This is a genomic window from Staphylothermus marinus F1, from assembly GCF_000015945.1.
In the GTDB taxonomy this organism is placed as follows: domain Archaea; phylum Thermoproteota; class Thermoprotei_A; order Sulfolobales; family Desulfurococcaceae; genus Staphylothermus; species Staphylothermus marinus.
Genome location: NC_009033.1, coordinates 1498582 through 1556252 on the forward strand (window position 1 = coordinate 1498582; position 57671 = coordinate 1556252).

Here is a 57671-nt window from a genome sequence, read left to right on the forward strand (position 1 = left end):
TTTAACATATTATTTTTTTACTACTACTACATGGGCGACTGACTTATGAGTAGGTATGTTACTGTTTCAGCTAAGGTTAGGAGGGAGCTCTTAGAGGAGGCTAAGCGTTTAAAAATTAATGTCTCAGAGCTTATAAGGAGAGCTCTTGAGGAAGAGGTACGTCGCCGTAAACTAATTGATTTGGAGAAGAGGTTGAAGGAGAAGCGTAACGTGCTCGCCAAGATAGACATCGATGAGATAGTGAGGCTTATTCGGGAGGATAGGGAGGCTAGATAATGAAGCCAAGCTATTTGTTTGATGCTTCTAGCCTTGTAAAAGCGTTGAAAGAAGCTAAACTAGTACCATTAGGTGGACAGGTTTTACAGTGGCTCACAATATACGAGGTTTTAAATGTTTTTTGGGAGGAGTCCTACTTATTACATAGACTTAGTATTGAAGAAGCGGTTTCCCTAACAAGAGACTTCACAGATCTAGTCCTGAACATGATTATACTAGAACCTAGGGGTCTAGAACATGATATTCTCCAAATAGCGGTTTCAAGGGGTATAACAGCTTATGATGCATCATATATAGCATTAGCTAGGAAACATGGGCTAACACTTGTAACTGAGGACCAGATACTAGCTAAAGCCTCCACTAATATGGTCAAGACAGTGAGTCTAGACGATATCAAGTAGTAGTGAATAGGGGGCTCAATCCATATAATACCCCTAATTAATTTCTGCACAAACCCGTATACCCTAATAATGGAAACAGGTAATAGTTAAGTGGGCAATTACTACTAGTAAGACTATTTGCTTATTTGGATACTATAATTGTTTAGAGGAGCTTATTGTTGGGTTCGCTTTATAAACCATTTATAATTGTTTGTAAAATGCAGATGAAGGGCTCATGGTGGTTTGTGTGGAGCCCCAATAGCCCCTTCCGTGAAGATGATGAAAACCCAACACAAGAGGGGGAAGCCCGTGCAAGTATCAAAAATAACCAAAATAACCATAGTTTCTAAAAGATAATGCACGGGCAACCACTGCCTGTTTGTTTTGGAAACTATGAAAACCATGGTTGTTTTATGAGTTCTTAAACAAAACTCCTACCATGTTATATTATTATTTATTAGTATATGGTCTTGGCTTAGATTTTTATGAAAATATTGTTTATTTAACAGAAATTATTCTTTCCTATAGACAGGTTCTTATTCCTAACTTATCAGCTGCGATATGTTGTCTAGTATCAAAAGTTGCTAGGCAGGCGTTGTATTGTTGAGCTAAGGCTAGGTATAGAGAATCATATATGGTTGCCTTCTCTTTTATAGCTATATCTAGGGATTTCCCGGCGATCTCATGTGCTGGTATAACTGTGAAACCATTCCATAAAGATAATAGGTCTTTAAAAGCATTCCTAAAAGAACCTAGATCTAAATCCTTGACTAAGATGTAGTGCTTCCATAAAGCATTAGGTGATTCATATAATGCAATATTTGATTTACTGTAGCAATTATTTCCCCGCCCCTAATCCATTTCCGAAACAGTTTTCTAGCAACCTCAGAATTCTCCCCTCCAATAACTAGTTTTACCGTGAAAGAAGCATCTAATACTATCATCTACTATCCCTATCCTCTCTAATAAGCCTGGTAGAATCTATTCTAACCCTCCTCTTCCCAGCCCTAACACTTATTTCTTCAAAACCTCCAACAACCCGCATCTCTTAATTCTGTCCTCAATAAAACTTTCTATCTCCCTACTCTTCAATCAATATATGCCTTCTCCATCTTCTCCTTTAACTCCTTGGGAACCCTGATCGTTAATATTTTAGAGCCCATATAGTACAACATGTAATACAGTCATGTAATATAGAGATACAAGGCTTATCAGAAAGTAACATACAATGATAAGTCCTTGAGAACACTCCCAGACTTATGAGAGCTATCTTATACTACTCTTCCTATCCTATATTTATAAAAGGGGCTGGTAATAGTGTTTGAATAGACCCTGACGCTTTGTGGGGAGGAGCGGTATTGGTTTATGCGACTGTTGTGCCTAGAAGGTTTATACTAGAATCTGGGAGAGTTGTTACTCTTGAAGCATGGGAGGTTGAGGAGAAGCTCACTAGAAGCACATTGTTCATGCTCTGGGCCCCCGATGTTGAGAAGGTGTATAAGTATCTCGTTCAAGAGCAGGGGTTTGAGCCTGCTATTCCCTCCACTCCTAAGGGGGAGAAGTATGGGTTGAGACGCGTCCTTGACCAAGTATGGGAGCTCCACCTCAGGCTATACAGTAATGGCTTCATAGAGGCTGAGGTGGAGGTTAGGAGGGATTTCTTGGAGCACCTCCAGCCTAGGAGGCTTAACGTGGTCTACGAGGCATATGAGTACTATAGGGGGGTCTACGATAAACTCCATATATGGTACACTCCAGAGAAGGAATGGATCACGAGGATAATAGACCACTTCAACGTCAAGCTAAGAGACCCCGAAACACTAACCCCCTGGAAACCAATAGTTCTAGGAATAGTTACAACCGGACTATTCATCTACGCTCTCTCAAGACTCACAAGAGGGAGAGTGTAGTGGGTGAGGCTCCAGCAACTCATATAGAGAATCTAAGGAAATGGTTTAGAGAGGCATTAGAACTACTCGAGAAGGGGGATGCAGTTCAGGGTTCAGAGAAGCTCTACAAGATCGCCGAGGCAGCAATAAAGATACTGGCTAAAGTGAAGCAAATACCAGAATATGAGAAGGCTCAAAGAGAAGATAGATGGTGGCCAAGACTGCTACAACGAGCCGCGAGAAGGCTTAGCGAAATCTATGGTAAAGAAGTCCTAGACGCTTGGAACACAGCATATCACCGTCTCCATATAGATGGCTTCCACGAAGAGAGGCTTTCAGCGGAGGAAGTGTTGGAAGAGGCATATATAATAGAAGACCTCGTCAAGCTTGTGGAGAGGGAGGCAGGAAATAATAGGTAAAACCGATAATTGAGCCTCCCCAAGTAAAAGCACTGTGTAAATAATAGTGAGCAATGATTATACTTGGCTATGGCTGGCAGTCATCATATTATCTGCTTTCAGAGCACTTCTACTCTTCCCTAATTATACTTATGCATATAGTTGTAGATGAATATCTTAATCAACTAGATGAGTTAGTTCTATCCAGTACTTAGAAGCATCTCTTAACACAATACTCTTGTTTATTCTCTCATAGAATTCCTCACTAGTATATGGGAGTACTTCTATGAATGGGGTGATGTTTTTTATGAAGATAATCTTGTTGATTATGTCAAGCCTCTTTGAGAAGGGAATGTTCTTGAAGTCTCTAGAAACTATTATTAAATCTATATCACTCGTTTTAAGCCATGTACCCTTTGCATAGCTTCCAAACAATATGATTCTATCTATTCTAAACCCTTCTCTCTGGATAGAGTATACCAGCTCCTTTACTGCATTCAGTATTCTAGGAGGAATATTCTTGTATCGCCTTCTTAACAAATTCGACCACCCTTCTAGCTATATCATAGGCTCTCTCAGCCTCCCCACGATCAACTGCTTCACTCGGCAACCCATTAGCTGCATCAGGATACCTGGTTATAGTATAGTATTTGTTTAGAATAGGAATGCCCTCCTCTAAATCACTTGGCAACTTGAAACCATACCTCTTTAAATCATTATAGAGCACAGAGACCCTATGTGTATATGGAGGCAGCTCTCTGGCTAGAACAAAATATAATGCCTTTAAAGCTTTTTTAACAGCTTGCTGAGCAAAAAATGCTGTTCTAAACCAGCGCTTATTCTTTAAAGCAAGCTCGGCATCAAATAAGTCTTCCTCAGCAGCAGATATCCATAACAAAACCTCTTCCCGAACCACTACAAACCCTCCAGTAAACACTTACTACTCCTATTAATACTAAAATAGCTGTTTAAACCCCTATAAGATCCTCATCACCTTTAACCCCCCGTGTAGGAGTGGTTGTCTGTGCATTATCTTTTTGGTTGCTGTGAGTATTATATGATGCTGTGTAGCGCCTAGGGATTCATCAGCTTCCTTCTTCTCTACAAGTTTAGCCAAGTCATCAGGATGGGGGGCAACAATTCATTAAATAGTTCTAAGCCTAAAGTTAACATCTATTAGCTTTATGGCATCCCTTAAAGGCTTAGATATTAACGAGGTAATAGCTTATAGAGGAGCCATATAAAACTCTAACAGCTACTTGAACAGGATTGCCAATATTATTGTTATCCACATGGATATCTGTATCCCTATAACCCACCAAATCCTACCCCTAAGCTCCCTAACCTCGGATTCTAGACGATTTAGCCTCCTGTTAAAATCTTCTCTAAACTCCATCATACGCTTATCCATCTGCTCCAATACACCCTCAATCTTAGCAACCCTCTCCTCTAACCCAGCAACTCTATCCTCCAAAACCACGCTCACCCAGAAACCCCCAATAAAACCATATACTTCCCAGGGTACTTAAACACTAAACATACCCTACAATGTGAGGAGGAATCCCCCTAAAATACATGGTTACCCCATAAGACTTACCAACTCTTTCCACATTCACTTACTCCCACATCCTCATACTACTCCAAGCACCTTAGCACATTCAGCGATAGTGTCAGTTAGCTTAATTAGTAGAGTCTTAAATAATAACTCAATCCGGTGAAGCATTCGAGGAAAGGTTTAAAAAGGAAGGTATGGAGTAGAAGTATGGTGTTCGTATGGAGGCTGAGGAAGCTCTTGATAAGGCTATAGAGTTCTTAGAGAAGAGGGCAGGCTATTATTTCCATAGACTGGAAAGTATTAGCTTGAAGGAAGGAGTATGGATTATAAGATTCGATGTCGGCATCTTCGCCAAAGAGGTAGTAGAGGTAAGGATAGATGATAAGACGGGAAGGGTGATAGGGTTTGGGAAGATTAGCCGAGGTGCATAGGAGGAGATTTGAGGAATACTACCATAATGCCCTAGAATACATGGGGAGAGGTGATTTCCCAAAGGCCTCAGAGTTTATGTGGGGTGCTATAACTCAGACACTTAAAGCATTGGCAGCAATAAGAGGGTACCGTATAATTACTCACAAAGACTTCTTCGAATTCATGCGTCTTATCTCAAAGGAACTAGGAGACGAGGAACTATACAAGAAATTCCTACTATTAAACAATCTTCATAGAAACTTCTACGAAGAATACATAGATCCAAGAGACTTCCCCATCTACTATAAGGAAGCAGAATTATTCCTACGAAGAATATGGAGAATAGCCAAGGAAATCGAGGAATTAAGGAAAGGATAAATCTCCCCTAAACAGTTATACCAGGATACATCCTTAAATATATGGGTTCAATGATCCATTAAATCCTAGATCCCAACCATGTCAAATCTAATTAGGAGCCACATGCTCCACCCATACACCATCTGTCTTGCATTCTTTAAAGCATTCCACATAGATGTAGTACCACATTATAGGGGCAGCTTTAATAACTGGTAGCTAACCTAATCATATTGTGTGGTGGAATAGTTGACTACAATCACCATTGTCCTACCCGATAAGGTTTTAGAGTATCTTAAGAAGAAGGCTGGATACGAGGATAAGTCTATAGAGGAACTAATCGGTGAAGCTATACTCAAAATCCTTGGTATAAATGATCCCTAAGTCAACGCTGAACTACATTTAAAGTTATGTGAGAAATATATACGTGAAGCCGAGGAGCTCCTACTTAGGAAAGATTATACTCAAGCCTCCGAGAAAGCCTGGGGTGTAGCCTCCCAGATAGTTAAAGCATTAGTCGCTAAGGAGGGTGAAGAGCTAAGAAGCCATGCCAGCCTCTGGGAATACGTGGATAGACTAGCTGAGAAGCTTGGAGACATAGAGCTAAGACGCCTATGGAGAACAGCTAACACCCTCCACCAGAACTTCTATGAAAACTGGATGCCCCCTAGGGAAGTAGAATACGCAGTAAGAGATGTTAAAGCCTTCATAGAGAAGCTGAAGACCATATACGCTAAGAGCACCGGGAACCAAAATAAGAATAAATCCCTCCCCAACCCCTAACCACCCTCCTCAATGCTTTAATTCTAGGAGAAAACTTATCCCTCAAAGCCAGAATACTCCCCCTACTCAGAGGATTATCCCAGCTCCCACCAGCCTCTCTCAAAATCTCCTCATTCAACCCAAGGAAACAAGATCCTCGAAATGACCCAAAGGATTAGACCAACTGGCACCAAGCAACCTCTCCCCCATATACACCCCCAGGATATTTAGGATCCCGGCAATCATGGAAGTATCAGACCTATGCATACCTAAAACAACTACCGTTCTCTCCTCTTCCACACCACTTCAACCCCCAACTTTTCAACAACAGCATTCCCCAACATTAGATCGTATAGTCCCCGAAGTATTTAACCCCTCTAATAATATTTCTCTAAAGCAGGTTTACAAGATATATCAAACCTATAGCAATATGGATCTTCGTCAAAAATATTGCCGCAATCCTTAGGTAGTGATCGACAAAGTAGAACATACCCCTGTTTTCCCGTGGAATAGAAGCTATCCTACATACCTTCTAAGAAAAGACAAAACTAAATCCACAGAAACACTTTCCGGCTTAACAACCCTCCCAACAATCCTTCTACCAAGCCCATTCACCAGCTCAGCAAACTCCAAGACCTTAATATCATAGGCTATATTCAACACTGGTGTTCCACACATATGCGCGAGTACTAGTGCATGATACCTGACACAAATAACAGCTTTAACCAGCTTAAAAACACCTAGGATAGTTGACGGCTTAAACTCCTGGCTCAACACGTAATACCTATTACCCGAGACATCATGCAAGAATCTTCCTATAAGGTATCCAATACGTAAGTCGTCATCGAAAAACATATCAGGAAAACTACCACAACCAAACGGTATGTAGAGCAGCTTAACATGCTTATTAGCCTCAAGGTATTTAGCGAGAGTCTTAACTACACTATAGAGAACCCTAGCAAATACTCTTCCCATAAAAAACCTAAGATTAAGTCCAATAACTACATCTTCTTTACTAAAACCTAAACTCCTTAAAATATTCTCCATACCATGAATGTCAGGTTTAAGCCTTAGGAAAGGATCAAGTTCGAGAGTTATCCTCCTACTAGTAATGAAGCCCTTAACAAACCTCTAAGACTGAACGCCTCTAATATTATATATTATTTTCTCGTGAGTTTCCATAAATATTGCCTGCTTGTATCTATATCTATAAAATTGTCTCTAGTAAGTATTCGTATTATATATAAAAGAATAGTCCGTTGCATTCTGAGATAACTGAGTCTCTCAGACGTGCTCTCTCTACTCTTCCAGCGAGATCTCGATGCTTCATTATCTGCGTCTAGGAAGACTGTATATGTAGGGCCTCCTGCATGGTAGAGCCTAGTTATGAGGCTTAATAGGGGGGATATTGTTTTAACCGGTATGTTCAGGATCCTGCATAGGTAGATATAATCTGCTATAGTAGCTGGTATGTACTCTTCAAATAGTATATGACAGCTGAGCTTCTATGAAACATATGCAGTGATTAGAGGGGTTGTTAGGTTTTGTGGAGTATGTGTCTGAGGGATTAGATGGCTCGTATTAGTGGTTGTTCTGTTTACAATGGTTTAATATTTGTGGAGGCTTATAATTTATTAGGGGCTGTATTGCTTTGAGGCTTAGTATTTATGGGTTGGATGGTTTCACTTTGGGCATTATACAATTTATAGGAGAGGAGAAGGGAGCTATTATAGACAGATTAAAAAGTGTGGGGGTTGGCGACCTGAAAATGTTGATCTCAAAGACTCTGGGCTCTGAAGTGAAGGGTCTGGGCTTAGCATTCGGTAAGCTACAATATAATGATCAAATTCTTGACATGGCCTATTTACACATATCCTCAGCTGACGGCGACGAGTACATATTAGAAATATATAGGGAGTCAGGAATGCTGATAACAAATATAAGCGTGCCCGAAACATATGAGAAAGTCGTGAAACTATTGAAAGAAATATGTCCTAGAATAAAAACACCTAGGTCAAGGCTGATAGGTATTTAGATCTTCTTCTCCCCGATAAGTATTGTGTGAAAGCTTCTAAGGAGCCAGAACATATTATTTTCGAAAATGAAGAGGGTTCTGATAACTATTCTGGTTTAGAAAGGTTTGGTGATCAAAAATGTTTCTCTAAGGGGCAAGGATCGATCTGCATGTTCTAACTCCTACAAAAGCGTCTTCCTCACAATGCTTATAGTGTTTTTCAAGTCTTTTAACGTATAAGTTTTTGTGTATTGTAATGTGATAATTGATATAGTAGTCATTAGTACTGCCACTATAATGCCTGGTATGGATGTGATCATTAGTATTGCTGTTAAGATGTGCAGAATCCATAGAATTATCAAAGTCTTCAATATCCTTACCTCTTCTCTCAGGGCTATCATTAATGCTACAGTATTCGATAATAGGAATGAAATAGCTGCACCATATACCCCCATGCTTCTTGCAAGGAAGTATAATAGGATTAGAAGCGTTATCAAACGTATTGAACCTATTACCGCTATATTCCTCGTCTTGCCTTCCTTATTCAATTTGTTAATGATCGTAGTTAATGCAGTCAATGGCGCTATAGATAACAATAATACTTCGAGCGCGGATGCCCCGGATACAAGATTTGGATTAATTAGTTGTAGGATTGGTTTAGTAAAGGGTATCGTTAACACTATAATAGGAGTTGCAAGGGATAGCCCTATTCTGAAGCTTTCAGGGAATGGATCGGTATTGCTCCTTGTCCCTATTGGTAGCGCAGCCCCTATTATTGATCCAGGTACAGCCAATATTGCTAGCATAATCATAAGCGAAATATAAAGTATTCCTGTCTGAACCTCCTCACCAACTATTATTGCAAACACATAGACGCTTAGCACCGTTAATAATTGGTTAGCTATGATGTAGGGATAGTTCGAATACGTTAGCTTAACCAGATCTTTTATTTGTTCGCTTCTAGTCTTCAATGATATCTTATGCCTATGATAGATCATGACCAATAACACAGCAACTATAAGGCCGGCAACAACATATGCCATAAACCCTGCTAGAGGAGCTAACACCCCCACCTCCAACAAGGCAAGCAATGCGCCAACAGTAAGCTTCGCCAGTGCACCGATCGATATTGTTTCGAAGTATTGTTTAAACAATGTAAGCCCTAGAAGTATTGAAAGAAATGTTATGAGAAGTATGTTCAGCCCAGCATAAAGAGAAGCTAAATAAACCAAGACATGATTTGTTCCTAGAAGATAAGTTAATGGAACCGTTAAGATCATAGCCACAAACGCTAAGATAAGAGATACAAGCAATGATGCACCAATAGCCTCCGCCCCCTCAGCCGCCACCTGCCTCACAACAGCTATGTTCAGCCCTCCCGATACAAGTGTTAAGGCAATAGTCGCAGCACTAACGATAGCTGAGGCCTCACCAATTGATCCAACCCCACTCATATAAGTAATAACCAGCCAAAAAACTAGCCCCAAAACATTATTCACCAATGATCCCAGAAAAAGCCAAACACCACCAGCAATGGATTCATTAACAGTTTTCTCCATAACCAATCAATCCACAGCATATTTTATACGTCTTTATACGTCTTCATATAATCTTTAAAAAATGTTTTAAAACCACTTCTACTAAACCACCATAACAACCAACACTCCATAGAAATAAGCCCAAAAACATTAAATAAATAAACTTGTAATTTTTTGATGATTAAATGCAGTCCAATATATTGGTATATACTCTTGTTTAGAAGAGAACATATTGTTATATTTTTCACTTCACTAAGGATATATTTACTTGGTACTATATAGATTCAGATATTGATAACTCGTGGCGAAGAGTGTTGATGAAAAAGAATAGTTGGGTCTTCATCGAAACAATAGGGGTCACTTTAATTATTAGCTTTATAATACTACTTGTCATAGCAGCTGTGCTTTTAGCCTTAAACAATGAAGAATATGCAAACAAGTTCGCCGAGATCGCATATTATATGCTTGTAGGCGGAGTAATAATGCAATTAATATTATTATATAGAGAAAGAGGTGATAGGAATGAGGGCAGGATGCAATCTACCGGGAAATAGGCTTCCCATTATAATTATAAAAGCTTTGTAAGTAAGCTAGTTATTTTCGATACCTTATTCCTAGTGTTGCATCTGAATTTGGATCTTTTAAGAGTGTTTTATCCAAAGACTTATATATCTTTACTATGTCTTCTCCATTTGCCAACCTTTTAGCTATTACTTCTAATACCTTGTCTCCGAAACTCCATGTTACTCCTCCTTTGAAAGATAAATATGCATAGGCTCCTTTGCTTAGGAAAATATTTGCTAATATATCATCATTTAATCCATAGCATCCAGTATATATGATTACTGAATTACTTTTCAATTCGCCCAGTCTAGTTTTGAAGAATATTATTCATGCATTTAACAGCTCTAGATAATGTTAGGATTGGATTAGTGAAGGTTAAGAAGATGTCTAAGGAGGAGGCAACACGTAGAGCTAAAGAAGCTTTAGAAATGGTTGGTATCGGGGAGGATTTATGGAATAAGTATCCTGCACAATTATCTGGCGGTCAACAACAACGTATAGCTATTGCTCGAGCAATAGCTATGGAGCCATCAATAATATTAATGGATGAACCAACATCTGCTCTAGACCCTGAACTCGTGGGTGAAGTTTTAAGAGTTATTGAGAAGCTTGCAAAGAGTAAAACTACAATGCTTATAGTGACTCATGAAGTAGGCTTCGCATTAGAAGCCGCTGATGAAATAATGATAATGGATGGCGGAGTTATAGTTGAGAAGGGTCCGCCGAGCGAAATAGTTAGAAATCCCAAACATGAGAGAACTAAGAGGTTTATCGCCACAATCAGGGGTAGAAGATCTTGGGTTTCTTCGACGAGGTAGTTAATATAATATATGTTTATTATCCAATGTTTCTCGAGGGGCTTAAAAATACTCTTATCTTAACATTTACATCATATACTATGGGTTTCATTCTCGGATTCCTCATAGCTATTGGTAGGGTTTACGGTCCCCGACCACTACGCTATACTTTACTATCATATGTTGAACTAATACGTGGTACACCAATGCTTCTCCAATTATTCATGGTATACTATGCATTACCAGAGATAGGCGTTAAACTAGACCCTCTCACAGCAGCATTTCTAGGCATGGGTCTTAATAGTGCAGCTTATCAATCAGAATATCTTAGAAGCTCTATCAAAGCTGTTCCTAGAGGACAGTGGGAAGCAGCTCTATCTATTGGAATGACGCGTTGGCAAGCAATGACATCTATAATTGCTCCAATAGCGCTAAGATCATCCATACCTGCATTAACTAATGAACTAGTATACTTGTTAAAATATAGTTCACTAGCATACTTCTTAACAGTCATAGAACTAGTATATGCTGGAAAAATCATCGGTGCCGCTACATTTGCTTATCTGCAAATATATACTATAATAGCGATCATATACTTTGCATTATCGTATATTATGATGCGGATAATGAAAATTATTGAAAAGAAAACAATGATACCAGGATTCATAACTGCACATCCGAGAACATGAAAACTCCATACTTCATTGCTAATCAAAATACACCGTAGAAAAATCATTGATAACTATTTGTTTAAACTTAGTACATCATATGGCTTTATATGATATCATAAGTGTAATATATAAGTAAATATAAGTGTGGTAAATAGGTGAGAAAATTGAATAAAATAAATCTTTCACTATCTATATTTATAATGATTGTAGCTATCATGGTTTCTGCAACATACGTATTTGCAGCGAATACTAGTACCAATATTAGCTCTATAAACATAACTAATACTCTGCTAAGTAATCCTAAAGTTTTAATTGTAATCATGATACAGTTCCTACTAGGTTTAGCACTTGGTTATTTCTCTGTTAAAGTCTTAAAATACTTACTAGCACTTCTAGGAATAATAATATTAGGTGCCGTATTATCGGTTTGGAGCATTGGCGGAAGCATACAAAACCTACTCTTAAACATGGGTTCAGAAGCTCAAAAGCTATGGCCTGTTATAATGGGTCTCATACAAACACTAGGAATACTAACAATGGGACCTGTAACAGCGGGAGTAGTATTAGGGTTAATAATAGGATTACTCAGAAAGTAATCTTATAGAAACCATATTGTAGAATAAATTTTTAGCTTTACTAATCTTTTAATAAACATAATTAAAAAGCCTTGTTACTGTTTGATCTTTGATTAAATAAATCAATATAGTTTTTCTTAAATCTTATGCTTGATCCGTAAATTCAAGTGGTAAATCAAATGTTCTTAGCTAAAATATAGAATCATTTATCGAAGTTATATTCCAGAAAAACTCGGTTAAAATTTTTCAGGCAATACTGATAAGAATAAATCTTTTATAATTGAAGAATACGAGATTAAATCTCTCAACAGTTATTTCAAAGATTCCGATATCATTACAATATCAGAATTAATGAAATATTATTAGCACTTGTTGAGTTATGTATAGTTGAATAGATTTATATTTTGAAATTGTTAGGATCTAATTATTATATTTAAATGTTTGGAAAAGTATTTTAAGTTTGAATAATATTTTCTTATCTAATTATATAGTTGGGGTTAGATATATTATGGAGACTTCTCTTGGTATTGAAGAAAATGTTGAGGCAGCCTTATCATATGTGCTTGGATGGATTACTGGTATAATATTCTTAGTTCTTGAAAAGAAAAGCGAATTTGTCAGGTTCCATGCAATGCAGTCAACTATAACATTCCTTGGATACACGATTATATTAATTATTCTGGATGTTCTAGCATTAATACCATTTATTGGCTTGGTCTTTGTTTTTCTAGGCTGGCTTGTTTGGATATTAGCTATTATAACAGCGATCATATGTATATTGAAGGCTTTAAAAGGAGAAAAATATAAGTTGCCAATAGTTGGAGACCTAGCTGAAAAATATTTAGCGAAATATACATCTAGTGTACAATCAGCTTAATAATTAACGATCACCATGCTTTAGATAAAATAATACTTAGTTTAAAACATATGGTTTCCCTTACATCATTTTGCTACAATAAATACTTGAACAAGCTTCTCCCTCTTACAGTATTAGGATTTTAATACTTTTCATTGAGGTATCTTTAGACTATTCGCTTGTTTAGATGCTATGGTTGTTTTGGAAATTATGAAAACTATGATTGTTTTGAGGGTTAGTTGTTAGGTTCGTTTTATATATTTTTGTATAGTTTTTATTGGTGGTGGGGGTTGGGGGTGAGGGTTTATGCAACCGTTAAGATAAGGGCGGTTGCCCCCAATCCCAGCCTCCACCACAAACTCTATCTATTTCTTAGATCATATTGTGACTGGACACAGTATATTATAGATAATATATGGTTTGAAGATAAGATTCCATCTATGAAGAAACTACACGACAAATTTTATGGTTTGTTGAGGAGCATGGGTTTTCGTGCACATCACTGCCACAAAATTGAGCGTAGAGCAAAAGAAATTGTTAAATCCGTTAAGAAGAATAGGGGTAGGAAACCAGTATTGAGAAAATTAACAGCTAGAATAGATTATGAAGACTATAGACTAGATTTGAGGAGTAAAACATTGAAGATAGCTGTGCTCGATAATGAATGGATAGTTTTGAAGCTTAAATGGTACAGTTACATAAACAAATATATTAGTGATGATTGGAAGCTTAAGGAAATACTTGTATCTTTTAGAAACAATAATATATGGATATACTTGGTTTTTGAGAGAGAAGTTGTTTTTAGGAAGCCTAGAACTGTTATGGGTGTTGATATTAATTTTGACAACATAACATATACTATACTGGACATGAATGGTAGATTAGTATCTATGGGTATTATTCCATTCAAGGGTTTACGTAGAGCACTTCATTATAAGAAGCTTGCTGAGAAATTGCAGAAGAGGTATCCTAGGAATTGGAGATATGTTAAATGGGTTAGAAATGTTAGAGCTAGATGGTTGGGGAGAGCTAAGAACATATTGAGAGACACATCACACTATATAGCCAAAAAGATTGTAGGGATAGCAGATGAACATAACTCGGTAATAGTATTAGAGGATCTAAAAAATATTAAATCAAATAATAAGGGTAAAAGGTTTAATTGGAGAATAAATTTCTGGACATATCGTAGAATACAGGAGTACATCTACTATAAAGCATTAATAAAGAATATTCCTGTAGCATTCATTGATCCAAAATACAGTTCTAAGAAATCACCTATAGGTGATAGATTAATTTTCATAAACTATAGGTATGTTAGGTTGCCTAATGGATTCATTGTTACTCGCGACATTATTGCTTCATGGAACCTTGCACTCAGATATCTGCGGATGAAGGGCTCTGGGTGGTCTATGTGGAGCCCCGATAACTCCCTCAATGAAGGAATGAAGCCCCAACTCAAGAGGGGGAAGCCCGTGCAAGTATCAAAAATAACCAAAATAACCATAGTTTCTAAAAGATAATGCACGGGCAACCATTAATATTTCTATCCAACCCTAAACCTTTTCATCACATAGGGGATCAAGGTAATAGATATGTTGGAGACGTAGTTGCTGATCAATTCCTTAACGGAGTCTAGCCGAGATAATTTATATATATTCATATAGGTTTATAGAATAATAATAGTAGATACTTCTTGTAAGTATTGTGTTTTAAACAATTGTTTTAAACAATGTTTGGTGCTGGATATGTCTAGGAGATTAATTATTATCTTAATCCTCATTGTTGTGGCGATACTGGTTAGTATAGTATTTTATATGTTTTTGTTTAAGCCTGTGCATGAAGTTTATCCAAGCCCTATCAGAGAATTGATTATGGGTAAGCAGGGTTCTATCAGGGTTTGGAGCCCAGCATTCAGTAATGGTTCAAGAATACCCTCCCAGTACACATGTGATGGTATAGATGAGTCTTTCCCTCTAAGAATAGAGAATATCTCAGAAAATACTAGGTCACTCCTCCTCATAATGTATGATCCAGACGCCCCCCACGGAGTATTCTATCACTGGATACTATACAACATCCCACCAAACACAACACAAATACCTGAAAACATCCCAAAAACACCTATTACAAAGTATGGATTGCAGGGTAGAAACAATTTTGGCAAGATAGGTTATGGAGGACCATGCCCCCCCAGAGGATTTGGGAGTCATAGATACTACATAATAGTATTAGCACTAAATACAAAACTCAAACTACCACCAGGAGCAAACATTAATGAGGTAATTGATGAGGCAAAGAATCATGTAATAGCTTATGGTGTATACATGGGAAGATATAGTAGATAATAATTATAAATTATTGAAGCAATTCACCGAACACAATCTGTTTTCGTAGAGGAACTCTTATTGGGTGGCAGTATAGTTTTTGTTTATTATCGGAGATATTTATGTTTGTTAATGTTTAAGTGTTGTATCAGTGTGTTTGTCTAGTGTGTTGGCCTGTATTTAAGAGTGATTACTGTATTAATGAGGCGGGTTGTAAGGGTGTGGTTAGGGCTTCTAGAACAGTAATTGGGAAAGGACTGTGGACAAGATATAACTTCCCAGATACAAGAATAAACACATATAAAATAATAAAAACAAGCATTTAGGGAGAAATGGTTATTGATTATTCGCTATTTTATGGATCTAGTTTTTCTGCTTCCCCCCATAGAATTCTCACTAGATCCATAAATTTATCTAGCTCGTTTCTAAGAGTATCATATATTATGTCATGCCTTATCTCAGCATAGCCGTGAACAAGTATGTTCCTCATACCCGGAACAGCTAGTAGGATGTCAGAATATTTTCTTGGAACAATATTGGCATATATAATTGATTCAACCACCTCCCTATAGCTTGGCCCCCTCGAGACCCCTTTACGAGCAGCTATGAATGCTGCTAGGTCAAGTATGGATTCTAAAACTATGTGTAAATGCCTCTCAGCCAATGCTTGTAGATCCTCGTTTACCCTGTATTCATCCCATGGTGTCTCAACAATATTTCTAAGCTTCTCCAAGCTCCTCCTAGCCCTAGAAATTCTTGCCACCAGACCTGGTGAGGGCGTAGTGCATCTCCCTCCTAAACAACTTTATTAGGGGCTCTAGATCAGCTACTTCATCTATAGCTTTTGCTAAGTCTTCATAGTATTCGTTCAAGCATTCCCTGCCACAATAATATATTAGGTCTCCATTGGAGAGAGCCTCCCACACAGCTATAGGGTTCCAGTCATCGATCACCAGTAGATCAACTCTTCTACCAGCACACTTTTCAAGCATAGATAATATGAGTCCTCGCTCAACAAGTGATAGATTTCTCCCAGCCTTAACGGCAACATCATAGTCGCTATGAGGACCAGCATATCCTCCAGCATGGGAGCCGTAAACTACTAGATACCTCAGACCATATTTTGAGGCAATACTTCTAAAACAATCATATATTCCCTTATCCAAACACTCAACACCTCATCACAATAAACTCTTAATAATAAATAAAATGATCTCCCATAATTAAAACATGTTATATACCATATTAAAAATAATATGTAATTTACAATTTATAACCCAGCGTTACAGGGGGATATTATAGTGGGTTTACTGGGTAGAGGTTTCGGGTTAGGTCTTCACAAATATGATCCATCCAGGTTTAAAAGTGCATACTTTCTAGATGTTTCCGATGCACAATATAATCCCCTAGACCCTGAGGAAATTGTTGCAGGTATTCATAGTGCTAGAAATCCAGGCTTCTACGGTATAGCTAAGTTTAGGAATGAGTCAATGGTTGCAGGGGTGGAGACCCATTATAAATGGGGAGGATACGAGCTATATGTTGATGCTGAGAATGAGCATCTCTACGTAGCTACGGGTAGGAATATTGTTGAGGTAAGGGATCTAGGTGATCTAAGATTTATTAAGAAATATGAATTACCTGTCAGTGGAGTAGTTGGGTTGGCATTAGATTCTGAGAACAGGATCTGGTTTATTTCTAATAGTCTATATGGTTTAGAGTAAACAATACTCTAAACCAGCTAGTATTGATTCTCTAAGAATATCTCCTTGGGACAGAAGATCTTGGTGGCTGATTATGGTAGGCATATAGTTGAGTGTCATGGTGAAGATGGGGAATTATTGGGAGTCCTATACTTCCCATATGTTTCAGGTGTGAAGTGGTGTGTTGATGAGAGAGTAGTGTTGTCGAGCGGTAAATACCCTAAACACACATTCTTAATACTTATAACCGGCGCCCCACCGAAACTGTTAAATATTGCATAGGTATTTATAGGTGTTGGGCCTGCTCGGGATGCGGGTTTGTGGATGGAGACCTGAGGGGCAGGTCTTTAAGTGTTCAAGATGAAGGGTTTACCCCACAGCATAGGAGCTGTGGGCAGGGGTTACCCGGATCGGGGAGGAGGCCGATGATATGCTCCCCGATGAAAGGGGGGCTGAGGTTGATGAATCCCAAAGCCTACATAGGCCTATCAAGACCTACGTAGGCTGAACCCCCTACATAATACGATGTATTCTTGCTGGTCAGGCTACTTAATGGATTATGGTACTCAAGCATCTAACCGTGCAGATATGTTCTATATTGATAGAGTATTAATTCAATGGTATCTAGGATTCTTCGAACTAAAACTACCCCTTCCAAAGAACACCCCCTACATAATCCGTGTTGGAAACGGTATGTATAGGAGTGGGGAGTTGATATGGGAGGAGGGGTTTGATTCATTCACACCCATACTAGTATTCAATAAATGCTACCTGATCTCTAGGCCTAGAACTGCTGAGTTATTATTGGAGAGGATGACGCCATACTGTAGTATTATAGCTCCAAAACCAAGTATTGAATGGGATAAGATAGCATTGTTTAAGGGGGAGTACAGTATAGATGTGCCAGGAGTTTATAGAGTTAGAGCAGTGAAGAAAGGATTTGTCGAAGTATATGCGATCTGTAAACCATGATCGCTCACTCAACATATTCATTATCATCTCCAACCAATACATCATCATCTCAATACATGTTTCCAACAATAAGTACGCATTCTCTAAGAGTTAAATTGTAGACTGCCACATTAAAAATGTATGAATAAGTCACAAACTCATTCAATTACTCACTATATCACCCATACCTTGAAATACTAATTTATACCGTGGAAAATCTTTATCTGAGGAAAAAATAAATACTGATCCCGGAGCTAAGAGGGAATAGTGCATATTAGTGGTTTTAAGTAGTGAGGAGAAAGAGCGTATTCTGAGAGCTGTCGAGGAGGATAGAGAGTTCCGATATGCTTTAATGGGGCTACTAGGGTTCAAGGAGCTACTTGAAAGATTCGCTAAACTTGAAGAAAGAGTTTACAAATTAGAAGAGAGACAGCAGATGTTAGAGGAGAGAGTTAATGAGTTGAGTTTAGAGATGGCTAGGTTCAGTAAGGTGTTGATAACTATTGCCCATAGGTTTGGTGTTATTACTGAGGAGGTATTTAGAGACACTATTGCCGGGTTATTATCCAAGTATTTCGGTGCATCAGCCTCTAAGCAGAGTATATTCGATGATGAAGGCATAGTTTTTGGTTATCCATCAATGATCGATGTAGACGTTGTTGTCAAGAATAATGTTCATATACTTGTAAAAACAAAGAGCAGAGTTGATCCTGGAGATATATTGATGCTTCTACGAGTAGCAAAACTTTATGAGAAGAAAACAGGTGTTAAACCAAAACTTGCAATAGTAGCGGGGTTTGTTTCGGGTAAGGCGAGAGAAGTTGCATTAAAATATGGAGTAGATATTTACACCTACATAGAAGAATAACTAACTTACCTCTTCTAGACAAGTTCTAGTATATTATGGAGAATAATTTACACTGGATAATGTTTGTTACAGAGTATTTACTTGTCTTTAGAGAGTTTACTACATAGTTTTATAGCTGTTCTAAACATTTCATCATATATTGGATCACTTGCTTGTGAAGGAGTTAATACTATGAGGTCTAGTGGGAAACTATGCTTCCTAAGCCTCCTAAGCCTCACAGCCTCCTCTAAGGGGTCGCTGGATTCCCTAACAATAACCACTACATCATAATCACTATATGGCAAATAGTCTCCACGAGCTCTCGAACCAACAAGATATGCTTCCAAAACATTATCCATACATAAAACACTAACAAATTCCTTAAACCCCTCCTCCCAACTCTTCATCCTCCTAGCATACATGCTAAGCTTACGGATCCGCAACCCCATCAACCCATGAAACAATCCTACAAATTATACACTATCAAGAAAAATTAAGACAGTTTATATTTGAACACTCTTCAATCTCTAAATAGAAGTTTCGTTTCAACCAATTTAAATTATAAAGAATTGTTCTAATATATTAGTAAAGTAATAGATTTTTATTTTTCTGGTTTTATTTTTATATTTTATTATATAAACAGAATATAAAATTTTCTCTAAAAATAGAAATTCTGTTTGTATAATAAAATACTGAAATAGCTGGATTAGAGGAATGTTGATTATGAGAACTATTCCTGCGAGGTTGTTAAGTGTCTTGCTGTTCATTCTAGTAGTTGCTTTAGTGTTTTTATCGTTACCAGCAAGTGCAGAGTTAGAACCAGTTCTTTTATCATCTGATAGCGGATCTCATGGATATAAAGGAGCAGATACGACGATTGCTTTCTCCTTCAGTTATGGTGGTAAAACATTTACGGTCAATGTTTATGTTAGTGGAGCTGATGCATATGATGCTGCAGCATTAGCTCTGCTCGGCGTTTATGACACGGATCTTCATGAATGGACTGGTTTCGGTGTATTTGATAGATATACTGCTAAAGATTGGTATGGACCTGGCTTATGGGAATCCTATCATTTCACTTTAACGAGTGAGCAGGTCCATGGACCATTGAAAACATATTTTAGTTATGGCGTTATGGAAGTAACGGGATCAGCGAATATTGTATATGAGGTTACCCATTGCACGTGGTGGGGGGTATTATGTAGTAGTTGGGAGGATGTATATGTTCTTACAGCAGATGCAATTGTACGTAATGGATTTATATAAGTAGTGCTCAGAATAATTGATATTCATTTTATATTCTTTTTTAGACAAATATATATGAAAAATCCCCTATATATCATTATGGTTTTATAATATGTTTTATAATTAAGTATATTACGGTGAAAATATGTTGATTAATAATATATATGTAAATAGTGTTATTATATTGTTTATGCTATTCTTCAGTGGGATAGGCATAATTGATTATTCCACTGTTTCTCAGCGTCCTAGTGTTCTTGAGTATTATGCTGAGAACGTGGAGTTCTTATTTAAACGTGGAGACTCATTTGTGGGGAATGGAACTTATTTAGACGGGGTTAGAGTTGTTGTTGATTATAGATTCGTTAATGAATCATTTGCTCTAGTATATGTTAATATTAGTGCTAAATATCTTTATTGGGATCCGTCTTATCATATAGTGTTTCACTCTATTAACAATGTGGAGCAATCTACTGGAGGAGACATTATTAAAATTATTGGGGAAAACTATCATTTATACCTAAAATTCCTTGTTAACACAACGAATAATTATGCATGGCTTAACGGGAAGTTTATAGGTTTCTTCCCACTATACTTTTTCAGAGCATTAGGCTACAATAATGTAACGAAGTATATATATGTATATCTAGGTAAAGAATTACATGTTGATCTTATTCAAGGTAAACCTAAGCCTGCAAATTATCATCTTTGGAAAAACCTTACTTTAACTACTTTACATATTTATAATGAATATATTAGTATTCATTTCATATATCATTATCCAGTAGTTATTGAAGGTATTCTACCTATTGGGAATAATACTTATCTCTACTGCTTTCACTTAGGGATTACTGGGGATTGGATACCTTATTTAAAGTCTATTGATGATTACCCATATGCTGTTACTTATATTAACTGGGATAGGCTGGTAGTGGTTGTAGGTGTTTTTGCCTCAATCATAGCGTTGGCTATAATGCTTATTAAGAGGAGGAGGCGAGGGTGATTGGTGAAACTGTTTCTTAGAGAATCATTCTCAGCCTCTATTATTATTGCTGTAGTTATTCTAATTTCTACTCCATTACTTATTGCTTATGCTTTCAACGTTATCCCTCACTATTCTCATGCTTATGGAGGTATTATAGAGTTTTACAACACTTCTACTGCTGGGGGCGAAGAATATGTTCAGCTATGTCCTCCTACATCTCCAATATATGTTAATAGGACACGGTTGCGTTTAGCTTATATGAATTATCTTGACGGAGTCTCGGCTGTTTCCTTCTTATTGATTGGATCAATTACGGCTTATATTATTGCTAGGCCTATCGAGTATAGGTATTTCTTTATTGAGGCAACATATGGTGGGGGTAGGTTGCGCATGTTTTTATTGAGGCTTAGCTCAGCTTACATGTTGGGTTTCATCTCCTCCCTGCTTGGAGCAGTTAATCTTAGCGGTATTATGTATGTTTTAAATCTTTATAGTGGAATGAATGAGTCTTTCCTATATTCTCTAGAGATCCTGGTTCTTGAAACCATTATTGCTGTAGCTGTCGCTTCTATAGTATCATTATTTACTAGAAGTTTTTCGACAAGTATATTTGCAATTTTGGGTTTTATAGCTCTAATACTAATATTGGGTACGAGATATGATCCTCTGACAAGTATTGTTTTAGCTAATAGAATAGTGTTGAAGGGGGAAGGTGTTGGATTATATGTCTTAACAGTTCTTGCTTCAATCACAGGATCTATTTGGAGGGCGGACAGAATTGAGTATTAAGATCAGAATAATTGTTTCCATACTTATATTGATTGCTATAACATCTACTGAGTTTCTATTATTTATGCAGGGTTTCCTGCCGGGATCGCATGTTCATGTGGTGTTAAAGACCCCGCTTTACCCAATGAAAACCATTTACTCTGCATCAATCAATGTTAACCTTGGGAGAGGCGTGTATGAGGTCATAATAGATCCATTAACAAAACTCACTATATGTATTGTCTCAGGTAATAATACACGAATACTAAATGTTACCGAACACACTGTGATCCATGTTTATAGTGAGACCGGTGTGTCGATTACTGTGTCAGCATTGATTAAGCCTTATCAGACTAGCATAGGATCGATCACGGTGGTTAGACGATGGATCTAGACAGAATAATTGTAAGAAATCTTGTCAAGAAGTATAGGAGGTTTGTTTTAAAAGTGGAATATGCAGAGTTTAAGAGGGGTTTAAACCTCGTAGTTGGTTCTAATGGTAGTGGTAAGACAACACTGTTGAAAATGATCGCTGGCTTTGCATGGCCTAATAATGGAAGCATAGAGATCATAGTTGATGGTTTAAAATATTCTCCAAGGGAGGCGATGAAGCTAATAGGCTACGTCGCAGAAGACGTTATATTTCCAAATATTAAGGTTCGAGAACTCCTAGAATCCTTCACATTAGATAAGCAGGTTCTCAGAGAACTCGTAGACGAATTAAAACTCACTGATCATCTAGATAAAAAGTATATGGAGCTTTCAGCAGGTCTTAGAAAAAGGGTTCAAATCATTATAGCACTCCTCAAGAAGCCCAAAATACTATTATTAGACGAGCCATTCTCAAACTTAGACATACTCATAATACCTGTAGTGAAGGACATTTTACAGAAGCTTAAACATGAGACAATAATAGTTGTTACAAGCCATATAGGGTTAGAAATAGATGTAGATACAATAACAATACTTGACCAAGGAAGATTATTATACCATGGAGAACCCTCAGCTCTAAAACCAAAAACAATTCTCGAAGCAGAAGTTGAAGGGAAAAAATCTTAATGGATCTGGAATCATTTAACAAAATAGTACAACCAATAAAAATATACTCGATAAGAACAAGTAGTCAGACGGATAGGATAATAGAATTCATGAAATCCGTAAAGAAGAGATAAGCATCAACACGATATGTAAGCATAAATTAGTATATTCAACAAGCACCCATTGCATATTATATTTTTAATTATGAACATATCTAACAATACATCTCTACGTTGCTTATTGAACAGCTTCACCATTATCTTAGCCAGTATCCCCTGAATCAATCCTATAATGTACTATCTACGGATCTATGCCTTCTCTACGAATATAACTGGTTATTTTGGATAGGATTGTTCTAGCATTAAATCTTAACCTATATGCATGTTTAAATAATTGTTCATAGTCTATATCTGCATATACATGTACAATAATATTTCTCAGCCCAGCCAAGCTCTTCAGAATCCTACCCTCCTCCTCATTGAGGACTCCATGTTTTGCAAGTATTGATCCTATTTCTCCATATGTTGATGGAGGATCCCATCCCTTAACCGATATAATGTATCCTCCAATATCTAGTAATCCCTGTATAATTACCTCAACCTCCCTCTCAAGAATTGGTAATAGGTCTTTACTATATATTTCCTCAATACCCATACTTGCTAATTTGTCAAGCCGCTGAATTGCTTTCAAAACCCTATCCACTCTTCTACTAATGCCCGGCCTCAACTCTCTGACCCCTCTCTATGTATTATTTATTGATAATACTTGTTTAAGGTATGAATTATGAGTTGAACGATATATTTCCTCAAAGTCTAGCCATAGCATTAGTGTCTTCCACTTATCCTCTACATATGCTTCTCGATCTCCAGCTATAAACACTCCTCTGACAAGTGCTTCGTATAGTAGTGGGAGCATTGCTTTCTCAACAAGCACAATATCAACCCTCCTACCAGTACATGACTCGATAAGCTCAGCTATTCGAGAAGCTTCATCAACACTTAAACCCTTAACAGCAAGGTCTATATCGCTCAACAGATTATCTCTCCCCTCAGCCACACTGCCAAATAAAACAATATATGAGCCCCTAGGCAATGATACCCCAGACAATATCCCATGCAGAACATCCATCAACTGATCCAAACCATGCAAAACAAACCCCTCAAACAATTATAACATAGAAACCCCTAATAACTACATAGCACACTATTGAAGACCTCAAAACAATAAGGATATTCATCTTTCATAGGAGCAGTTGAAATAGGAGAGTTTTAACACAATATACAAGCCCTAAAAATACCTAAGTTAAACAATATATGTTATTGTGATGTAGAATGAGCGGCGATTATCCGCAACTCTTGAAATGAAGATCTGAGGCGTTGTTAAGGAATGCTGTTAGATTGCTTGGTGAGGGTAAATATGATCTTGCAGATTTTAATGCCGAGTATGCTGCTCAATTACATGTTAAAGCAGTCCTCTACTAATTAACTGGTGAGGATTGGAGAGGGCAGGGTATCCGACGTGCTCTAATATAATTAGCGCAAAGCTCCCATAACCCTCTCAATAGGTATTCACTACAAAATAATATACACTAAATCATTAAACTAGTATCAAATGATTTAATAATTATATTAATACTTAGAATGTTTATCATAAACCTAGCCACCGAAAAAATAAATGACTATGTTAAACAGAATAATATGCACTCATATTATAGGGGCAGGGGAGGATTATGAGAGCTCTAGGTCCAATTGCCGTCTTAATCATTATAATTGTGGTTGTTGTCGGAGCATCTCTCATAGCATATTATCTCAATGAGACAAGACAAATGTATGTGAGTGGTTGGGAGATTGCATTTAAGGCGGCTTGCACCTATAGTGGCACCACAGATGCTGGAACCACAGATGTAACATTAGACACTGGTCAAACCACTAGGGTAGGCTGGGATGGAAAAGCTGTAGGTGTAATAGCAACTGTTCAGAAATATTGGGGAGTAGATAATGGACCAAGATACTATGGTAGCATAAACTTTGCCCATGGATCTAAAGGAAGTGATCCAGGATGGATTTTACCGGGCGAATGCTATAAAGCGACATGGATGGGTTGGGTATGGTATTACCCTGCAGGGATAGATTCAAGAAAGTTTAAGATGGAAGTTGAGAAAGATAATGTATACAGTATATCCAGCGCCCTCGAAGCTCGTGGTTTTAAAGTAAGTATAGGTTCTTCAACAAGTAGTCCAACAAAGTATATAATAGAAGTTGAAATAGGACTGTATGATGCCCATGCATACGGAAGGTTCGAGTTTTCACATGGATCCAAGGGATGGTTCTGCAGTTGCAACTATGATGAATCGTTCCAAAAAGTCGTCGAACTCGAATCAACTATTACAGGACCCTAACAACATATATTTTTTATAAAATTTTATTAGTTGTTTATAATTATTCAATAGGATCCAATAAGATATATGTAGGAACAGAATGGTTCCAACAAGGGTTTCATGGGTGAGATCAGTATGGTGAGAATAACGTATTTGTTGATTTGTATATTTTTTATCTTGGTATGTATGTCAGCTACCTTGCCGGCTACACATAGTGTTGGAATGCAGGTTTTTAATAGTGGTGGGAGGCTAGTGTATCATGTAAGTGGGTATGCTATTCCTATTAAGAATATTAGCTCATTTGAACCAGTAACAGTTGATCTATTGTTGAGGGGGGTTGATGAAGTCTACTCTATGGATCGTAGTTATGTTGAGAACTTACTAAGTAGGATCGGTGCTAATGTGAGCTTTAATGCTGGAGGTATTCGTGTATTTTATAATTATAGTGAGGAGGCTGGCAGATCTGAGATTACCTACAAGCTTGGACCCGATGGATGGTATTGGGTAGATGTGCCTGCAGGACCATGTATGGTTCATGGCTTGCCGTTGCTTCTAAAACTTAGTGGAACAGTCCATGTTAAGCGTATCAATAGTTCAGCTATAAAAGTGTGCATGAAGGCTTTGATCTCAGATATTTTTCAACACAATCTCTCAAATTATAAGATACTGGTTAAATACCCCTCCATGTTCCCAGAAAACTTTAATGGTAGTATAGAGGTTAGCTTAACATATACTATAATTAATAATACAGCTGTTTCTGGAAACGAGGTTATAGGGTTCTCTCCACTATACATTGTTTATCCTAGGAATGCATTAGAGGTTAAGGAAGTATATGATAAAGGACTCATTCTAACATTCTACGGTATCCCGTTAAAGTTTAGGATGGAGAAAACTACTAGTAAAATCTTAGGACATGTAATTAGTTATAGTTATATCGTAGTATATGCTCGCTCAAACAGGTTGATCAGTCTAGCACGATATATTAGTAAGATGATGAATCAAGGAGCATTCACTGAAGACATGGAGCCGAGGTATAGGGGTAAACCATTAACAAAGGATCTTAATAAACTAGAAAACCTTGCCCTCCGCCTAGTTATAAAGCATGAGAATATAACTAAATATATAACATATGCTCCTTCAAAAGGAAGATATATTACATTCATATCTTTCTATAAGGGTTTTGAACTCCCATATAACCCTCATGGGAGAGTAGTTGATTATAGATGGGTTTACCCACTAAGTTTCTGGGCCATCTTCTTAAAGCTTAAACTAAGCAATGACAAATATTTATGGGTAGTGTTTTGGGGAGATGCAATATATGGTGAAAACATCAATCCTTACAGTATTGATATAGGCTACTATAACCCTCCCAGCCCCAGCATAATAGATGTTAGGCAGTTATTATTGTTTATCGGTGTTTCTGCATTGCCCATAATATTAATTATATACTTTACTTTGAAGAGGAAGTAAGAGGTTGTTGTGAATAGTTTTTCGCCGAACATACTTGTTTATCTCTCCAATATTATTTGTTTCATCTCTTATCACAGTATATGTATATTATTCGTTAGGCTATGATGTGGTTGCCCGTGCATTATCTTTTGGTTATTTTGGATATTATGGGTACTTGCACGGGCTTCCCCCTCTTGTGTCGGGTTTTCATCCCTTCATCGAGGGGGCTATCGGGGCTCCACACCGACCACATAGAGCCCTTCATCTGCTTTTTATTAACCATAATATTAGTGAGGGGTTTATAAAGTGAACCCTATGCATACAAAACATGTTCCGAATAGTTTTCATAGCTTCTAAAAGAGCCGAAATACCCAAATAAATGAACAGTCTAACAGGTGCCTTAAACACTTTATGGCTCAGTAGTTTGATAAGCTTGTCAAGACCGTGTTCCAAGCTTGCATGACACCGTTTAACACTAGCTGTGTCTAATGTAGTGACTTATTGATGTAGTATAGGCTTGCAATAAGGTATAGTAGTATAGTGATCAGGATAGCTAAGCTCCATGCAAGACCAAGGTATCCAGCCAAAGCGATAAGTGCGATGGGCACACTTAACACAAGTATCAGTATTGAGAAAACTAGCTGGGGTATTATGGAGACTCTATAACCAGCTCTAGCAGCGAAATATATTGATATGTTTCCAAGCCCTATGAATACCAGGAATCCGGCGGGGACAAGGTTCCTCCCAAGAATGATGGGTATAAGGAACCAGCCAATGAAAGCAGCTAAACACCATCCAATGAAATATATTTGCAAACCCCTCCTACTCACACCTCCACCGAGCTCCAGATGCGTCCTAAAATACTCATACATGTACTGCCTAGCCCTATAATCCTCATATATTATGATTGATAAAGCTATAGCCCAATACGTTATGAATACCAGGTTTGCTACCGGTTTCCCTAGGAAACCATAGTATTTCATTATCAGGGAGGCTATGAAGTAACCGGATAAGGCAATGCCCCAGTATAGGTAGGAGATTGATGATCTTACATAGAATGCGTGTAGAAGCCTATCCTCAACCCTCCTAAGTACATCGATCAGCTCAACCATCCTCTCCCGTGCTTCACCCATAAGGCAGACCTCTTCCAAATCCTGTAAGACTTTATAGCATATAATCTTATGAATATGTATCCACGAATATAAAGAGATACTGTATTCTGTGCTGCAGAACTTGATTACTTCTTTTTACACACCTATACCCAATATATTGAATGACTTGAACAAATGCTAAGCATGGTGGGTGAGTGCTTAATGAATAGCCCCATACTAGTTGTTGAGAACATTGTTAAGGAGTATGGTGGCAAGGCTGTTCTCAAGGGAATAAGCTTCTCCCTAGGCAAGAGTGTTGTTTACAGCCTACTAGGACCAAACAGTGCTGGGAAAACAACGTTGCTAAACGTGTTATGTGGTATGGTTAAGCCTGAAACTGGCTCGGTAATAGTTAATGACATGCTTGATCTAGCTAAGCTACCAGACAATATGTTGGCAGTTCTTCGAAGAAACCAGTACTCGTATCTTCTCCAAGAAGATATTATGGTTGAACACTTCAATACCTATGACAACATAGTTCTCCCATTCATACTATATGGGAAACAACCCCCCAAAGACTTAGTTGATGAACTAGTTAAAATATTCAATATCGAGAAACTACTAGATAAATACCCATCCGAGCTGAGTGGTGGGGAGAGGAGGAAGGTTAGCCTCATTAGAGCCCTAGTAAAAGCACATTATTCATCAGTAGTATTGCTTGATGAGCCAACATCCAATCTCGACATAGAATCAACTAAGAAACTAATAGACATACTACCTAAGCTTTCAGAGAACAGAATAGTTGTTATAGCAACACATGACCAAGAACTAGCAAAACTACCAGCTAGAATAGTCGCGATGAGGAGTGGGCAAATAGAGAGGATCCATTAATGAACCTATGTTTGTTCAAGTATTAAGCTACATAGTATATTTTAACACCTAAGGCTTCAGCTATTTCTGCCTGTTTCGCATCACTTGTGAGGAGTTCGCCGTGTTTAATTGCACATGCTATGTATAATGAATCATATAATGTAATACTATGGTTTAACGCTATCTCTAATGCTTTACCCATATATTCTTCCTGGTTTTCAAGAAATATTATCTCTTCATCCACAAGTCTGCGAAGTTGCTTGTAGAGAAGTATTGCTTGTTTCTTCGTAATCCTCTTATATATTACTGTATGTTTCCATATAGCATTAGCAACTTCTTTTAAAACATGGTCTAAGCTATAAACACCTTGTTCTAGGTATTTTTCTATGCTCAACCAGTTTCTCTCCTTCAACAAATACTTTGCTAAGGATGATGCATCAATAACTATCACGATCCTCCCTCACATACTTATCTGCCACTCCAACGGGTGTTTCAGGCAATTGCTCTATAATTCTTCTAACCTCTCTGAGAACTCTTCTACGGCGAAGCTCTTTGATACGCATCTCTATAAATCTACGTATCTCCTCACTCCAGTTTATCTCATCTCTAAACTCATCCATTAATTTTTTAAGCTTACGCGGGACACGAATGCTTACAACCACACTCATAATCGTAAACACCATATATAAACACTATATAAAAAATATATATTACACTATATAAAAGTGTTAGAATTACACTTCTTGACAAGCACCATAATACGCTCTTGACAGATAGTATATTAGCTCTTAAAAGAAGTTTTAACATCCATATTTAGATCCAGAAAATTATTAATGTATCCTTGGAAGCAAAGTGTGTTTAGACTATTTGCTTATTTGGATACTATGGTTGTTTTGGAAACTGTGGAAACCATGATTGTTTTAATTATTGGGTTCACTTTATAAACCCCTCACTAATATAATGGTTAATGATTTGTGAAATGCAGATGAAGGGCTCATGGTGGTCTATGTGGAGCCCCGATAGCCCCCTCGATGAAGGGATGAAAACCCGACACAAGAGGGGGAAGCCCGTGCAGATATCCAAAGTTTCCAAAACAACCAAAAGATAAAGCACGGGCAACCACTATGATGTATGTGAGGGGTAAGCATGGATGCTAATACTTGGTTCATCCATACCATGATCGGATACAATATATTTTCTGAGCGGACATTAATGCTTTATTCATAACCTGGTTTTTAAATATTCGATCTTTGCACGTATATCGCTTAGTTCTTGGTATGATTTAAATTTTAGCCTAGTAGCTAGTGCTGGTATTTTCTCAACCACAACTATCCCTTCTAGTGCTCTAACCCTGAACCATGAGGGGGTGTAGTCGAGAACTCTTACATCAACAGGTATTTTAACAAGTTCTTCCAGTTCCTCAGATAATTGATCCTCGTACTCTTGCACCCTACTATATGGTATCTTATAACCTGTAAACACAGCTACATCTATGTCTCGGAAAGACTCGTATTCGATAAATCCTCCATAAATAACTGCTAAGAGAACCTCATCCCTCCTACTTAGAGCACCTGCTATTATCTTTGCTAACCTGGACCTCTCCCCCGATCAAGTCTGTGGAATTCAAATCTTTTCTTATCTTCAAGGGTCCTTAGAGACATGACTTCTTACCTCTTCAATGAACTTCTCAATAATTTGTATACCATTACTTTTAGCTTCTAAATATATTTTCTCATCATCTACATTCCAATATCTATGTACTACCATGTTGCGTAGAAATGCTAACGACTTCATTCCCTTAGCAGTCTCTGAGCTAATAACGTTATTTCTGAGAAGTTTTTCAAACACATCTCTATAGGTCCTAGCTTCTTCGCCGAAACATTTTCTTAGCAGATAAAGTCCTAGATCTGCTGAGCTCTCAATAATCAACACTATAGAATATCTCATTGAGAACCGTGATCTTCTACTAGTAATGAATGATCTAAAGTCCTCTCTGATCAATTCTTTTCAGGATAGAAGAGGATCATGTATATGCACGATATGGTGTGTGGTGGAGGAGGGAGAAGCGTGTCCCTTACAACCTTATATCAGAGATCCGTGTTAGGGAGGGGACTCTTCAGCGGAGGCTTGGACTAGTTAATTTAGATGTACATACTCCCGCACAGGGTACATTGAGGCCTCAAGTTACATTGTTCCAGTTGCCAAGGGATCCTGGTTTGGAGGAAGCGTCAGAACTACGTAGGAGGGTGGGTATTTTGTCGGCGCGTGAGAGGAGGATTATTGAGGAGGAGATACTTGAAGAGCTTAGGAGTATTAGGAGGTTGCTTGAGGAGAAGCTTCTACGTTGACTTTTAGGAGAGTATTTTATGCATGTATGGACTGTTTGGTGGTCTATAGTATCCGTATTTTCGATAGTATTCTCTAACCCCTATTCCTGATAGTATCAGCATTTTCTTAGCATCATATTCTTCTATAGCTATTCTCTCAGCTTCTCTCAGCAACTTCGCACCCCACCCTTTATGTTGCCATGACTCACCATGTATTCCTACTGGTAGTTCTGGTCCGTAAACATGTAGTTCCCTAATGATCGCTGTTCTACTATCTATTTCTGGTCTATGTGCTTTCTCGCTTGGTATACGCATACGTAGGAATCCTATTATGATATCGTTCCTAGTATCCTCAACCGCTAAAAACTCCTCCACCCCACCACTTGCCTCATATGTTGTTCTAGTTATCTCTATATGTTTGGGATCGGGGTATCTACCGTATTTCCAAGCTTGTAATCCTACTTCTCTAAACCTGATCTCATTTATTTTGATTCCTTTCTCCATGCATCTCTTCTCAACATATTCTCTGAGATTAGACTTCTTAGTTCCAGCCACAACTTCTGGTGCTGGTATGTCTCTCCTAATCCTCATTATCCTCACATATTTCGGTATATACCTGTACATCTCCGATATGACTTCAACAGCTGTTTCATCATCATATGGCTTATACCATCCCTCTCTCCACCACTGGTATAGAACTGTTCCCTCAACAATTTCTGTAGGGTAAATCTTCAGCATGTCCGGTCTAAAATCTGGGTTTTCAAATATTTCCTTCATCATTTCAATATCTCTATCAGGATCGCTTCCCGGAAGTCCCAGCATTATATGGTATACTATTTTGAAACCTGCATCTTTCAATATCCTAGTAGACTTTATAGTCTCAGCAACACCATGCCCCCTATTAACCTTTAATAAGACATCGTCATAGATGCTTTGAACACCTAGCTCAACACGTGTAGCACCATAGTATAGCATTTCATCAGCATGCTTCTCATATCCATAATCAGGTCTAGTCTCAATTGTTAAACCAACACATCTATGGCGAGCTGTCTCATTTCTAAGCTGGGCCAATTCTAGATCCCATTTCCTAGGAGGATTCGGGTCAGGGTATCTGTTGAGTGCTTCAAATATCATTGTTATAAACCACTCCTTATACCTCTGCGGAGCCGCTAGAAAAGTTCCACCCATAACTATGACTTCAACCTTGCTAGGAATTTGTTTGAGATACTCGTATTGAAGCAGTCTATTCCAAACCTGCTTGTATGGGTGGAACTGGTTTCTACGAGCTCTCCTCAATGCTGGCTCGTTGCCGAAATAGCTTTTTGGAGCATTATATTGTGGTCCTCCGGGACAATAATAACAGTTGAAGGGGCATGGTATTGGATGAGTCATAACAGCAACTACACTAACACCACTAAGCATTCTCGAAGGCTTCCTAATCCTTTTCAGCCCTGTTTTGATACTGCTCAAACCTTTTCGCCACACAGGTTTCTCCAAAAAATACTATTGTGTTTTAAACAACTAATATATCTCAACCACTATAAGATCATATAGATATGGTGAACCAGTATTGGATATGTTGAGAGAAATACTATTGGATGCTGGATTAGAAATAATATGGTTTGATAGCTTAGGAGCAAAATCATCATGTATAGCCATACATGTTGATTGGAATAACTGTATCCTTATAGATCCTGGAGCAGCAGCTATGCAGCCAAGCTATCCATTGCCTAGAGAAGAAAAAATTATTCTTAGGAGAAAAGCTGTATATAGAATAAGATCCGTTGCTAGACGATGCTCAACAATAATTATCACTCATTACCACTATGATCACCACATTCTCTTGAGCGATAGGGATTTAGAAAATGAGAACATATATGCTGGTAAAAAACTCTACATAAAGGATCCTAACAAGTATATTAATTATAGTCAGTGGAGAAGATCCAGGTTATTCCTAGAACAAATCCTTAATACTCAAGGTCTTAGACTCGATGATTTCTATGTTAAGCCTTGGCAGAAAAAGTTTCCTGATCCAGTTGATGATCTAAGATATATTCATGAAAGAAACTATGGAGATTATATGGCTAGGAGGAGAGAACTATTATTGAAGGGTAAGAAATGGTTTCATAAACTCGTTGATTACTGGAGAAAAAATCCATGGATACGAGATAACATTGTTTTACCAGATAATACTAGGATATTTCTCGGTGATGGACGAAAAGTGCAGATGGGAGGAGCATATGTTGAGATTTATCCTCCATGGTTTCACGGCGTAGAATATGATAAGACTGGATGGGTCACACCATTATATATTGTGAATAGAGGCTACAAAATATTTTATACAAGCGACTTGATGGGTCCTATAATAGAGGACTACGCATATCACATAAGCGACCTATCACCAGACTTAGTAATTGTTGACGGGCCACCAACATACCTATACCCATACATGTTCAACAAGATAAACTTGGATAGAGCAATAGATAACATGATTAAAATAATTGATTCAAAACCAGAAATAATAATCTACGACCACCACTTATTAAGAGATGCTAATTGGAGAAAACATGTTAAAAAAGTAATAGATTATGCTAAAGCAAATAAGGTAGCATTAATTACAGCAGCTGAAGCAATAGGTGAAAAACCATTGATAGATAAAATAGTTGAACAAAAACATATATCAGACTAAAACCTTTATCGCGGAATAATCGAGTAGAAAAGTTCTTTAATAAATATCATGGTTTCCGGCTTATGAACATGGTTTGTAATTTTAGGTGGCTCATATATATTATTAGGTATTAGTGGTGTAGAGCTATGGTGAAGTTTCTAGGCAGTTTGATTAGTGTTGATGAAGCTGTTGAGAAAGCTACTAAGGCTTTTAAGGATCTAATAGAGTTAAGAGTTGTTGAGAAAACTGTTTGGGACGCACTATATTATGTTTCCTCAGAAGATGTTGTAGCATTAATTGATCAGCCGAGATATGATAGATCCGCTGTTGATGGATACGCTGTTATAAGCTCCGACACTACAGGTGCTTCACCAACTAACCCGGCAATATTAAGGGTTAAGGGATACATGTCTCCAAGCTCTACTCCAGATGAATACATTGTAAAAAATGGTGAAGCTGTTGAGTTAACAACGGGATCACCATTACCATTGGGTGCTGACGCTGTTGTAATGTATGAAGATACTTATCGTGTAGGAGATGAAGTCGAAATATACAAGTCTGTGCCAAGCGGAGCTAATGTTGCCAAGAAAGGCGAGGATTACAAGAAGGGAGAGGTTCTCGTAAAAAAGAATACATTGCTTAAACCATGGCATTTATCAATTATAGCAAGTACAGGGATTAATACTGTAAAGGTTTTTGAGAAGATGAGAATAGGAATAATTGCATCAGGATCAGAACTTGTTGAACCCGGATATAAGCTTGACAAAGGACAAATATATAATTCAACAAGCGTGCTTGTGAAAAACTATATCGAGACACTAGGATTTACTACAAGTAAATACTATGGAGTTTTCCCGGATGAGAAAGAAGCATTAAAAGAAGCATTGTTTAAAGCATTGAGAGAAAACCATTTAGTCATAACTACTGGTGGAACAGGTGTAAGCGATGAAGATGTTATTCGTGACATCGTTGATGAATATGGTGAATGGGTATTTAGAGGGGTTGCTATGAGGCCTGGTAGACCGACAAGTGCAGCAATAATTAATGATAAACCAGTCTTCCTACTAAGCGGCTACCCTGTCGCCGCGTGGACAGGTCTTGAAGCAATTGTTTCGCCAACACTATATAATATTCTAGACCTAGAAAAACCTGTTAAACCAGTTATTCAAGGGGTTCTAGCTCGCCGTGTACCGAACACGGTAGGTTATAGAAGCTATATACGTGTAACTATACGAATTAGTTCCGATAACAAAGTAATTGTTGAACCATACATGTTGAAGGGAAGTGGAGTATTATCTAGCCTTGTAAAAACAAATGGTTATATAATATTATATGAAAATGTAGAGGGTTATGAGAAGGGGAGTATTGTAGACGTAATATTATATTAGATCACTATAGTCGTGGAGCCCGTTTCATCATTCCACATAAGTTTTATAAATATGGATATATGTATTTTGAAAAACAACAAGATACTTATCGAAGAGGTGCACATAGCTGATCAATTATAGAGTTCTCATTGTAGCATTAACATTAATAACAATAAGCCTTATAGCTTTCTCCACAACTATTCAAGGAATCCCTACATGGGTTAGACCAGGAGTTTATTTTCAGTATAAAATAGAGGGGCGCATCATAACTAATCCACCTATAAGAGAGGATCTAGCAAACTACTATGTAGTTGGTACTGCAAGATTTGTTGCTACATCATTTAACGAGACAGGAATGAAAGGATACTATGAGCTATTAAGTCTTAATGATACAAAAGGGTATTTCTCACAAGTACTCGGATCCCCTGGTAGTAAGGCTGAAGCCTTTGTTAAATGGGATACCGTATATAATAAAACAAAGTTTAACATATATGTAAAACCAGAAACCATACCTGATAATCCAAAACCATACGAGTCTGTATCAACTAGAGATAATCTCGCATCTTATATATTCATTAATGTAACATATGATCGCGGAACAGGCATTATACTTGACTATTATTATTTAAACGACGTCAATGAAACAACCAACTATACCAACTACAAATACATACTACACTATAAACTCATAGATACAAATCTAGAACAACTCTATAAATATATTGGAAAAACATATACACCGATACAAACAAGCACCCCTACAACCACGGAAACAAGCAAGAACACAGGAACATCTAATAATGAAGAAAACAGTTACCCTATTCAGTACATAGGCGGAGCCATAATAGTTGTTATATTAGCCGTTCTCATATATGAATTAATAGCTTCAAGAAAGAAAACTTAGCGTTGCCGTTTTTAATTCTCTCCATAATAATATATTATTAAACGAAAACTTTGAATAGAAATGGTGTTTTTCCGGAGTTGAGAGAAAAACTATTATTAGAGCATATAAGGAATTTGAAGGAGAAAATACTTATTTATCCCCACGTATTAGCTCTTATAAATTTAGCCCATGATCTATTGGTGGAGGGATTAGAAAAAACACTTACCAAGTACAGAGATATTCTAGGAACAAATATTGACTATTTGAGAAAATGCGAATACATTATTGATAAGGAGATAAGTAAGAAAAACATTAATACGATCATATCAAAACTAGACCTATGCATTATTGATCCAGATCTCAGATTGAAACTGCTAAATAATTTTCTTAATAAATATGGATTCGAGCAGTTATGCTCTGATCTATCACTTAATGATGAGTTGTGTTCAAAAACTAAGAAGCAAGTAGATATCTTAAGAAGGGAATATGATTTATTGAAATATTTATTCTATAAGCCAATAAACAATTACTTAGAACTAGCAATTTATTTAAACACTCCATTAAATGAACTCATTATAACAAGAGGATTAATAAAGAGATCAAAATGGTTAGCAGACATTGTTACTAAAAATAATAATTTAATTATAATGGGGCCTAGCTTTACAGGTAAAACTACTCATTTATTCATGGCCAGCTATATATTGATGAAAAAGCATAATCTACAACTTGCTACAAGTCTTTCTCCCCAGAATGTTCCGCGAACAAATATATATGTAGGCGATGATCTAAGCCTAGAAGAGCTGAGGCTACTTCAAGGAAAAAGATATATGGTTTCAATTAATTCTGGAGAAGTTGATCTAATGGATAAAATATTGTCAGGAGAAAAAATAGTATTGGGAAACGAGGATATTGGTAAACCTATTCGTTTCAAGAATAAAACAGTTGTTCTAGCTCTAACCAATCAATTATATCCGCCAAGCGAGATCCAAAAAATTTCAAGCGAGAAACTCCTTGAACGAACAGACAATTTAAAAATCTTACATATTAGACAATATGTTGCCAAGAATAAGCTGAAAGAAGAATATGATAATATTACTGATCTATTAAAGAGGCTCATAACTAGATATTATTATATTCGTAAATATGCACCATTAATAGGCTTCATAATAACATCACATGGTATAAACATGGTCTCCACGAAGAACATGATTATAACAATAACTAGATACAGGAACGCCTACGGTGATCCATCACTTCTACTAGGAAACATAAACAGAGAAATATATACAATACCCCATAAAACATGGATTAAGAGCCTGATAGAACTTTATGAAGACGAGAATATAAGTGAAATAATTGAAGAAATAAAATCTTTTCTCGAAGACATATACTCACTAAGAAAAACTATCACATACAAAATAGAAAATCCGTTAGAAGCACTTGTTTTAGCAAACAATTATCCCGAATTACTATTGGAAACAATAATTAGAGGATCGAAGAAAGCAATACATGTATCTCCAATACATTTTCTAGAATACTCGCAGAACTCAGATATATTAGAATTGAAGAAGAACATGAGGTTCGGTAAAGATTTAAGCGATATAGTATATTGTTTGATCTTGTTTATGCTTAAAAATAAGATAAAAACAGACTATTTGGATATTATACGGAAATATAAGGTGTCAAAGAAACAATCCAAGAAATTATTCACGGTTATTAATAGTGGTGAAAACGATTTAGAAGAATTAGTTAAGCAATATTATGCCGAGAAAAATATGTTAATAAAGAAGATCTTGATTGATCAGATAATAAATAAAATAGCTTTATCTAAGCAAATCCTACCCTTACTCAACCATCTATACAAGATTAATTCCTACAAGCTAAAACAAAAACTATTCTATTTAACAGGAGAATATAATAAGTTGCGGAAACTACTTGAAAAGAAAAAATTGTTTAATAAACGAGTAATTATGAGGCTAGATTATCTAAGCGGTAAAATAGATAGGATTATCTCAAGCACTGATCCATTAAGTGAATACTATAAGGCAAACATATTTCTCAGAATAGGAGATCTTGATAGAGCCCTTCTAAGCATTAACAGATCATATATTGGCGCATATAACAGATTAATTAATGGAGAATTAAATTATGCATACACATACATACTTTCCCTATACAAACTAGCTGTAACGAATTTACTCGAGAAAAAAATTGATGAAGCACAAGCTATAATTAATAAATTCCTCGAAGATGTTGATTCGTATGGCCATATCATAGAAACAAAACATTTAGAACCAATATTATTGACAGTTATGTCTCTGAAAGAGATGCTGGATAAACATACATGTAACTATAAACACCTAGAATGCTTAAAAGCATCAATTCTCCTAGATAGTCCGAGAATATTTAGAAGACACCTTACAGAAATAATTAGTAATTTTAATAAATTAGATTTACATGAGATCTTAGAGATCGGACGTATTATTAGGAATGGACTCGTAAAGAAATGGATTAGCAGTGATCTAGTTGAAGCATATCTGAATAATATTGAAAAATACATTACTATTCCCCGCTTCAGATATGTTTATCTCAGCATTATACCCTTATACATAGTTAGGAAGAAAAGAATTAATAAAAAATATCTTGAACTAGACAATCAATACAATGAGTTATTGGAGAACTACGGTATATGGGCAAAAAAGATCTATTTAGACTACTTATATGCCAAAGGAATATACTATGTAAAGATACTGAGAAATCCTGAGAAAGCCACATACTACTTTAAGAAAGCCCTAGAACTATTAAATACATTCAAGAACATATCTCGAAAAGTATATGTTAGGAAGAGAAACCTTCTGGAACTATGGATCAATATCTCCGAGATTCAAGACAATAATTACTCAACATGTCATAAATCCCTGAAAACCATGTTAACTAGAAAACTATCCCCAACAACAGAAGTGATGGCTAAGTATTGGTTTATCAAGTGCTTAATTGGAAATCAACTATATAGAACAGCTCTTGAAAAAACCTCTGAGATTGTATTGACCATTAGAGACCCGATCAACCGGTTTAAATTCATGACGTTATTATTCATTATTTCATATAGAATTAATCGTTTACTCGCTGAAAAGAGGATTGGAGAACTAATCAACTACTTATATGAACAACTTAGAAACAAGAAAATAACGCGTAGCATGGCTATTCAGAGTATTTCGAGACTAATAATTATGCAGTGGAAACATGCTGGATCATATGGTATAGATAAGATTGTTAATGTATTAATCGATCTATTAAGATCAGCCGATCTAGATTCTATAAAGCCTAATATACAGTATTTGAAGAGAATAGTTGTTATCCTTAGTGAATTAAATAAGCTGGACTATATTTATAAAATATTATCAAGGATCATAGAAACAATAAATGATCCAAATCTTATTCTATTACATATAGACTCATTATTAATGAGTGGCAGATATGGGGAAGCAGAGAGAGAATTAGGAAAAATATCTAATATTATCAGTAAAGATATTCGGCGAGCATATGAAGCCCAAATATTATATTATAAAGGTAAAACAGGCAAGGCTTTGAGGAAAGCAAACAAGATCATAGATAAAATTAATCGGTTAGACTTGAAAGCTAAGCTACTATATATTATTGGGAAAGCATGGGAATCCAAAGGAAAACTCGATAAAGCTTATAAAGCATATACAGCTCTCCTAGAGATCAATGAGACGAACAAACATATACCTTTAACAATTATTGGAGACACCTATTATAGGCTTGCAACATATTACCAAGTGAAGAGAGACTATAACAAAGCATTAAAATATTATGAGCTAGCTCTTAAAACCTATGATAAAATAGTATTTGAGAACCAAAGATTCGAACAAATAATTAGAATTACCGATATATTACAGAATATATTATTAGTGTTTAGCGGCATTGAAAACCCATTCTTCTACGCTGAAGCCAGAGAACTAGTTTGTGAATACATAAACAGGCGATACGAGAAAATAAATAGAAAAGGATTAACCAACATGTTTACATACATATTAAATTCTTGTAAGTAATTGGTTGAGTGCAAGATATACAATTATTACTTATTTTATTAGTTATGAATGCAGTTTTGATAATTTATCATAAGTTTACTGTTTTAAAACTATATTATTTATTGATGCCATTATTTTATACTTGTCCGAAAAAGTTAACAGGTGCTTTCTCATGAAAATGCTTCTGCTAGGTTTTGCGAGTAGGTTGCATGGTGAGCTATACTATAAGTCTATGTTTCAAGAAGTAACTGATATCTTATCTGTATTTAAAGATCTAGAAATACACAAAGATATAATTACTGAGCCAGTAACCATTGATGTTAACAACTATGAATTAATTATTGCTTATTTATTGACTGGTGGAACAAGCAAGCTTGCTTATAAGGTATTAATGAGCACAGATAGGAAACCTGTTCTTATAATTGCTCATAGTAAACATAATAGCTTAGCATCAGCTCTTTCATTAAGAACGAAACTATTAGATGCTGGTGTAAAGGTTAAGCTAATTTATTTCTTGGATAAAAATGATTTATTAATGAAGTTTACAAGGTTTTATAAGGGTGTTGTTGCTGGGTATAGTTTAAAATATTTGAGAATAATAGAGATCAACGATTATCCTGAGACTAGTGATGAAGGAAAAAGATTCGCAGATAGATTCGGAGCAGAGATTATCCATGTAAACTACGATGAACTATGGAGGATAGCCGGAGAAGCTACAATTGACGATATAAGAGAATTAGAGAATCTCGTGCATCAATACATTGATCTCTCAGGCACTAATAAACAGTATCTAGACAAAGTTCTACGCATATATTATGCTCTACGAAAGCTCTTATCAATACACGGAGCAAACGCTATTGTTATTGATTGTTTTCCCCTAGTTCTCAAATACAATATTACACCATGCTTAGCGGTTGCAATGATGAATGCAGAGGGAATACCGACTGCTTGTGAAAATGACTATTATAGTCTGGTCTCACTATTTATAAGCTTGGCGTTAACTGGTTATCCTGGATGGATATCTAATCCAAGCGGTATAACTAGTGATGGTTATTTAAGATTTGCTCATTGCACAATAGCACCGGTTCTAGGAAGAAATTGTTTCTTAACAACACATTTTGAAACAGGAAACCCATATGCTGTGGTGTGCAGGTTTAGAGCTGATAAAGTATTATTTATTAGGGTTGACAAGGGTTTCGATGGGTTAACAATTTATAGAGGCAAAGTAGTTCGTTCAGGACTATTAGAGCCAGGTTATTGTAGAACACAATTAATCATAGATACTGGAACATTGAAGCCCGAAGAATTCGTTGAGAAAGCAACAGGAAACCACCACGTGTTTATTCCTTGGAGTAAGAGATTAATTGAATCATTAAAACATATGGCTTGGTGGATGAATTGGAGAATAGAGATAAGAAACTAGGAGAACTCGGAGAAGAAGGTGTTCTCGAGAAAATTATTTCTAAATACATACATAAACCCTTGCCTGGAGAATACTTAGATTATCCAGATGATGCACGAGATATTCTCCCAATTTCTCCACGAATACTCGTGAATATTGATGGATACAGTATTTCCTCTATGAAGCTTCCATGGAGGACATGGTCTGATGTAGGATACGTAGCTGTGGCGGGGGCTATAAGTGATCAAATAGCTAAGGGAGCTGTTCCCAGAGATATAATGGTTTCACTAGGTCTACCCCCCAGCATGGAGGCAAGCATTGTTGAAGAAATATATAAGGGCATTGATGAAGCTTCAAGAGATTATAATTTAAGACTCCTCGGAGGAGACACTAATTCATCTAGTACACCATGGATTAGTGTTGCAGTAATAGGTTATACTACCGCTAAGAAACCGCCTAGTAGGAAAAACGCTAAGCCCGGAGACATAGTTGTTGTTACAAGTCTTTATGGCGCAATGGGTTATGTAGCGATTAATGGGGTTGAGAATGCTATACATAAGGAATGGGTTGTAGAAGCAACAAAACGTCCAAGACCATTTCTTGAAACAGCAATTGTTATAGCGAGTAATTATAGAGGAGTACATGCTTCAATAGATGTAAGCGATGGATTAGGTTATGCCTTAAAAGAGTTATCGAAGAGGTCAAATGTTCGGATTATTCTGGAAGATAAACCCCTCTACTATAAGGAGTTGGAAGAAATATGTAATGGAAACACTCGTTGCTTATGGAAATATGTATTGAATGGCGGAGAAGAATACGGCGTTATACTAACAATAGATCCCAGGCTTTCAGATATGATAATTGATTATATGAAGAAGTTTAGAATACCACATAAAATAATTGGAAGAGTAGAGCAGGGACATGGCTTAGTGTTCGAAAAAGAAGAGATCAGCATAGATGAAATAGTGAGATGGGACCATTTTAAAGGATGGGTACCAATATTCAGCAATAGTTAATGATTAATATTTCAAACAATACACTAACACTTAGTAAAATATCTATAAACGATCATGAATAATAATGAATAGGATCGTTTAATTCCTAATAGAATTATAGAGGTGCTTGTTTATTTGAGCTATGTATGGATTATTCCATACAAGTTGGCTCAGGGTCCTTTACCTAGGATTAATGAATTGAAAAGTTTATCTGAAACATTTGATGTATTCATAGTACTTATTATGCCTCATGAAGTACCTGGCGGCATAGATTATTATTTATCAATGCTTAATAGTTATGGCATAGAATACATACATGTTCCAACCCCTGATTTTCACCCCTTACAATTATTGGAACTATATTATTTATCGAGGTATATTGAGGAGCAAATCAGTAATGGTAGAAAAGTTTTCGTTCACTGTATGGGTGGTGTTGGAAGGAGTGGTTTAGTAACAGCTTCGTATCTAGTGTATAAGGGATATGATCTATATAGTGCTATCAAGTATTTACGTGATAGAGTTCCTTATGCAATTGAGAATATTGGTCAGCTAAGAATGCTTGAAGACTATTATTTATTTATGAAAATAATTGATAAAGATCATTTTGGAAAAGTATTTGATCTATTTATGAAGCATAGCTCGAATACCATGTTTAAACATTCATCTAAAACTGCTCAACTGGTCATAGAGCTTGCTGACCTATTTGGTCTTAGAATTGATAAGTCAATGTATAAAACATTATTGTCATCAATCCTGCACTCAATACGAGATCTAAGAATAATTGAGAAGACACTAGAGAATACATGCACAGATATAGATTACTGTAAGAAGCTAACTATTTCTATAATAAAAACTTTAAAGAATTGGACAATCCCCAGCAACCGGGAAGAACTATTAATACTTGTCTCCCATACACTGGATTATACCCGTGATCAAAGAGTCGTATTTACTGATACAAATATACTTAGCAAAAAAGCTAGTATAACATTATATTGCGACTATGATTGTACAGTTATAATCAATAAACTAGGAGATCTACTAAATAAGATAGAAGGAGTGATCGGGAAGAAAATAGAGATTTATCAACAATCATATATGGATTCAGTATAGAGAATGGTCCGTGCCCGCTTACTGGCTAGGATATATCATCGCTCCAAGCGGAGCTACTATCCCGGGTTCTTCTTCATCCCATTTATTCTTAATTATATAGAGCATAATATTAGTTTGCCGTTTTCCTTTTAATTATCGGTATCGACTATGTTAAATACTTAATTATTTTCTTAAATGGGTATATGATCATATTGAACGTTATTCTGAAAACTTCTATAATAATACATATGATTGCCTTTACTAATCCTTTCTCAGACGCTATTCTCGCTATTTTTATCCATTCTATTTTCGCCATAACATATGTTAGATAAAGCGTTAACACTATGAGTATAGGTAATGTAATATATTCCGGATAATTTGTAGTTGCTCTTATAGCCCATTCAATGGATGAACCAAAGAATACAGCGAGTCCTGTAATAGTTATTTTTCCTGCTAGGAGAGCTATGAAGTATTTTTTCAAACTATACTTGGTTGCTCCTAGTGGAATATATATTATATCATCAGGTAGTGGTGATGCAGCAAAAATGAATACAGCTATAAAAGTTGATTTTCTAAATAATCTTGTGAATAATTCAAGATTTTCCTTCATATTCTCCGGTAATACATGTCTTATTCCCCAACCAAAATAATAAACTACTACTTTACCTAAAGCAGCACCAAATCCTCCAGCAAATGTTATCATTGCATGTATGATTGGGTCGTGAACGGAGCCAGAATATAATACTATAAATACTAAGTATGGTATAGTAGAGTATGGAATAGCGTTTCCTATAAGAGATACAATAAATACTCCGAAAACTCCGTACTGGTAAATAAGCCATGATAATCCCTGAGATATCGTCAAATATTACACCGTTTTCAACAGTTATTAACTATTGATAACTAGGTCATTATTTAATTTTTAATAGGGAACATGAATTAAAATATATTGAGTGTTTACAAAATGTGTTAGGGATGCCTAACATCTATTATATGGGGATATAATATGATGCAAACAACATTAGACACATTGCCAAGTGGTGCAAAAGCGAGGATAATAGGATTCGCTCATGGAGGGGGCTGGCTATATAGATTGTACCAAATGGGTTTTACCCCCGGGGCAATCATAGAGGTTGTAGCTAATTATGGCAAAGGCCCCCTAATTGTCCGTATTATGGGGGCAGAGGTTGCTGTTGGGAGAGGAATTGCTAGGAGAATACTTGTCCAACCACTATAATTATCGGGGGTGATTTACTTTTGCCTAAAGAATACATAGAAGTAGGAGTTATAGGGCAACCAAATGTTGGTAAATCCACTTTATTCAATGTATTAACTGGTAGAAAGGTTCATGTAGCTAATTGGCCTGGAGTCACTGTTGAGAAGCATGTGGGTGAACGTATTCATCGGGGTAGAAGAATAATTTTTGTTGATTTACCTGGAATTTATGGTTTTTCAGCGACAACGATCGAGGAGAGAATTGCGAGAAAATATATTTTAACTCAACAACCAGATGTCCTACTAGTGCTTGTCGATTCGTTGAATCCTGAGAGAACAATGTATTTAGCTATACAAGCATTAGAAATAACTCCCAGAGTCATACTTGTTTTCACTAAGGTAGATAGCGTCCATGCTCATGGTATTCACATAAATTATCGGGCTTTATCAAATAAATTAGATGTTCCAGTGGTTCCAGTATCTTCCGCTACTGGAGTCGGAATAGTTGAGTTGCTCGATACAATAATAGACGTGAAAGAGGAGCGTAAGGGTAGGAAGACTCCTCTTATAGTTGACTATAAAGAATTGAATCCATTTATTGATTCAATAGTGGATATATTGAGGGAGAAGAACGGCAACATATTAGGTTTCCCAATTAGATGGGTTGCTGTTAGGCTGTTGGAAGGTGACGAAGAACTTGAACAAATTATTTGGCAGAAAATGGGGGAAGATGTACTAGAGAGAATACGTGCGATTAGAGATGAAGTTAAGAAAATATTTGGTAGAGAACCATCAGAGCTTTTGTCTATTAGAAGATTTGAATACATCAACGAAATATTGAAGGGGGTAGTTATTCGTATTAGTATTAGCTCTAGGAAAAGCAAAGTACTTTCATACTTTTATAAACCAATTATTGGCCCAACTCTCGGCTTAACCATACTATTTACTATTTTCATCTTAGCTTTCACGATCAATACCGGTTTTCCTCTGAACATTATATTGGATATCATGGGTTACCCCGATCTTGCATCAGCTGTTGAAGAGTATAGTATAGGAGGACTAATGGAGTCTGGCTTTGATTATCTAAGCAATATCCTATATAGTGTTATGGGAGATAATATGTATTCACATCTCATAATAGATGGTATAATAGGTGGTGTTGGCTCAGTATTAATGTTTCTACCATTAATAATGGTTGTAGCCTTAATGCTTGCTATACTAGAGGATTCAGGCTTGGCTCCTAGAATAGCTGTTAGCCTCCATGGAATGTTGACAAAAATAGGTGTATCGGGCCATGCTATCTTTCCCATGATGCTTGGTTTAGGCTGTAATGTACCAGCTATAATGGCGACAAGAGCTACTCCTAATATACGTGAAAGACTAAGATTAATTATGACTCTACCATTTATTCCATGTCAAGCTAGGTTAGTGGTTATGTTAGCTTTTGCATCAGCTTTGTCAGGTATAAAAGGTCTTCTACTAATAATATATGGGTATGTTGCGGCTTTCGCCACTTTTGCAATCACTAACAAGCTTCTCTACATATATGATAAGAAGAAGAATAAGATTATTGAACCAGAGATCCTCTTGGAGCTGCCACCGCTTCATAGACCAATACCTAGAGTTATATGGTGGCATGTATGGGATGCGACAAGACATTTCCTAATAAAGGCGGGAACAATTATTTTCTTTCTAAGCATAATAATATGGTTCTCCGTAAGCTTCACATCCTCTCTAACCTATACAAGTGATCCCTCTATAAGCATAGCTTCAGATATAGCTAAAGTATTTGCACCACTATTATCACCAATAGGTTTATCCGGAGATGCTGCTTGGATAATGGCGTTCGCGCTCATCATAGGATTTGTTGCGAAAGAAGCAGTAATAGGTACATTAACCATTATAACAGGAGCCTCCTCGGGTACTGCAGCCATTATACAGCTAGGCTTAAACGATGCACAAATAGCTGCTTTAACAGTTTTCACAATCCTATACGTACCTTGTCTAGCAACAATAGCTGTTATTCAGCTAGAATCTAGGAATTGGAAAATAACATTATCAACTATAGCATTAATGCTGTCTATAGCGTATATTGGAATGATAATAACATATCTTCTAGGATTCCTTATTTAGACAATACTTAAAACAATAAAATATCATTTTATCATAACAATCGATGTGAAAACAAAAATTCGATTAAACAATACTAAATATCTATGAAGATACCTGGTGAAATAATAATGAAGCATAAATCAATAATTATAATAACTATTATAGCAATTATCATAGCTTCTTTAATCAGTATACATATCTATAATCAAACAATGAATCAAAGAGAAGGCTCAGAATCAACATATACAACCACTACAACAACTATTACACCTTTCAACCCATATACTGAGGAGGTTAAGGAAACAATAGCTAATTCTACAAGGATAAGAATATTTAGTGGAAGCTTATATTTCGATAATTTATTCAAAAACCACTACTACGTATTCACAAGCCAAGGATTATCACTATATACAGGAAAAAATTTCTATGGCATATTTAATGCTATGGAATATCCAGGCTATTATTTCAAAACAATAGATCTCAGCGAAAACGAGACAAACATAGTTCTTATAGTAAATATATCTTCAACCGGAGTATTAGACTACTCTTACAAAATAGTATTCGAAAATACAAAAACAGGTTCAAAGCTCAGCTGGCCATTAATGAGATCAACGAATACTACAATTATAAAAATGGATATCTCAACTATTGGGGGCCCTGGTAAGTATAGACTCTACCTGTATGGATGGATCTATACTGGATCAGACATCGTCACTATTAACTGGCAGATCGACTATAGATTGCCTAAAAAATAACCGTGAAAAAATTAAATAGTTATTTTAACATTTACCTTCAGTCTTTAGTTGAACCTGATAATATATTTTAAATATATGTTAAAACTAAATATTCTATTAAGATAATATTAGCATTAGTGAAGGTGTAGAAATTGAGTGGTTCATCAACAACGTATAGGGTATTGTTTATAGATGTAAATAATAGGAAATACTGGGTAGAAGAATATGGTCTCGAAGAGGTAATGGGGCCAATCGAGCTTGGGGTAAAGCTTCATCTTGAAAAATATAAGTCTTGGAAAAAACCCGTATACGATCCTGATAATGCTGTTGTAATAGGTGCAGGCATCTTTACCGGGACAAACCTTTATGGTGGACACAGGTTTGTAGCTGTATTCAAGAGTCCTCTTACAAGAGGATTACATGTTGCTGCGATGGGTGGTGCTGCTTATCAGTTTAACGTTAATGCTGATGCCATTGTTGTTGAGGGTAGATCAAATAAGCCCCTAATAATCAAAGTATATGATGAAGGAGATGGGGAAGTCAAAGTAGATTTTGATGAGATAGATGAGGAAGAACTAGAAAATGTTTGGAGAAACTATAAGGGAGAAAAAGGTGTATTTGCTCTTCAAGAATATCTAAGCGAGAAATATAAGAAATTCTATGAAGAATACAATGGGAGATCAATACTTGTTGGACCAGCATCAAAATACACAAGCCTAGGAGCATTAGTGTCAATAACCCTTGTCAAAGGCAGGATCGATCGTGGAAGCGAAGAATACGCTGCACGCGGCGGTCCTGGAAGCGTTCTCTACAGAGCACATGGTGTAGCAGCCATAGTGTATGGTGGAAAATTCAATAGAAGAACTAAGAGACCAAAAGATCTCTTGGATACACGTAAAATAAACGAGTTGTTCAGAGAAATAGCTGGAAAACCATATATAACAATGGTTATCGAAGCTGGAACAAAGTATAGATATAACCCAAAGCTCAACACTGGAGGTACACTTGGAGGAAACTATCCCAGCTTAAAAATATATACTCCAATGTTCAACTGGAACATGATCTATTTACCTCCTGATCTCAGAGAAAAACTACACGAACTAATAATGAAACACATATGGGAACCATTCAATAAGGAAGCCATAGAAACTAAGTCTTGGAAAACATGCGGAGAACCATGTCCTATTGCATGTAAAAAAGTTAGATTAGACAAGTATAAATCAGACTATGAACCCTACGAAGGATTCGGACCATTCATAGGAGTATTCGACATACATGAGTCACAGAAAATAGTAGAATTAGTAGATGCGTATGGGTTTGACGCTATAGAGACAGGACAACTAGTTGGATTCATATATGATGCTTTAGAGAAGGGATTATTAACACCTGGAGAAGTAGGTTTATCGAGTAAACCCTACTTTAATCCATATGAGTTCAAACTTGAATATAGTAAGCATAATGCTGACCTAGCAATTCAACTAATAGAGAACCTGGCATGGGGTAAGAACCCATTATTGAAACTAATCGGAGAGAAAGGATTAAGATCGGCTGCTAAAATATTGGATATACTATACGAGAACAGAGTAAATGAGAGAAAATGGAGATTCTCAGACCTATTAGTATATGCATCCTTCGGCGAAGAAGGACATATAACACCAAACTATTACTGGACACCTGGAATGGTAGCACCACTACCAGTTCTGGGAAGATACTGGACACTCTATAAGGGAGTATTCATAGATCCAGAACAATACGCTGAGAAAAGCTTTGAGAGAGCAGTAAAGGAAATGTGGAGCGATAATGGTGGGTTCTGCAGATTCCATCGTGGATGGGCTGAGAAAACACTTGACAAACTATATGAGAAATACTATGGAATAAAGGATCTCAATGAAAGATATAAGCAATTATACAAGAAAATAATGGAGTACCAAGACTTATCAGGAGCTAAACCAACATTCTGGGAATCCAAGAAAATAATAGACTACCTAGCCAATGCAGCTAAGGAATACGGCAACGATGAATGGAACGCTAAGTTCTCACTGAACAAAGAGGAAGCAGCTAGGGAATGGTGGGAGAAATTCTATGCTAAACTAAACGAGTTATTATCAAGTACGCCGGTGCAGAAGTAGAAAAATAAGTTATTATATTATTCTTTACTATATGGTGACAACTATTAATGCGTATACTAATAGTTACAAGTATTTCAGCCAAGAAGATTGTTGAGGAGGAAATAGAGAAGGTAAAGAAAAGCATAGACCCCAATACTATAATAGATGTTTTACCACTGCCAATAAGCGTTATAGCTTTAGCACCTAAGGAATTCATAAAGCATCACTTGTTGAAGCATGATCTTAGAAAATATGATTACATAGTACTGCCTGGAACCATAAAGTATGATCTCAGGGATCTCTCAGATGAACTAGGCATTAAAATAGTTAAGTCTCCTAGTAGAATAGAATTATTAAAAACAATGTTTCTCATAGGATTAGAAAAATTCTCACCAAGCATAAGCGGTGATAAAATAGTAGAGCAAAGCGTTGAGCAAATCTATGCAAAAGCCAATAAATACTTTATGGAGAAAACAGAGTGGTTGAGAATAAATAATAAAAAACTTATACCATTAAAACCGCCCCCAATAATTCTTGGACTACTATATGATCACGTATGGGGAGATGAGTTTCTAGAACAATATATTCGAGTCTTTAAGCCAGACATAATATATTTGACGGAAAACTCAACAGAGAAAACTATTAAGAAACTAGTTAAGTTAGGCTATTCAGGTAGATTAGCTGTTCCACCAAGCATATTGGATACACATATACTAGAACATGTAAGCATAATATATGGAATAAGAATAGATGAAATAAACAATTATTTAAAATATAATAAAATACTTCAAATTCAAACTCAAACAATAAATAATAAACTACTCGGACAGTTAAGGAATTATAGAGAAAAAATAATAATTGACCCTATCCTCCCAACATTATCCTCTCAGAAAATACTAGATAAATTAAACGAATATAAATCAATCACAAATTATGCCAAAGCAGGATGGATTACAAATATTAGTTACAGCATTGATGCAGACACACATGGATTATATCCTTTTCTCCTAGAACTCCTAATAGAAGCTGGAGTAAGTCTATTAATTATTCATGAATCAGAAGAAAAACTTGTTTGGAGCCTCCAAGAAACAATAGAGGCTAGAAAATTATTAACAATATCCCGATATTTAGGAACAAATCCAAGAGACCTGGGAATCGATCTATTATATTTGAAGAGTAAAACATATGTTTACCCAGAATATGAGAAGCCTGAGGAAATAGTTGTTGCAACAAAAGATCCAACATACCAAATAGACCCTATGGGTATATTTAAGATAAGAGTAAACCATAAAGAACAAGTAATAGAGGTATTCTATATTGGTAGGAAAGGTAAAATATTGATAAAAGGGCGAAACTGCGAAGAGATCAGAGACACTATATTGAGACTAAAACTAGTATCCCTTATGAGCCATGCATTCTATTTAGGAGGAGAAATATGTAAAGCATATGAAGCACTAAGAATAGGTAAAAACTATGAACAAGAAAAACCATTACTGCCCCAAAGATGGAGTAAGAATAAATGATTAAACAAAGTTTTCTACGGACGAAAAGAATAATGCATAAAATAAGCACTTATACTCATAATTAACATGAATAAACCATTACCCTATATCTCAATAATAATATGATAAATATTTGATAATATGATTGACGAGATGGTTCCTATTGCTTACTAAAAATACTAGGGGTTTTAGTAGAGTTTTAGGAAAAAAGACCAAGTTGGCAATAATAATTGCTGTAACTATACTAGTTGTTTCAACGATATTTTTAGAAATACTATTTAGTAATCAATTCATGTTTGTACACGAGAATAATTTGATAAATAATAATGTGGAAAATTCTAGAGAGGAGAAAAGAGTATTAATATATGATCCATTATCGAGAGAGTATTCGAATCCTGAACTCATAGATTTATTGATGAAAACGTTTACTCAACATAACTATACAGTAGATATATACATTGGGAAAAACGCTACACTTGATCCATTATATCATCTAGATCGATACGATATCATTATATTAAGGGCTCATGGAGGATACAATAACAACTCAAAAATACCTGAACCAGTTGGACAATATGTTTTCACGGGGATATACTTTAATGAAGCAATCAAAATATATGGTAAGAACAAGATTTATGATCTATTAAAACATCACTACATAGTTAAAGGTGTAATACCTAGGAATGGCGTATCAATATATGAGTTACCCTTATACGTAGTGGTTTCACCATTATTTTTCAAGGATAAAATATCTAGTCTAAAAAATGATACAATAATAATATATACTGGTTGCTATGGCTTAGACGATGATGTATTAGCAAATATTTTTCTAGATAAAGGAGCCTATGCATATTTATCGTTTAAAGGAGATGTAACATGGGTTTTCGGAGACCAAATATTAGAGATCATACCCGTTAGAATAGCGAAGGGCGAAGATATAGTAGAAATATATAAATCACTAAATGAGACTCAAATAAGAGATCCATATACAGGTGCAGAATTAGAGATTAGATACCGGAAATAATATTGTAGGGATTCTCGAGATTTTGAAGTTTCCTCGATGTTTCTCTATATAGGAAAGAATTTATATGTTTAATGTAAAATTAAATATAGTGTGTCAATTATTTGGGGCGCATATTATGGGAAGTGATAAAATTATTTATACAACTGTGTTAACCATTATTATCTTATTAATTATAGCTTCTCAGTTCGCAATAACAACAAGACTTATCACAGTATCCACAATCAGCCCTGGTACAGTAATATATTCATTTGATGATCCCTTGGGCGATGATAATGGTTATGGTAATATAACTTATCCTACGGATTCAGTATTTCAGCCAGGAGTATTTGATCTTGTGAAATTCCAGATAGAGGATACAGCATCTACACTATATTTCAAGGTTACACTGGATAATCTAGGAGATAATCCATGGAATGGTCCAAATGGTTTCTCACTACAATATATACAAATTTATATTCTAACATCTAATCAGACCTTACCAGTTAACTATACAACGTCGGGATTAAATGTTATGGTTAGCCATGGCTGGAACTATGCTGTATTAATGGTTCCTGGATGGGATACTGCACCTGTCCCCAACGGCCAGTTATCCGCTATTTATGATGCTAACGGAAATGTTGTCGCTGTTGAGGGTTCTACTCCAGGGTTCGATGTATATGTTGATCCAAACATAAACAATACTATTGTGGCATCAATTGACAAAACACTCCTATACGATACCCAGAACCTACCATTATGGAAGATAGCGGTTGTTGTTGCTGGATACGATGGTTACGCACCCTACAAGGTTAGACAAGTAGTTGCTGGAAACTCTACACAATGGGAGTTTGGCGGAGGCGATCCTGCAGCTATAAATGCTGGTGTACAGCCTGAAGTAATTGATTTACTTGCACCCACAGCTAATGATCAATACCAGATGTTATCATCATATAATGCATCAACCGGGACACCAGCAAATATAACTGGTATAAGTGTTTCATCAATGACTTCAACCACTATTACAACAACCACGCCGACAACAACTACACCACCGCCTCAAACTGTTTTCGAAATGAATGATCCCTTGGGCGATGATAATGGTTATGGTAATATAACTTATCCTACGGATTCAGTATTTCAGCCAGGAGTATTTGATCTTGCAGGCTTTAAAGTCGTTGATGCTGGTTCAACCATACAGTTTTATGTATACTTGGATAATCTAGGAGATAATCCATGGAATGGTCCAAATGGTTTCTCGTTGCAGTATATACACATTTATATCTATACTGGTGATAGTAGCTTACCAGTCAACACTACATCTTTTGGTGAAAACGTTGATTATAGTCCTGGATGGCACATGGCTATATTATTAACTCCTGGATGGGATACTGCACCTGTCCCCAATGGCCAGTTATCCGCAATATATTATTATAATGGAACAGCTTATGCACAGGATAATAACTTGTTCAAAGTATATGTTGATACAAGCAACAATACTATAATAGCAGAAGTCGATAAGTCGCTTCTACTAGACACGAACATTATTAATAACTGGAAATACGCTGTCATAATGACAGGCTACGATGGTTATCAACCAGATAAGGTTAGAAAAGTGGTTGCTGGAAACTCTACACAATGGGAGTTTGGCGGTGGTGATCCTGCAGCTATAAATGCTGGTGTACAACCATATGTTATAGACTTATTAGCGCCAACATCTAGTGAGCAATACCAGATGTTATCATCATATGACCCCGCGGCTGGAACACGTGCTGTAGTCTACGTACAATATCCAGTCACAACACCAACAACTACCACAACTACTACGACTTCTCCAACCAACACTACGACTACCACAACGACAACAACTACCACAGCCACTACGACAACAACGCCTCCACCAACAAATACAACAACTACATCGCCTCCTACAACGACTACGACAACCACAACAACCACTACAACTACATCTCCAACAACAACTACTACAACGACAACGACTACGACTACTACACCGCCTACTGGTGGAGGAGAGATTATTCCAGAAAAAGGTCAGGGTCAGGGTTCTAGCTGGGTTACTTGGGCTATTATTGTCGCGATTGTAGCGGCTGTTGCTGTGATTGGTTATTTTGTTTATAGATTCTATAAATCATGGTGAGTAGTCAAATAAGGGTATTTGACTAATCATAAATATTTTTTATTAACCACCATAGATGTTAAAAGTAGTTGAACGACGCGTTCTCACGGTGTAGCTAGTGTTAATTGATAGGTTTGGTAGGCCAATAACACATATGCGTATAAGTGTTACTCTTAGATGTAATCATTCATGCATATTCTGCCACCGGGAAGGAGTATTTAATTTAAAGAATAGAGAGCTTTCTCCAGCGGATTGGGGATTTGTTGCTGAAATGGGGGTTAGAAACGATATTAAATACTATAAGTTAACTGGTGGAGAGCCTCTGATCCGAGACGATATAGTTGATATTGTCCACGAAATAAGAAGAGTTGGTGGAATAGTATCCATCACAACTAATGGATCTAGACTCGCAGAATTCGCTGAGAAACTAGCTGAGGAGAAAGTTGATCATATAAATGTTAGCCTCCACTCATTAAAACCCGAAGTTTTCAAAACAATTACCGGCGGAGATCTAGGGAAAGTATTGACTGGCATATACAAAGCATTAGAGTATGGATTAAAGCTTAAAATAGACTATGTCATCCTAAGCCTTAACATTAATGAATACAAAGATCTAATATCTTTTGCACAAAAACATGGTTTAGACATGAACATCATAGAATTAATCCCCCTAGGCATGAGCCAAGAAACATATAAAAAACTACATGCAGGCTTAAACAACATATTAAATTACTTGGAAAATATAAGTGTCAAGAAATATAAGAAAGAATTCCAATCAAGACCAACATATATTCTACCAAACAACTCCAAAATAACAATAGTTATAGGCTGGCAAAACCCAGAACTATGCATGAAATGCACAAGAATAAGAATGACCCCCGACGGCAGAATAAAACTATGCATATTCAGAAACGACCTAGTCCTAGATGCTCGAGAAGCCATACTAAACAGAGACAAAGAAGCTTTTCAAAAACTACTAGAAAAAGCAACACAACTCAGAGAACCCTACTTCAAACCAAAACAACAAATATTCCTCAATCCTATCTAAGTTTCTATGGACCCTTTAAAAACATATTATATTAATTTCAATTCTTTCTATGTTGTTACCATTATGTCCCCCGTATCACTAGAGCTTGTAGACTCATACACTTTCAATTCTTTCTATGTTGTTACATTGGCATCCACAATGTTATTGTTTTTATGGGTTTCCTGCTTTCAATTCTTTCTATGTTGTTACTTCAAGCCCTGATATACCTTCTCAGCAACATTTAATGTTCTTTCAATTCTTTCTATGTTGTTACAACTATTATATTGGATCCCGCCTTGTAAAAGTGTATGTATCTTTCAATTCTTTCTATGTTGTTACTCTACAAATCTGAAAAAGACCTTATCGAGGTTGATACTGACTTTCAATTCTTTCTATGTTGTTACCTATACTATTACATTCGAGGGCTACCCCAATACTAAGCCTTTCAATTCTTTCTATGTTGTTACACTTTAATTTCTGTATAATTTGAAGCATCAACAGTTACTACTATGCTTTCAATTCTTTCTATGTTGTTACTTTGGTTCGAATACGTTGTTACATTTATTTAATCTGTTCGAATTGTTATATATGTTTTTCTATATTTGATCCCTAATTGATCGTGTTCGACTAGTTTTCTATAGATTTAATAGTATCTCCGACCCCATGACAAGTTTGTATAATGAAAAACATTCGAGTGGTTTCCGTTGGTTTTTTGTATATTTTGTTGTTAAGTCTGGTTATTGTTTATTTTTGGTTGTTGCTTATATGTTTGTGTTGGTGGAGGGAGGTGGTTGTTTGTGTCTATGGTTGATGTGTCGGGTAAGAGGGTTGTTTTTCGTGAGGCTGTTGCTGAGGGGGTTATTAGGCTTAGGCCTGAGACTGTTAGGAGGATTAGGGAGGGTAGGGTTGAGAAGGGTGATGTTTTAACTGTGACTAGTGTTGCTGCTATTCAGGCTGTTAAGAAGGCTTCGGAGCTTTTGCCTTTGTGCCATAATATTCCTATAACTTATGTTGGTGTTGACTATGAGTTTATTGGTGATGATAGGATCAGGGTTGTTGTTACTGTTAGAACAACTGCTCAGACAGGTGTTGAAATGGATGCATTAACAGGTGTATCTATAGCGTTGCTGAATATATGGGATATGGTTAAGAAGTATGAGAAGGATGAGAAGGGACAGTATCCTGAGACATGGATTGAAAAGATAAGGGTGGTTTCTAAGATTAAAAAAGAATAATTGAGAAATGCGGTAAGGATCACGGGTCTGACACTATTCTTATTAATCGTTAATGCATCGTATTCATATTTTGAACTAAGAAAGCATAATATGTATTAATGTTTTTTCTAGGATTTGAAGAGCGGTGTTTGACATGATTCAGAGCTATATAGGGGTAAGTGATTGTCTCGAAAACATTCTAGTAGAGGCATTGTCTAGTGTTTTAGGAGAGGATGAAAAGGTTGTGAGAGAATATTTTAGTAGTAAGAGAATAAAGATCACTAAGACACCTGATCCTAAGCTTGGCGATTACGGGTTAGCTCTCCACTACTTATTCCACAAGTATAGAATTAGCAGGGATGATTGGGAAAATATTGCTTCTAGGATAATCAATTATTTGGAGAGTAGGGGTCTTCTCGGTAAATGCTATGCTAGTAGAGCTGAATATGTTAATGGATATATCAATTTCTACATAGATTATAACTTGATGAAAGACATTATATTCGAAAATTATCTCTCCAAGAAAATATTTGATCAAATAAAGAGTTTTGGTAAGGGAGAAAAAATAGTTGTTGAGCATACTAGTGCAAATCCTGTTCACCCACTACATGTTGGTAGTGGGAGAAACGCTGTCATAGGAAACACGTATGCTAACCTACTCAGATATTTAGGCTTTAATGTTGAGGAGAGATTCTATGTAAACGATATGGGTAGGCAAGTTGCTGTACTAGTATATGGGTATAGGATTGTTAAGAACGAAAAACTAGTTCCTCCTCCAAATATGAAAATAGATCACTGGATTGGAGCAATATATGCATTAACCAATATATTGATCCATAAACTAGTGGTTGAGAGAGAAATACATGTTCTCGAAGAAAAACTACGCGGAGAACTAGAAACAATACTCAGGGAAACCGAGAAGTTCATGGAAAACAATAACTTATACCCACTAGTAGAGCTATCCATAACAATAGAGAACCTATTAAAGAAATACAGGATAAAACACTACATTGGAGAAATAATAACTGAATCAATAAAATCAATCGAAAAAATAGTTAAGATTCTCTCAAGCAAGGGATACAAGCATATAAGTAAATACTATGAGGAGAAACATGATGAACTGAAAAAATATGAGAAGAAATACAAGGATC

General features: G+C 36.4%; 68 protein-coding genes and 1 CRISPR repeat array (1 of these 69 running past the window's edge). Of the genes, 48 read left to right on the forward strand and 20 right to left on the reverse strand.

All coding sequences use genetic code 11. The annotated features are described in order from the left end of the window. Window positions 1-45: 45 nt before the first annotated feature. Both SMAR_RS07920 and SMAR_RS07925 read left to right on the forward strand, forming a co-directional pair. Window positions 46-276: a type II toxin-antitoxin system CcdA family antitoxin gene (locus tag SMAR_RS07920; protein WP_011839810.1), complete on the forward strand. Its 231-nt coding sequence runs from the start codon at window positions 46-48 to the stop codon at window positions 274-276. After that, window positions 276-677 carry a type II toxin-antitoxin system VapC family toxin gene (locus SMAR_RS07925; RefSeq protein WP_011839811.1) on the forward strand — a complete coding sequence of 134 codons (402 nt, stop codon included), beginning with the start codon at window positions 276-278 and terminating at the stop codon, window positions 675-677. Before SMAR_RS07920 ends, SMAR_RS07925 begins: the two co-directional genes overlap by 1 nt. A 501-nt stretch (window positions 678-1178) precedes the next feature. Here the strand turns inward: SMAR_RS07925 and SMAR_RS08750 are convergent. Further along, complete coding sequence (locus SMAR_RS08750; protein WP_148676897.1) at window positions 1179-1475, reverse strand: type II toxin-antitoxin system VapC family toxin; 297 nt, start codon at window positions 1473-1475, stop codon at window positions 1179-1181. A 539-nt stretch (window positions 1476-2014) separates the two neighbouring features. Between SMAR_RS08750 and SMAR_RS08585 the strand changes: the two genes are divergently transcribed. Next, on the forward strand, window positions 2015-2566 hold the full coding sequence (locus tag SMAR_RS08585; protein WP_011839812.1) for a hypothetical protein: 552 nt from the start codon (window positions 2015-2017) through the stop codon (window positions 2564-2566). Then, window positions 2566-2964, forward strand: a complete 399-nt coding sequence (locus SMAR_RS07935) for a PaREP1 family protein (RefSeq protein WP_011839813.1) — start codon at window positions 2566-2568, stop codon at window positions 2962-2964. The genes SMAR_RS08585 and SMAR_RS07935 overlap by 1 nt, the downstream gene beginning before the upstream one ends. A gap of 156 nt (window positions 2965-3120) precedes the next feature. Here SMAR_RS07935 and SMAR_RS07940 read toward each other — a convergent pair whose 3' ends face one another. The 4 genes from SMAR_RS07940 to SMAR_RS07950 all read right to left on the reverse strand — a co-directional run bounded on the left by SMAR_RS07940 (window position 3121) and on the right by SMAR_RS07950 (window position 4429). Next, window positions 3121-3483 (reverse strand): nucleotidyltransferase domain-containing protein, encoded by a 363-nt coding sequence (locus SMAR_RS07940; protein WP_052833876.1) that lies wholly within the window; start codon window positions 3481-3483, stop codon window positions 3121-3123. Further along, the gene (locus tag SMAR_RS07945; protein ID WP_169696948.1) at window positions 3449-3859 is read right to left on the reverse strand and encodes a HEPN domain-containing protein; all 411 of its coding nucleotides are present in this window, start codon (window positions 3857-3859) and stop codon (window positions 3449-3451) included. The genes SMAR_RS07940 and SMAR_RS07945 overlap by 35 nt, the downstream gene beginning before the upstream one ends. A gap of 60 nt (window positions 3860-3919) precedes the next feature. Beyond that, window positions 3920-4060: a hypothetical protein gene (locus SMAR_RS08590; RefSeq protein WP_169696949.1), complete on the reverse strand. Its 141-nt coding sequence runs from the start codon at window positions 4058-4060 to the stop codon at window positions 3920-3922. A 138-nt stretch (window positions 4061-4198) separates the two neighbouring features. Beyond that, window positions 4199-4429: a hypothetical protein gene (locus tag SMAR_RS07950; protein ID WP_148676790.1), complete on the reverse strand. Its 231-nt coding sequence runs from the start codon at window positions 4427-4429 to the stop codon at window positions 4199-4201. A gap of 287 nt (window positions 4430-4716) precedes the next feature. Here SMAR_RS07950 and SMAR_RS07955 point away from each other — a divergent pair, with 287 nt between their 5' ends. From SMAR_RS07955 to SMAR_RS07965, 4 genes are all read left to right on the forward strand, one after another. Then, the gene (locus tag SMAR_RS07955) at window positions 4717-4929 is read left to right on the forward strand and encodes a hypothetical protein (RefSeq protein ID WP_011839814.1); all 213 of its coding nucleotides are present in this window, start codon (window positions 4717-4719) and stop codon (window positions 4927-4929) included. Beyond that, window positions 4904-5287: a PaREP1/PaREP8 domain-contain protein gene (locus SMAR_RS07960; protein ID WP_011839815.1), complete on the forward strand. Its 384-nt coding sequence runs from the start codon at window positions 4904-4906 to the stop codon at window positions 5285-5287. Before SMAR_RS07955 ends, SMAR_RS07960 begins: the two co-directional genes overlap by 26 nt. Before the next feature lie 225 nt (window positions 5288-5512). Continuing rightward, complete coding sequence (locus SMAR_RS08695) at window positions 5513-5647, forward strand: hypothetical protein (RefSeq protein WP_280097290.1); 135 nt, start codon at window positions 5513-5515, stop codon at window positions 5645-5647. A 39-nt stretch (window positions 5648-5686) separates the two neighbouring features. Beyond that, the gene (locus tag SMAR_RS07965; protein ID WP_148676791.1) at window positions 5687-6046 is read left to right on the forward strand and encodes a PaREP1 family protein; all 360 of its coding nucleotides are present in this window, start codon (window positions 5687-5689) and stop codon (window positions 6044-6046) included. 495 nt (window positions 6047-6541) lie between these two features. Here the strand turns inward: SMAR_RS07965 and SMAR_RS07970 are convergent, their stop codons facing one another. Next, entirely contained in the window at window positions 6542-7072 is a 531-nt protein-coding gene (locus SMAR_RS07970) for a polysaccharide pyruvyl transferase family protein (RefSeq protein ID WP_011839817.1), read from the reverse strand. Window positions 7073-7676: 604 nt separating this feature from the next. On the opposite strand from SMAR_RS07970, the gene SMAR_RS07975 reads away from it, so the two are divergent. Further along, a complete protein-coding gene (locus SMAR_RS07975) occupies window positions 7677-8060 on the forward strand; it encodes a hypothetical protein (RefSeq protein WP_011839818.1) in 384 nt (127 codons plus the stop codon). Window positions 8061-8221: 161 nt separating this feature from the next. Here SMAR_RS07975 and SMAR_RS07980 read toward each other — a convergent pair whose 3' ends face one another. Further along, window positions 8222-9604, reverse strand: coding sequence for an MATE family efflux transporter (locus SMAR_RS07980; RefSeq protein ID WP_052833879.1), 1383 nt, complete (start codon window positions 9602-9604; stop codon window positions 8222-8224). 290 nt (window positions 9605-9894) lie between these two features. Here SMAR_RS07980 and SMAR_RS07985 point away from each other — a divergent pair, with 290 nt between their 5' ends. After that, window positions 9895-10131 (forward strand): hypothetical protein, encoded by a 237-nt coding sequence (locus SMAR_RS07985; protein ID WP_148676792.1) that lies wholly within the window; start codon window positions 9895-9897, stop codon window positions 10129-10131. 40 nt (window positions 10132-10171) lie between these two features. On the opposite strand, the gene SMAR_RS07990 is transcribed toward SMAR_RS07985, so the two are convergent. Continuing rightward, a complete protein-coding gene (locus SMAR_RS07990; protein ID WP_011839821.1) occupies window positions 10172-10438 on the reverse strand; it encodes a hypothetical protein in 267 nt (88 codons plus the stop codon). 32 nt (window positions 10439-10470) lie between these two features. Between SMAR_RS07990 and SMAR_RS07995 the strand changes: the two genes are divergently transcribed. The 7 genes from SMAR_RS07995 to SMAR_RS08595 all read left to right on the forward strand — a co-directional run bounded on the left by SMAR_RS07995 (window position 10471) and on the right by SMAR_RS08595 (window position 15693). Then, complete coding sequence (locus SMAR_RS07995) at window positions 10471-10959, forward strand: amino acid ABC transporter ATP-binding protein (protein WP_011839822.1); 489 nt, start codon at window positions 10471-10473, stop codon at window positions 10957-10959. Further along, on the forward strand, window positions 10938-11627 hold the full coding sequence (locus SMAR_RS08000) for an amino acid ABC transporter permease (protein ID WP_011839823.1): 690 nt from the start codon (window positions 10938-10940) through the stop codon (window positions 11625-11627). The genes SMAR_RS07995 and SMAR_RS08000 overlap by 22 nt, the downstream gene beginning before the upstream one ends. A 137-nt stretch (window positions 11628-11764) precedes the next feature. Then, window positions 11765-12205, forward strand: a complete 441-nt coding sequence (locus SMAR_RS08005) for a hypothetical protein (protein ID WP_244372417.1) — start codon at window positions 11765-11767, stop codon at window positions 12203-12205. Window positions 12206-12692: 487 nt separating this feature from the next. Then, the gene (locus SMAR_RS08010; RefSeq protein ID WP_011839825.1) at window positions 12693-13061 is read left to right on the forward strand and encodes a DUF4870 domain-containing protein; all 369 of its coding nucleotides are present in this window, start codon (window positions 12693-12695) and stop codon (window positions 13059-13061) included. 275 nt (window positions 13062-13336) lie between these two features. Continuing rightward, a complete protein-coding gene (locus tag SMAR_RS08015; protein ID WP_244372419.1) occupies window positions 13337-14563 on the forward strand; it encodes an IS200/IS605 family accessory protein TnpB-related protein in 1227 nt (408 codons plus the stop codon). A gap of 225 nt (window positions 14564-14788) precedes the next feature. After that, window positions 14789-15388: a YbhB/YbcL family Raf kinase inhibitor-like protein gene (locus SMAR_RS08020; RefSeq protein ID WP_011839827.1), complete on the forward strand. Its 600-nt coding sequence runs from the start codon at window positions 14789-14791 to the stop codon at window positions 15386-15388. A 143-nt stretch (window positions 15389-15531) separates the two neighbouring features. Then, window positions 15532-15693: a hypothetical protein gene (locus tag SMAR_RS08595; protein ID WP_169696950.1), complete on the forward strand. Its 162-nt coding sequence runs from the start codon at window positions 15532-15534 to the stop codon at window positions 15691-15693. Window positions 15694-15722: 29 nt separating this feature from the next. Here the strand turns inward: SMAR_RS08595 and hepT (SMAR_RS08025) are convergent, their stop codons facing one another. Together hepT (SMAR_RS08025) and SMAR_RS08030 are read right to left on the reverse strand one after the other, a co-directional pair. Then, on the reverse strand, window positions 15723-16100 hold the full coding sequence (gene hepT, locus SMAR_RS08025; RefSeq protein WP_011839828.1) for a type VII toxin-antitoxin system HepT family RNase toxin: 378 nt from the start codon (window positions 16098-16100) through the stop codon (window positions 15723-15725). A 13-nt stretch (window positions 16101-16113) separates the two neighbouring features. Then, window positions 16114-16533 carry a nucleotidyltransferase family protein gene (locus tag SMAR_RS08030; RefSeq protein ID WP_011839829.1) on the reverse strand — a complete coding sequence of 140 codons (420 nt, stop codon included), beginning with the start codon at window positions 16531-16533 and terminating at the stop codon, window positions 16114-16116. Between the two features lie 135 nt (window positions 16534-16668). Here SMAR_RS08030 and SMAR_RS08035 point away from each other — a divergent pair, with 135 nt between their 5' ends. The 4 genes from SMAR_RS08035 (at window position 16669) to SMAR_RS08050 (ending at window position 18889) form a co-directional block, all read left to right on the forward strand. Beyond that, the gene (locus SMAR_RS08035) at window positions 16669-17091 is read left to right on the forward strand and encodes a hypothetical protein (RefSeq protein WP_011839830.1); all 423 of its coding nucleotides are present in this window, start codon (window positions 16669-16671) and stop codon (window positions 17089-17091) included. A 60-nt stretch (window positions 17092-17151) separates the two neighbouring features. Further along, the gene (locus SMAR_RS08040) at window positions 17152-17352 is read left to right on the forward strand and encodes a hypothetical protein (RefSeq protein WP_052833883.1); all 201 of its coding nucleotides are present in this window, start codon (window positions 17152-17154) and stop codon (window positions 17350-17352) included. Between the two features lie 270 nt (window positions 17353-17622). After that, window positions 17623-18042, forward strand: coding sequence for a hypothetical protein (locus SMAR_RS08045; protein ID WP_052833884.1), 420 nt, complete (start codon window positions 17623-17625; stop codon window positions 18040-18042). Between the two features lie 256 nt (window positions 18043-18298). Further along, entirely contained in the window at window positions 18299-18889 is a 591-nt protein-coding gene (locus SMAR_RS08050; RefSeq protein WP_011839832.1) for a DUF3782 domain-containing protein, read from the forward strand. A gap of 77 nt (window positions 18890-18966) precedes the next feature. Here SMAR_RS08050 and SMAR_RS08055 read toward each other — a convergent pair whose 3' ends face one another. Beyond that, entirely contained in the window at window positions 18967-19311 is a 345-nt protein-coding gene (locus SMAR_RS08055; protein WP_011839833.1) for a nucleotidyltransferase domain-containing protein, read from the reverse strand. 271 nt (window positions 19312-19582) lie between these two features. Here SMAR_RS08055 and SMAR_RS08060 point away from each other — a divergent pair, with 271 nt between their 5' ends. From SMAR_RS08060 to SMAR_RS08080, 5 genes are all read left to right on the forward strand, one after another. Further along, a complete protein-coding gene (locus tag SMAR_RS08060; RefSeq protein ID WP_148676795.1) occupies window positions 19583-20134 on the forward strand; it encodes a hypothetical protein in 552 nt (183 codons plus the stop codon). Between the two features lie 127 nt (window positions 20135-20261). Further along, window positions 20262-21113, forward strand: a complete 852-nt coding sequence (locus SMAR_RS08065; protein ID WP_052833886.1) for a hypothetical protein — start codon at window positions 20262-20264, stop codon at window positions 21111-21113. A 3-nt stretch (window positions 21114-21116) separates the two neighbouring features. Beyond that, window positions 21117-21884 carry a hypothetical protein gene (locus SMAR_RS08070; RefSeq protein ID WP_244372534.1) on the forward strand — a complete coding sequence of 256 codons (768 nt, stop codon included), beginning with the start codon at window positions 21117-21119 and terminating at the stop codon, window positions 21882-21884. After that, window positions 21874-22257, forward strand: coding sequence for a hypothetical protein (locus tag SMAR_RS08075; protein ID WP_052833887.1), 384 nt, complete (start codon window positions 21874-21876; stop codon window positions 22255-22257). Before SMAR_RS08070 ends, SMAR_RS08075 begins: the two co-directional genes overlap by 11 nt. After that, window positions 22248-22922 (forward strand): ATP-binding cassette domain-containing protein, encoded by a 675-nt coding sequence (locus SMAR_RS08080; RefSeq protein WP_011839837.1) that lies wholly within the window; start codon window positions 22248-22250, stop codon window positions 22920-22922. Before SMAR_RS08075 ends, SMAR_RS08080 begins: the two co-directional genes overlap by 10 nt. Window positions 22923-23201: 279 nt before the next feature. Here SMAR_RS08080 and hepT (SMAR_RS08085) read toward each other — a convergent pair whose 3' ends face one another. Both hepT (SMAR_RS08085) and SMAR_RS08090 read right to left on the reverse strand, forming a co-directional pair. After that, window positions 23202-23627: a type VII toxin-antitoxin system HepT family RNase toxin gene (gene hepT / locus SMAR_RS08085; RefSeq protein ID WP_011839838.1), complete on the reverse strand. Its 426-nt coding sequence runs from the start codon at window positions 23625-23627 to the stop codon at window positions 23202-23204. A 15-nt stretch (window positions 23628-23642) separates the two neighbouring features. Next, window positions 23643-24050, reverse strand: a complete 408-nt coding sequence (locus SMAR_RS08090; protein WP_011839839.1) for a nucleotidyltransferase domain-containing protein — start codon at window positions 24048-24050, stop codon at window positions 23643-23645. A 227-nt stretch (window positions 24051-24277) separates the two neighbouring features. Between SMAR_RS08090 and SMAR_RS08485 the strand changes: the two genes are divergently transcribed. From SMAR_RS08485 to SMAR_RS08100, 3 genes are all read left to right on the forward strand, one after another. Further along, window positions 24278-24382, forward strand: a complete 105-nt coding sequence (locus SMAR_RS08485) for a HEPN domain-containing protein (RefSeq protein WP_148676796.1) — start codon at window positions 24278-24280, stop codon at window positions 24380-24382. Window positions 24383-24630: 248 nt separating this feature from the next. Then, window positions 24631-25299, forward strand: a complete 669-nt coding sequence (locus SMAR_RS08095; protein ID WP_011839840.1) for a hypothetical protein — start codon at window positions 24631-24633, stop codon at window positions 25297-25299. A gap of 231 nt (window positions 25300-25530) precedes the next feature. Beyond that, window positions 25531-26748, forward strand: coding sequence for a hypothetical protein (locus tag SMAR_RS08100; RefSeq protein WP_052833888.1), 1218 nt, complete (start codon window positions 25531-25533; stop codon window positions 26746-26748). 464 nt (window positions 26749-27212) lie between these two features. Here SMAR_RS08100 and SMAR_RS08110 read toward each other — a convergent pair whose 3' ends face one another. Further along, window positions 27213-27860 (reverse strand): hypothetical protein, encoded by a 648-nt coding sequence (locus SMAR_RS08110; protein ID WP_011839842.1) that lies wholly within the window; start codon window positions 27858-27860, stop codon window positions 27213-27215. Between the two features lie 180 nt (window positions 27861-28040). Here SMAR_RS08110 and SMAR_RS08115 point away from each other — a divergent pair, with 180 nt between their 5' ends. After that, window positions 28041-28709 (forward strand): ATP-binding cassette domain-containing protein, encoded by a 669-nt coding sequence (locus SMAR_RS08115; RefSeq protein WP_011839843.1) that lies wholly within the window; start codon window positions 28041-28043, stop codon window positions 28707-28709. 22 nt (window positions 28710-28731) lie between these two features. Here the strand turns inward: SMAR_RS08115 and SMAR_RS08120 are convergent, their stop codons facing one another. The 4 genes from SMAR_RS08120 to hepT (SMAR_RS08135) form a co-directional block, all read right to left on the reverse strand. Next, window positions 28732-29139 (reverse strand): type II toxin-antitoxin system VapC family toxin, encoded by a 408-nt coding sequence (locus SMAR_RS08120; RefSeq protein ID WP_011839844.1) that lies wholly within the window; start codon window positions 29137-29139, stop codon window positions 28732-28734. Further along, the gene (gene vapB, locus SMAR_RS08125) at window positions 29126-29356 is read right to left on the reverse strand and encodes a type II toxin-antitoxin system VapB family antitoxin (RefSeq protein ID WP_011839845.1); all 231 of its coding nucleotides are present in this window, start codon (window positions 29354-29356) and stop codon (window positions 29126-29128) included. Before vapB ends, SMAR_RS08120 begins: the two co-directional genes overlap by 14 nt. A 553-nt stretch (window positions 29357-29909) precedes the next feature. Continuing rightward, on the reverse strand, window positions 29910-30269 hold the full coding sequence (locus tag SMAR_RS08130) for a nucleotidyltransferase domain-containing protein (protein ID WP_169696958.1): 360 nt from the start codon (window positions 30267-30269) through the stop codon (window positions 29910-29912). Between the two features lie 60 nt (window positions 30270-30329). Beyond that, on the reverse strand, window positions 30330-30689 hold the full coding sequence (gene hepT, locus SMAR_RS08135) for a type VII toxin-antitoxin system HepT family RNase toxin (RefSeq protein WP_148676798.1): 360 nt from the start codon (window positions 30687-30689) through the stop codon (window positions 30330-30332). Between the two features lie 44 nt (window positions 30690-30733). Between hepT (SMAR_RS08135) and SMAR_RS08140 the strand changes: the two genes are divergently transcribed. Continuing rightward, the gene (locus SMAR_RS08140) at window positions 30734-31036 is read left to right on the forward strand and encodes a PH domain-containing protein (RefSeq protein ID WP_011839847.1); all 303 of its coding nucleotides are present in this window, start codon (window positions 30734-30736) and stop codon (window positions 31034-31036) included. A gap of 3 nt (window positions 31037-31039) precedes the next feature. Here the strand turns inward: SMAR_RS08140 and SMAR_RS08145 are convergent, their stop codons facing one another. Further along, the gene (locus SMAR_RS08145) at window positions 31040-32464 is read right to left on the reverse strand and encodes an elongator complex protein 3 (RefSeq protein ID WP_052833949.1); all 1425 of its coding nucleotides are present in this window, start codon (window positions 32462-32464) and stop codon (window positions 31040-31042) included. Between the two features lie 127 nt (window positions 32465-32591). Here SMAR_RS08145 and SMAR_RS08150 point away from each other — a divergent pair, with 127 nt between their 5' ends. The 7 genes from SMAR_RS08150 to SMAR_RS08180 all read left to right on the forward strand — a co-directional run bounded on the left by SMAR_RS08150 (window position 32592) and on the right by SMAR_RS08180 (window position 43492). Then, window positions 32592-33704: an MBL fold metallo-hydrolase gene (locus SMAR_RS08150; RefSeq protein ID WP_244372538.1), complete on the forward strand. Its 1113-nt coding sequence runs from the start codon at window positions 32592-32594 to the stop codon at window positions 33702-33704. Window positions 33705-33829: 125 nt separating this feature from the next. Further along, window positions 33830-35071, forward strand: a complete 1242-nt coding sequence (locus tag SMAR_RS08155; protein WP_011839850.1) for a molybdopterin molybdotransferase MoeA — start codon at window positions 33830-33832, stop codon at window positions 35069-35071. Between the two features lie 334 nt (window positions 35072-35405). After that, entirely contained in the window at window positions 35406-35954 is a 549-nt protein-coding gene (locus SMAR_RS08160; protein ID WP_011839851.1) for a hypothetical protein, read from the forward strand. 77 nt (window positions 35955-36031) lie between these two features. Next, a complete protein-coding gene (locus tag SMAR_RS08165) occupies window positions 36032-40006 on the forward strand; it encodes a tetratricopeptide repeat protein (protein ID WP_011839852.1) in 3975 nt (1324 codons plus the stop codon). A 151-nt stretch (window positions 40007-40157) separates the two neighbouring features. Beyond that, on the forward strand, window positions 40158-41408 hold the full coding sequence (locus tag SMAR_RS08170; RefSeq protein WP_011839853.1) for a fucose isomerase: 1251 nt from the start codon (window positions 40158-40160) through the stop codon (window positions 41406-41408). Next, on the forward strand, window positions 41375-42403 hold the full coding sequence (locus SMAR_RS08175; RefSeq protein WP_425277380.1) for a thiamine-phosphate kinase: 1029 nt from the start codon (window positions 41375-41377) through the stop codon (window positions 42401-42403). Before SMAR_RS08170 ends, SMAR_RS08175 begins: the two co-directional genes overlap by 34 nt. A 114-nt stretch (window positions 42404-42517) precedes the next feature. Further along, window positions 42518-43492 (forward strand): protein-tyrosine phosphatase family protein, encoded by a 975-nt coding sequence (locus SMAR_RS08180; protein WP_011839855.1) that lies wholly within the window; start codon window positions 42518-42520, stop codon window positions 43490-43492. A gap of 145 nt (window positions 43493-43637) precedes the next feature. Here SMAR_RS08180 and SMAR_RS08185 read toward each other — a convergent pair whose 3' ends face one another. Continuing rightward, complete coding sequence (locus tag SMAR_RS08185; RefSeq protein ID WP_011839856.1) at window positions 43638-44336, reverse strand: VTT domain-containing protein; 699 nt, start codon at window positions 44334-44336, stop codon at window positions 43638-43640. 141 nt (window positions 44337-44477) lie between these two features. Here SMAR_RS08185 and SMAR_RS08190 point away from each other — a divergent pair, with 141 nt between their 5' ends. From SMAR_RS08190 to argS, 10 genes are all read left to right on the forward strand, one after another. After that, window positions 44478-44708 (forward strand): FeoA family protein, encoded by a 231-nt coding sequence (locus tag SMAR_RS08190; protein WP_011839857.1) that lies wholly within the window; start codon window positions 44478-44480, stop codon window positions 44706-44708. A gap of 20 nt (window positions 44709-44728) precedes the next feature. Further along, window positions 44729-46819: a ferrous iron transport protein B gene (feoB, locus tag SMAR_RS08195; RefSeq protein WP_011839858.1), complete on the forward strand. Its 2091-nt coding sequence runs from the start codon at window positions 44729-44731 to the stop codon at window positions 46817-46819. A gap of 107 nt (window positions 46820-46926) precedes the next feature. After that, on the forward strand, window positions 46927-47553 hold the full coding sequence (locus SMAR_RS08200) for a hypothetical protein (protein WP_011839859.1): 627 nt from the start codon (window positions 46927-46929) through the stop codon (window positions 47551-47553). A gap of 131 nt (window positions 47554-47684) precedes the next feature. Further along, the gene (locus SMAR_RS08205; protein WP_011839860.1) at window positions 47685-49661 is read left to right on the forward strand and encodes an aldehyde ferredoxin oxidoreductase N-terminal domain-containing protein; all 1977 of its coding nucleotides are present in this window, start codon (window positions 47685-47687) and stop codon (window positions 49659-49661) included. 47 nt (window positions 49662-49708) lie between these two features. Next, the gene (locus SMAR_RS08210) at window positions 49709-51163 is read left to right on the forward strand and encodes a DUF4346 domain-containing protein (protein ID WP_011839861.1); all 1455 of its coding nucleotides are present in this window, start codon (window positions 49709-49711) and stop codon (window positions 51161-51163) included. Between the two features lie 142 nt (window positions 51164-51305). Next, window positions 51306-52166 carry a hypothetical protein gene (locus tag SMAR_RS08215; RefSeq protein WP_052833891.1) on the forward strand — a complete coding sequence of 287 codons (861 nt, stop codon included), beginning with the start codon at window positions 51306-51308 and terminating at the stop codon, window positions 52164-52166. A gap of 115 nt (window positions 52167-52281) precedes the next feature. Next, window positions 52282-54300 (forward strand): glucodextranase DOMON-like domain-containing protein, encoded by a 2019-nt coding sequence (locus SMAR_RS08665; RefSeq protein WP_052833892.1) that lies wholly within the window; start codon window positions 52282-52284, stop codon window positions 54298-54300. Window positions 54301-54397: 97 nt separating this feature from the next. After that, complete coding sequence (gene moaA, locus SMAR_RS08225; protein ID WP_011839864.1) at window positions 54398-55327, forward strand: GTP 3',8-cyclase MoaA; 930 nt, start codon at window positions 54398-54400, stop codon at window positions 55325-55327. 34 nt (window positions 55328-55361) lie between these two features. Then, a CRISPR array of direct repeats spans window positions 55362-55843; the repeat unit is 25 nt; unit sequence CTTTCAATTCTTTCTATGTTGTTAC. A 266-nt stretch (window positions 55844-56109) separates the two neighbouring features. Continuing rightward, on the forward strand, window positions 56110-56541 hold the full coding sequence (gene moaC / locus SMAR_RS08230; RefSeq protein ID WP_052833951.1) for a cyclic pyranopterin monophosphate synthase MoaC: 432 nt from the start codon (window positions 56110-56112) through the stop codon (window positions 56539-56541). Between the two features lie 133 nt (window positions 56542-56674). Continuing rightward, window positions 56675-57671, forward strand: partial view of an arginine--tRNA ligase domain-containing protein gene (gene argS, locus SMAR_RS08235; RefSeq protein WP_011839866.1) — the 5' end (the start) only. Its footprint extends 1316 nt past the window's final position; 997 of the gene's 2313 nt are visible here — the first part of the coding sequence; it begins with the start codon at window positions 56675-56677; the stop codon falls past the right edge of the window.

What these genes read in the sequence shown, in the direction of transcription:
- SMAR_RS07920 (WP_011839810.1), top strand. Translation starts at nt 46, where the DNA reads ATGAGTAGGTATGTTACTGTTTCAGCTAAGGTTAGGAGGGAGCTCTTA.
- SMAR_RS07925 (WP_011839811.1), top strand. Translation starts at nt 276, where the DNA reads ATGAAGCCAAGCTATTTGTTTGATGCTTCTAGCCTTGTAAAAGCGTTG.
- SMAR_RS07955 (WP_011839814.1), top strand. Translation starts at nt 4,717, where the DNA reads ATGGAGGCTGAGGAAGCTCTTGATAAGGCTATAGAGTTCTTAGAGAAG.
- SMAR_RS07970 (WP_011839817.1), bottom strand. Translation starts at nt 7,072, where the DNA reads ATGGAGAATATTTTAAGGAGTTTAGGTTTTAGTAAAGAAGATGTAGTT.
- SMAR_RS07985 (WP_148676792.1), top strand. Translation starts at nt 9,895, where the DNA reads ATGAAAAAGAATAGTTGGGTCTTCATCGAAACAATAGGGGTCACTTTA.
- SMAR_RS07995 (WP_011839822.1), top strand. Translation starts at nt 10,471, where the DNA reads ATGCATTTAACAGCTCTAGATAATGTTAGGATTGGATTAGTGAAGGTT.
- SMAR_RS08010 (WP_011839825.1), top strand. Translation starts at nt 12,693, where the DNA reads ATGGAGACTTCTCTTGGTATTGAAGAAAATGTTGAGGCAGCCTTATCA.
- SMAR_RS08020 (WP_011839827.1), top strand. Translation starts at nt 14,789, where the DNA reads ATGTCTAGGAGATTAATTATTATCTTAATCCTCATTGTTGTGGCGATA.
- SMAR_RS08045 (WP_052833884.1), top strand. Translation starts at nt 17,623, where the DNA reads ATGGATTATGGTACTCAAGCATCTAACCGTGCAGATATGTTCTATATT.
- SMAR_RS08060 (WP_148676795.1), top strand. Translation starts at nt 19,583, where the DNA reads ATGTTGATTATGAGAACTATTCCTGCGAGGTTGTTAAGTGTCTTGCTG.
- SMAR_RS08080 (WP_011839837.1), top strand. Translation starts at nt 22,248, where the DNA reads ATGGATCTAGACAGAATAATTGTAAGAAATCTTGTCAAGAAGTATAGG.
- SMAR_RS08095 (WP_011839840.1), top strand. Translation starts at nt 24,631, where the DNA reads ATGAGAGCTCTAGGTCCAATTGCCGTCTTAATCATTATAATTGTGGTT.
- SMAR_RS08110 (WP_011839842.1), bottom strand. Translation starts at nt 27,860, where the DNA reads ATGGGTGAAGCACGGGAGAGGATGGTTGAGCTGATCGATGTACTTAGG.
- SMAR_RS08115 (WP_011839843.1), top strand. Translation starts at nt 28,041, where the DNA reads ATGAATAGCCCCATACTAGTTGTTGAGAACATTGTTAAGGAGTATGGT.
- vapB (WP_011839845.1), bottom strand. Translation starts at nt 29,356, where the DNA reads ATGAGTGTGGTTGTAAGCATTCGTGTCCCGCGTAAGCTTAAAAAATTA.
- SMAR_RS08150 (WP_244372538.1), top strand. Translation starts at nt 32,592, where the DNA reads ATGTTGAGAGAAATACTATTGGATGCTGGATTAGAAATAATATGGTTT.
- SMAR_RS08155 (WP_011839850.1), top strand. Translation starts at nt 33,830, where the DNA reads ATGGTGAAGTTTCTAGGCAGTTTGATTAGTGTTGATGAAGCTGTTGAG.
- SMAR_RS08160 (WP_011839851.1), top strand. Translation starts at nt 35,406, where the DNA reads ATGAAAGGATACTATGAGCTATTAAGTCTTAATGATACAAAAGGGTAT.
- SMAR_RS08170 (WP_011839853.1), top strand. Translation starts at nt 40,158, where the DNA reads ATGAAAATGCTTCTGCTAGGTTTTGCGAGTAGGTTGCATGGTGAGCTA.
- SMAR_RS08190 (WP_011839857.1), top strand. Translation starts at nt 44,478, where the DNA reads ATGATGCAAACAACATTAGACACATTGCCAAGTGGTGCAAAAGCGAGG.
- SMAR_RS08200 (WP_011839859.1), top strand. Translation starts at nt 46,927, where the DNA reads ATGAAGCATAAATCAATAATTATAATAACTATTATAGCAATTATCATA.
- SMAR_RS08210 (WP_011839861.1), top strand. Translation starts at nt 49,709, where the DNA reads ATGCGTATACTAATAGTTACAAGTATTTCAGCCAAGAAGATTGTTGAG.
- SMAR_RS08665 (WP_052833892.1), top strand. Translation starts at nt 52,282, where the DNA reads ATGGGAAGTGATAAAATTATTTATACAACTGTGTTAACCATTATTATC.
- moaC (WP_052833951.1), top strand. Translation starts at nt 56,110, where the DNA reads ATGGTTGATGTGTCGGGTAAGAGGGTTGTTTTTCGTGAGGCTGTTGCT.